At 71.3% G+C, this 57,184-nt stretch carries 50 protein-coding genes and 1 riboswitch (1 of these 51 running past the window's edge); of the genes, 17 read left to right on the top strand and 33 right to left on the bottom strand.

The features are described 5' to 3' along the window. From ABD841_RS07180 to ABD841_RS07170, 3 genes are all read left to right on the top strand, one after another. A protein-coding gene (locus ABD841_RS07180) for an N-acetylneuraminate synthase family protein (RefSeq protein ID WP_344969083.1) crosses the window boundary here: on the top strand, positions 1-298 show its 3' portion. Its footprint begins 1,760 nt before the window's first position; 298 of the gene's 2,058 nt are visible here — the last part of the coding sequence; its start codon lies beyond the left edge, outside the window; the stop codon is at positions 296-298. Positions 299-642: 344 nt separating this feature from the next. Beyond that, positions 643-1,572 (top strand): glycosyltransferase family 2 protein, encoded by a 930-nt coding sequence (locus ABD841_RS07175; protein WP_344969081.1) that lies wholly within the window; start codon positions 643-645, stop codon positions 1,570-1,572. Beyond that, positions 1,569-2,858 (top strand): alpha-2,8-polysialyltransferase family protein, encoded by a 1,290-nt coding sequence (locus tag ABD841_RS07170; RefSeq protein WP_344969079.1) that lies wholly within the window; start codon positions 1,569-1,571, stop codon positions 2,856-2,858. Before ABD841_RS07175 ends, ABD841_RS07170 begins: the two co-directional genes overlap by 4 nt. Before the next feature lie 230 nt (positions 2,859-3,088). Here ABD841_RS07170 and ABD841_RS07165 read toward each other — a convergent pair whose 3' ends face one another. Both ABD841_RS07165 and ABD841_RS07160 read right to left on the bottom strand, forming a co-directional pair. Next, positions 3,089-4,276 carry a DUF6716 putative glycosyltransferase gene (locus ABD841_RS07165; protein WP_344969077.1) on the bottom strand — a complete coding sequence of 396 codons (1,188 nt, stop codon included), beginning with the start codon at positions 4,274-4,276 and terminating at the stop codon, positions 3,089-3,091. A gap of 11 nt (positions 4,277-4,287) precedes the next feature. Then, the gene (locus ABD841_RS07160; RefSeq protein WP_344969118.1) at positions 4,288-5,235 is read right to left on the bottom strand and encodes a hypothetical protein; all 948 of its coding nucleotides are present in this window, start codon (positions 5,233-5,235) and stop codon (positions 4,288-4,290) included. Positions 5,236-5,462: 227 nt separating this feature from the next. Here ABD841_RS07160 and ABD841_RS07155 point away from each other — a divergent pair, with 227 nt between their 5' ends. The 3 genes from ABD841_RS07155 (at position 5,463) to ABD841_RS07145 (ending at position 8,310) form a co-directional block, all read left to right on the top strand. Further along, positions 5,463-6,329 carry an oxidoreductase gene (locus ABD841_RS07155; protein WP_344969075.1) on the top strand — a complete coding sequence of 289 codons (867 nt, stop codon included), beginning with the start codon at positions 5,463-5,465 and terminating at the stop codon, positions 6,327-6,329. An 18-nt stretch (positions 6,330-6,347) separates the two neighbouring features. Then, positions 6,348-6,926 carry a TetR/AcrR family transcriptional regulator gene (locus ABD841_RS07150; protein ID WP_344969073.1) on the top strand — a complete coding sequence of 193 codons (579 nt, stop codon included), beginning with the start codon at positions 6,348-6,350 and terminating at the stop codon, positions 6,924-6,926. Positions 6,927-7,446: 520 nt separating this feature from the next. Continuing rightward, positions 7,447-7,587: riboswitch (cyclic di-AMP (ydaO/yuaA leader) on the top strand. Positions 7,588-7,605: 18 nt separating this feature from the next. After that, on the top strand, positions 7,606-8,310 hold the full coding sequence (locus tag ABD841_RS07145) for a CHAP domain-containing protein (protein ID WP_344969071.1): 705 nt from the start codon (positions 7,606-7,608) through the stop codon (positions 8,308-8,310). A 184-nt stretch (positions 8,311-8,494) separates the two neighbouring features. On the opposite strand, the gene ABD841_RS07140 is transcribed toward ABD841_RS07145, so the two are convergent. Further along, positions 8,495-9,391 (bottom strand): helix-turn-helix transcriptional regulator, encoded by an 897-nt coding sequence (locus ABD841_RS07140; protein WP_344969069.1) that lies wholly within the window; start codon positions 9,389-9,391, stop codon positions 8,495-8,497. Between the two features lie 154 nt (positions 9,392-9,545). Here ABD841_RS07140 and ABD841_RS07135 point away from each other — a divergent pair, with 154 nt between their 5' ends. Continuing rightward, positions 9,546-10,418, top strand: coding sequence for an oxidoreductase (locus ABD841_RS07135; protein ID WP_344969067.1), 873 nt, complete (start codon positions 9,546-9,548; stop codon positions 10,416-10,418). Between the two features lie 85 nt (positions 10,419-10,503). Here the strand turns inward: ABD841_RS07135 and ABD841_RS07130 are convergent, their stop codons facing one another. The 9 genes from ABD841_RS07130 to wecB all read right to left on the bottom strand — a co-directional run bounded on the left by ABD841_RS07130 (position 10,504) and on the right by wecB (position 22,014). Beyond that, positions 10,504-12,651: a response regulator gene (locus tag ABD841_RS07130; RefSeq protein ID WP_344969065.1), complete on the bottom strand. Its 2,148-nt coding sequence runs from the start codon at positions 12,649-12,651 to the stop codon at positions 10,504-10,506. Beyond that, positions 12,648-14,069 (bottom strand): sensor histidine kinase, encoded by a 1,422-nt coding sequence (locus ABD841_RS07125; protein WP_344969063.1) that lies wholly within the window; start codon positions 14,067-14,069, stop codon positions 12,648-12,650. The genes ABD841_RS07130 and ABD841_RS07125 overlap by 4 nt, the downstream gene beginning before the upstream one ends. 78 nt (positions 14,070-14,147) lie before the next feature. Further along, positions 14,148-15,425, bottom strand: coding sequence for a hypothetical protein (locus ABD841_RS07120; protein WP_344969061.1), 1,278 nt, complete (start codon positions 15,423-15,425; stop codon positions 14,148-14,150). Positions 15,426-15,747: 322 nt separating this feature from the next. Beyond that, the gene (locus ABD841_RS07115; RefSeq protein ID WP_344969059.1) at positions 15,748-16,458 is read right to left on the bottom strand and encodes a response regulator transcription factor; all 711 of its coding nucleotides are present in this window, start codon (positions 16,456-16,458) and stop codon (positions 15,748-15,750) included. Positions 16,459-16,869: 411 nt separating this feature from the next. Further along, the gene (locus tag ABD841_RS07110) at positions 16,870-17,631 is read right to left on the bottom strand and encodes a 3-keto-alpha-glucoside-1,2-lyase-like domain-containing protein (protein WP_344969057.1); all 762 of its coding nucleotides are present in this window, start codon (positions 17,629-17,631) and stop codon (positions 16,870-16,872) included. Next, positions 17,628-18,914 (bottom strand): glycosyltransferase family 2 protein, encoded by a 1,287-nt coding sequence (locus tag ABD841_RS07105; RefSeq protein WP_344969054.1) that lies wholly within the window; start codon positions 18,912-18,914, stop codon positions 17,628-17,630. The genes ABD841_RS07110 and ABD841_RS07105 overlap by 4 nt, the downstream gene beginning before the upstream one ends. After that, positions 18,911-19,078: a hypothetical protein gene (locus tag ABD841_RS07100; protein WP_344969052.1), complete on the bottom strand. Its 168-nt coding sequence runs from the start codon at positions 19,076-19,078 to the stop codon at positions 18,911-18,913. The genes ABD841_RS07105 and ABD841_RS07100 overlap by 4 nt, the downstream gene beginning before the upstream one ends. 36 nt (positions 19,079-19,114) lie before the next feature. Next, positions 19,115-20,770 (bottom strand): DUF2334 domain-containing protein, encoded by a 1,656-nt coding sequence (locus ABD841_RS07095; RefSeq protein WP_344969050.1) that lies wholly within the window; start codon positions 20,768-20,770, stop codon positions 19,115-19,117. Beyond that, complete coding sequence (gene wecB / locus ABD841_RS07090; RefSeq protein ID WP_344969048.1) at positions 20,767-22,014, bottom strand: non-hydrolyzing UDP-N-acetylglucosamine 2-epimerase; 1,248 nt, start codon at positions 22,012-22,014, stop codon at positions 20,767-20,769. The genes ABD841_RS07095 and wecB overlap by 4 nt, the downstream gene beginning before the upstream one ends. A 579-nt stretch (positions 22,015-22,593) precedes the next feature. Here wecB and ABD841_RS07085 point away from each other — a divergent pair. From ABD841_RS07085 to ABD841_RS07055, 7 genes are all read left to right on the top strand, one after another. Further along, positions 22,594-23,940, top strand: coding sequence for an ABC transporter substrate-binding protein (locus ABD841_RS07085; protein ID WP_344969046.1), 1,347 nt, complete (start codon positions 22,594-22,596; stop codon positions 23,938-23,940). A gap of 78 nt (positions 23,941-24,018) precedes the next feature. Then, positions 24,019-24,999 (top strand): carbohydrate ABC transporter permease, encoded by a 981-nt coding sequence (locus tag ABD841_RS07080; protein ID WP_344969044.1) that lies wholly within the window; start codon positions 24,019-24,021, stop codon positions 24,997-24,999. Next, a complete protein-coding gene (locus ABD841_RS07075; protein WP_344969042.1) occupies positions 24,996-25,877 on the top strand; it encodes a carbohydrate ABC transporter permease in 882 nt (293 codons plus the stop codon). Before ABD841_RS07080 ends, ABD841_RS07075 begins: the two co-directional genes overlap by 4 nt. Beyond that, on the top strand, positions 25,874-27,298 hold the full coding sequence (locus ABD841_RS07070) for a GH1 family beta-glucosidase (protein ID WP_344969040.1): 1,425 nt from the start codon (positions 25,874-25,876) through the stop codon (positions 27,296-27,298). Before ABD841_RS07075 ends, ABD841_RS07070 begins: the two co-directional genes overlap by 4 nt. A 32-nt stretch (positions 27,299-27,330) precedes the next feature. Next, positions 27,331-28,338 carry a LacI family DNA-binding transcriptional regulator gene (locus ABD841_RS07065; RefSeq protein ID WP_344969038.1) on the top strand — a complete coding sequence of 336 codons (1,008 nt, stop codon included), beginning with the start codon at positions 27,331-27,333 and terminating at the stop codon, positions 28,336-28,338. Positions 28,339-28,429: 91 nt separating this feature from the next. After that, the gene (locus ABD841_RS07060; protein ID WP_344969036.1) at positions 28,430-29,329 is read left to right on the top strand and encodes an aldose 1-epimerase family protein; all 900 of its coding nucleotides are present in this window, start codon (positions 28,430-28,432) and stop codon (positions 29,327-29,329) included. Between the two features lie 42 nt (positions 29,330-29,371). Then, positions 29,372-30,361: a phosphotransferase family protein gene (locus tag ABD841_RS07055; RefSeq protein WP_344969034.1), complete on the top strand. Its 990-nt coding sequence runs from the start codon at positions 29,372-29,374 to the stop codon at positions 30,359-30,361. A gap of 101 nt (positions 30,362-30,462) precedes the next feature. On the opposite strand, the gene ABD841_RS07050 is transcribed toward ABD841_RS07055, so the two are convergent. From ABD841_RS07050 to ABD841_RS07020, 7 genes are read right to left on the bottom strand one after another with little or no spacing between them, the layout of a single operon-like run. Then, on the bottom strand, positions 30,463-31,989 hold the full coding sequence (locus ABD841_RS07050) for an FGGY-family carbohydrate kinase (protein WP_344969032.1): 1,527 nt from the start codon (positions 31,987-31,989) through the stop codon (positions 30,463-30,465). Next, a complete protein-coding gene (locus ABD841_RS07045) occupies positions 31,986-33,641 on the bottom strand; it encodes a glycerol-3-phosphate dehydrogenase/oxidase (RefSeq protein WP_344969030.1) in 1,656 nt (551 codons plus the stop codon). The genes ABD841_RS07050 and ABD841_RS07045 overlap by 4 nt, the downstream gene beginning before the upstream one ends. A 59-nt stretch (positions 33,642-33,700) precedes the next feature. Next, a complete protein-coding gene (gene lsrF / locus ABD841_RS07040; RefSeq protein WP_344969029.1) occupies positions 33,701-34,588 on the bottom strand; it encodes a 3-hydroxy-5-phosphonooxypentane-2,4-dione thiolase in 888 nt (295 codons plus the stop codon). After that, positions 34,581-35,597, bottom strand: coding sequence for an ABC transporter permease (locus ABD841_RS07035; RefSeq protein ID WP_344969027.1), 1,017 nt, complete (start codon positions 35,595-35,597; stop codon positions 34,581-34,583). Before ABD841_RS07035 ends, lsrF begins: the two co-directional genes overlap by 8 nt. Continuing rightward, a complete protein-coding gene (locus tag ABD841_RS07030) occupies positions 35,594-36,553 on the bottom strand; it encodes an ABC transporter permease (protein ID WP_344969025.1) in 960 nt (319 codons plus the stop codon). The genes ABD841_RS07035 and ABD841_RS07030 overlap by 4 nt, the downstream gene beginning before the upstream one ends. Further along, positions 36,546-38,144, bottom strand: coding sequence for a sugar ABC transporter ATP-binding protein (locus ABD841_RS07025; RefSeq protein ID WP_344969023.1), 1,599 nt, complete (start codon positions 38,142-38,144; stop codon positions 36,546-36,548). Before ABD841_RS07025 ends, ABD841_RS07030 begins: the two co-directional genes overlap by 8 nt. 49 nt (positions 38,145-38,193) lie before the next feature. Then, positions 38,194-39,375 (bottom strand): ABC transporter substrate-binding protein, encoded by a 1,182-nt coding sequence (locus ABD841_RS07020; RefSeq protein WP_344969021.1) that lies wholly within the window; start codon positions 39,373-39,375, stop codon positions 38,194-38,196. 229 nt (positions 39,376-39,604) lie between these two features. Between ABD841_RS07020 and ABD841_RS07015 the strand changes: the two genes are divergently transcribed. After that, positions 39,605-40,342 (top strand): GntR family transcriptional regulator, encoded by a 738-nt coding sequence (locus ABD841_RS07015; RefSeq protein ID WP_344969117.1) that lies wholly within the window; start codon positions 39,605-39,607, stop codon positions 40,340-40,342. 284 nt (positions 40,343-40,626) lie between these two features. Here the strand turns inward: ABD841_RS07015 and ABD841_RS07010 are convergent, their stop codons facing one another. The 14 genes from ABD841_RS07010 to ABD841_RS06945 form a co-directional block, all read right to left on the bottom strand. Beyond that, the gene (locus ABD841_RS07010; RefSeq protein ID WP_344969020.1) at positions 40,627-41,124 is read right to left on the bottom strand and encodes a RidA family protein; all 498 of its coding nucleotides are present in this window, start codon (positions 41,122-41,124) and stop codon (positions 40,627-40,629) included. Then, positions 41,121-41,627, bottom strand: coding sequence for a (2Fe-2S)-binding protein (locus ABD841_RS07005; protein WP_344969018.1), 507 nt, complete (start codon positions 41,625-41,627; stop codon positions 41,121-41,123). Before ABD841_RS07005 ends, ABD841_RS07010 begins: the two co-directional genes overlap by 4 nt. After that, the gene (locus ABD841_RS07000) at positions 41,624-43,870 is read right to left on the bottom strand and encodes a xanthine dehydrogenase family protein molybdopterin-binding subunit (protein WP_344969016.1); all 2,247 of its coding nucleotides are present in this window, start codon (positions 43,868-43,870) and stop codon (positions 41,624-41,626) included. The genes ABD841_RS07005 and ABD841_RS07000 overlap by 4 nt, the downstream gene beginning before the upstream one ends. Next, positions 43,867-44,733 (bottom strand): FAD binding domain-containing protein, encoded by an 867-nt coding sequence (locus ABD841_RS06995; RefSeq protein ID WP_344969015.1) that lies wholly within the window; start codon positions 44,731-44,733, stop codon positions 43,867-43,869. Before ABD841_RS06995 ends, ABD841_RS07000 begins: the two co-directional genes overlap by 4 nt. Further along, positions 44,730-45,362: an SRPBCC family protein gene (locus ABD841_RS06990; RefSeq protein ID WP_344969013.1), complete on the bottom strand. Its 633-nt coding sequence runs from the start codon at positions 45,360-45,362 to the stop codon at positions 44,730-44,732. Before ABD841_RS06990 ends, ABD841_RS06995 begins: the two co-directional genes overlap by 4 nt. Before the next feature lie 20 nt (positions 45,363-45,382). After that, complete coding sequence (locus tag ABD841_RS06985) at positions 45,383-46,180, bottom strand: fumarylacetoacetate hydrolase family protein (protein ID WP_344969011.1); 798 nt, start codon at positions 46,178-46,180, stop codon at positions 45,383-45,385. 35 nt (positions 46,181-46,215) lie between these two features. Continuing rightward, positions 46,216-46,497, bottom strand: coding sequence for a Dabb family protein (locus tag ABD841_RS06980; protein WP_344969010.1), 282 nt, complete (start codon positions 46,495-46,497; stop codon positions 46,216-46,218). A gap of 63 nt (positions 46,498-46,560) precedes the next feature. After that, positions 46,561-47,226: a helix-turn-helix transcriptional regulator gene (locus ABD841_RS06975; RefSeq protein ID WP_344969008.1), complete on the bottom strand. Its 666-nt coding sequence runs from the start codon at positions 47,224-47,226 to the stop codon at positions 46,561-46,563. Then, on the bottom strand, positions 47,223-48,245 hold the full coding sequence (locus ABD841_RS06970) for an ABC transporter substrate-binding protein (RefSeq protein ID WP_344969007.1): 1,023 nt from the start codon (positions 48,243-48,245) through the stop codon (positions 47,223-47,225). The genes ABD841_RS06975 and ABD841_RS06970 overlap by 4 nt, the downstream gene beginning before the upstream one ends. 70 nt (positions 48,246-48,315) lie before the next feature. Then, the gene (locus ABD841_RS06965; protein WP_344969005.1) at positions 48,316-49,167 is read right to left on the bottom strand and encodes an ABC transporter permease; all 852 of its coding nucleotides are present in this window, start codon (positions 49,165-49,167) and stop codon (positions 48,316-48,318) included. 4 nt (positions 49,168-49,171) lie between these two features. Next, positions 49,172-49,975 carry an ABC transporter ATP-binding protein gene (locus tag ABD841_RS06960; protein ID WP_344969003.1) on the bottom strand — a complete coding sequence of 268 codons (804 nt, stop codon included), beginning with the start codon at positions 49,973-49,975 and terminating at the stop codon, positions 49,172-49,174. Between the two features lie 144 nt (positions 49,976-50,119). Continuing rightward, positions 50,120-50,983 (bottom strand): PhzF family phenazine biosynthesis protein, encoded by an 864-nt coding sequence (locus ABD841_RS06955; RefSeq protein ID WP_344969001.1) that lies wholly within the window; start codon positions 50,981-50,983, stop codon positions 50,120-50,122. A 20-nt stretch (positions 50,984-51,003) separates the two neighbouring features. Continuing rightward, the gene (locus ABD841_RS06950) at positions 51,004-53,328 is read right to left on the bottom strand and encodes a transketolase-like TK C-terminal-containing protein (protein WP_344969000.1); all 2,325 of its coding nucleotides are present in this window, start codon (positions 53,326-53,328) and stop codon (positions 51,004-51,006) included. A gap of 476 nt (positions 53,329-53,804) precedes the next feature. After that, entirely contained in the window at positions 53,805-54,311 is a 507-nt protein-coding gene (locus ABD841_RS06945; protein ID WP_344968999.1) for a GNAT family N-acetyltransferase, read from the bottom strand. Between the two features lie 206 nt (positions 54,312-54,517). On the opposite strand from ABD841_RS06945, the gene ABD841_RS06940 reads away from it, so the two are divergent. Further along, on the top strand, positions 54,518-55,735 hold the full coding sequence (locus ABD841_RS06940) for an FAD-dependent oxidoreductase (RefSeq protein WP_344968997.1): 1,218 nt from the start codon (positions 54,518-54,520) through the stop codon (positions 55,733-55,735). A gap of 65 nt (positions 55,736-55,800) precedes the next feature. Then, positions 55,801-57,132, top strand: a complete 1,332-nt coding sequence (locus ABD841_RS06935; RefSeq protein ID WP_344968996.1) for a class II 3-deoxy-7-phosphoheptulonate synthase — start codon at positions 55,801-55,803, stop codon at positions 57,130-57,132. Positions 57,133-57,184 lie beyond the last annotated feature (52 nt).

The raw sequence follows: 57,184 nt of genomic DNA, 5'->3' as shown, positions 1-57,184 counted from the left end.
CCGCACGATCGTCACCCTCCAGGAGCGGTACGGCGTGCCGGTCGGCTACTCGGGCCACGAGCGCGGCCTGCAGATCTCGCTGGCCGCGGTGACCCTGGGCGCGGTGACCGTGGAGCGGCACATCACGCTCGACCGCACCATGTGGGGCTCCGACCACGCCGCCTCCCTGGAGCCGTCCGGCCTGGAACACCTGGTCCGCGACATCCGCATCATCGAGACGGCCCTCGGTGACGGCGTCAAGCGTGTCTTCCCAGGTGAGGAGGCCCCCAAGGCACGCCTGCGCCGCGTCACTGTATAGATGGCTGTGTTTATGGCGACGCTGCGCGTCGCGGCTCGGGTGCTCTGGTCCGGCTCCTTCCCTCGTCGCTCATCCGCGTGTTGGCCGGCGACGCTGCGCGTCGCGGCTCGGGTGCTCTGGTCCGGCTCCTTCCCTCGTCGCTCATCCGCTTCGCTCCTTCGCTCCTCAGTCCAGTCACCGGCGCACCCTCGCGGGCTCCTTCGCTCCTCAGTCCAGTCACCGGCGCGTCCGAACGGAAGTCCCTCGGAGCAGGACATCGGACGCGTCCGAGCGGCACCACCCACCCCAGTCCCCGGAGCTTGCCGGGCCGGGGCTGACCGACCTACACACCTTCGAGGAAAAACTTGATAAAACTGTCCGTCATCGTCCCGGTGCGGGACGGCGAGCTCTACATCTCCGACGCGCTGACCTCGCTGGTCAAGAACGCGCGCAGGGACTTCGAGTTCATCGTGGTGGACGACGGATCGGTGGACGAGACCGGGCAGATCATCGAGGACTTCCGCGATGATCTGCCCGGTCTCGTCGTGCTGCGCAACGAGACCCCGGTCGGGCTGGCCGACGCCCGTAACCTCGGGCTCTCGCTGGCCTCCGGCCGCTATCTGACGTTCATGGACGGTGACGACTGGCTCGCGCCCGGCTATCTCGGTGACCTGGTCGAGGCGATCGAACGGCTCGGCTGCGACTTCGTCCGGGTGGACCACGTACAGGTGGAGGGCCGGCGGAGAGTCATCCACCGGGCGCCGCTCGCCACCCGCGAGGTGGTGGTGAAACCGCGCGACCACATCCTTCCGGCCCGCTCGAAGACCATGGTCGACTACCCGTACGCCTGGGCCGGGATCTACCGCCGCGACCTCGGTGACCTGCTGACCTTCCCCGGGCACCTGCACACCGCCGAGGACCGGCCGTGGATCTGGCGGCTGCACCGCCAGGCGACGTCGTTCGCGGTGGTCTCGCTCGCCGGGCTGTTCTACCGGCGGATGGTCTCGGGCTCGCTGACCCAGATCGGGGACGCCCGGCAACTGCACTTCTTCGACGCCTTCGACCTGGTCTTCGCCGACCTGGAGGAGGAGTTCACGCCCAAGGCGGTGCGCATGTTCTGCGCGCTGCTCGCCCACCACCTGGAGTTGCGCGATCGGTTCTCGCCCGAGCTGCGCGCCAGGTTCGAGGAACGCGGCGCCGCCGCCCTGCGACGGCTCCCCGCGGACGTACTCGCCGAGACCCGGCTTGATCCGGAGCGCGACGAGATCCTGCGGAGCCTTCTGGAGGTCCGATGACGCAGCTGTTCTACGCTTCGACCCTGTTCGGCGCGATGACGCTGGCGGCGGCGATCGACGAGGGCCGTTTCGGGCCGCGCGACGGCCGCCGGATCCTGATGGTCTCCAACAACGCGGCCATCCCGGAGATCACCCCGCCCCTGGACGAGACCCCCGGCTTCGCCGCGCTGCGCCCGCGCTTCGATGAGATCCACTCGTGGAACGAGATCGTGGCCCCGCTGCATCCGTCGGACTGGAAGGCGCGCGTCATCGAGGTGCCGATGCTCGGCCGCCTGTTGCGCTCGTACCTGTCCCTCGACGACGGGCCGGACGAGCTGGTCGTCGAGTCCGTCGCGGTTCCCCCGGCCAGGACCCTGGCCGGACTGGTCAAGGACTGTCCGATCTCGGTCTACTCCGACGGTCTGATGAGTTACGGTCCCACCCGCGACCCGCTCCCGGCGGAGATCTCCGGCCGGATCACCCGCCTGCTCCACCTCGACCTGGTGCCCGGCCTGACACCGCTGCTGCTGGCGGAGTACGGCGTGCCCGCCGAGACCGTTCCGGAGCGGGCGTTCCTGGACGTGCTCGACGGGGTCAGGCCGGACGCCGGGGGGCTGCCCGCCGGGCAGCCGATGATCCTCGGCCAGTACCTGTCGGCGCTCGACATCGTCACCCCCGATGAGGAGGCCGGGCTCCACGCCGACATGCTGCGGGGGCTGGCCGCCCGGGGGTTCGGCGGCGCGCTGTTCAAGCCGCACCCGGCCGCGGGACGGCGCCACGCCCAGCGGCTCCGCGAGACCGCGCGTGAGCTGGGCGTCGAGTTGACCGTCGTGGCCGAGAGCGTGCCCGCCGAGTCGTGTTTCGCGGCGCTCCGGCCCGAGCTGGTGGTCGGCTGCTTCTCCACCGCCCTGATCACCGCCCGGCGGTATTTCGGGCTCCCGGTGGCGACGGTGGGCGGCGAGCTGATCCTGGACCGGCTGGCGCCGTACGAGAACAGCAACCGGATCCCGGCCACGATCACCGACGCCCTGCTGCCGCGCCTGTCGGCGGACGGGTCGCTGGAGGAGCCTGCGCCGGTGGACCTCCCGGCCCTGGTGGGGGCGGTCGGCTACTGCATGCAGAGCCAGGTCCATCCGGAGCTGCGGGAGGCCGCCGCCGCCTACGTGGCCGAGCACGGCCCGGCCCGCTACTTCAAACGCCAGCGCCTGGCCGCCCTGGATCTGATCGCACCGGCCCCGGGCGGTCCCTCCCGGGAGGTGAGCCCGCTGGGCAGGCTCCGCCGCCGCCTGTCACGGGCGCTGTCCTGATCGTCGCGAAGTGGCGGCCGTACCCGGCCGCCTTGTACTCCGGCATGCCGACGGACGCCGACCGGCCCGCGTCGTGCACGGACGTGGCCGGCCGGGTGCGCGCCAGGCCCCGCGTTCCGCCGCGGGCGGCAACGGCCCGATCCGCCGCCGGGCCTCGACGGTCGGCTCGCCGCGTCGGGCCATGGGCGATCGTCCAACCGCACCAGGCGTGATCGTTTATCAGGCGGGCCCTAGCCGAGGGCCTTCAGGTAGCGGCGCATGCGGCGCTTGGCGCGGTAGCCGACGCGCAGCACGTTGGGCGGCACCTCCACACGCAGGCGGGCGCGGCGGCGGGCGGCGGCGTACTCGGGCCCGTCGAGCAGGGAACGGGCCGGGACGAGCCGCCCCGAACGGGCCTGCCCGATCAGGGAGACCATCCGCGAGGCCCAGTCGCTCTCGTCGCCGGAGTGGAAGTAGTTGGCTTTGCACCAGGCGTCTTCCGGCGTGCGGAAGCGGCCCAGGGCGAGGTCGTCGAGCGTGCCGAGCAGCCCGCTGCCCTCGAAGACCAGGTTGATCATCTCGGCGCCGACCCCGAAGTCCGAGAGGACCAGCAGCGGCACCCGCTGGGCGATGGCCTCCAGCGCGGCGGTCGAGCTGACGGTGACGAACCCCGCCGCGTGGGCCAGATGCTCGTGCATGGGCCCCACCGCGAAACGCACGGCGTCGGGGCGCACCCGGCCGTCCGCCGCCAGCGTCTGCCACAGGCGCTGGTAGTGGTAGCGCTCGTTGTGGGTCTGGCGCTCGGTGTCGAGCGCGCGGAGCTTGACCACCACGTCCAGGTCGGGCCGGCGGCCGGCCAGCTCGGCCAGGGTGAGCAGGATCCGCTCGCGTTCCTCCCTGCGCCGGGGCACCTTGGCCTGGGTGGCGAAGATCACCCGGTTGCGCGGGCCGGTCACGGGGACCTCCTCGCGGGTGTGCAGGAACGGCAGCCGGGCCAGCCCGATCTCCCCGCCCCCGCCCAGTCGGCGGCCGACCGCCGAGAACTCCTCGACCTCCCGCCCGCTGTGCAGTACGAACAGCTCGCACCCGCTCCGGAACAGCCAGGCCTTCTCGGTGGCGGGGATGGAGATGCCGGGCAGCCCGGAGACGAACACGGGCCTGGGCCGCAACCCGGCGAGGACCTCGCCGACCAGCACGTCCACCACGGGCCCGGTGCAGGCGGCCAGCACCGCGTCGGGCCGGAACCGCTCAGCCGTACGGCGCAGCGCGCGGGCCGAGAGCACCGGCGGGTCGGCCGCCGAGCCGGCGACCGCGGCGTGGATCTGGGCCTCCGAGGGGGTGATGGGTGTGCGGATCACCGCCAGTTCCGTGTCGCAGCCCGAGGGCAGGTCCCGGAGCAGGCAGGCCGCCCACTTCAGGTAGGAATCAGAGTCGGCCACGGCCAGGACCTTCAACCGGTAACTCCAGTGTCGTGGTGAGCGAACATCGAAAGGTGGGAACGGAGTGAGGGCGCCGCCTCGGCGGTCCACCACTCGTCCGGCACGTCCACCGTCTCCACGGTGACGCCCCGGGCCGAGAGCAGCACCCGCAGGGAGGTGACCGCGGTGGACGGCAGGCTCAGCACCCGCTGTTCCGCGGCCAGCCCGCGCAGGGTCATCTCGGCCGGTATCCCGCCGTCGTAGACGGTGATTCCGGGCTGTTCCCCTACCCGGACGAGGTCGTCGGGATCCTCCCGGCGGTGCGGGAAGTAGGCCACCGGCCCGTCGGAGCCGAGCCCGGCGAGCCAGGTGAAGTAGTGGTCGCGGTGGATCAGGCCGTTGCGGACCAGCGAGGTGCCGAGGACGACGGTGCGCTCCGCGGGGCGGGGCCCGCGCAGGGGCTGCGCGCGCAGCCACCCGAAGTCGTGGGTGACCAGCTCGGCACCCCTGTCCCGTACGGCCTGGGCGAGTTCGGCGGGGACGGGCAGCGCCGTGAAGATCGAGAGCCGTCCCGCGCGGGCGGCGGCGCGCAGCCTGAGCCCGGCGGCCACGCCGAGGACGGTCCGGAGCCGGCCGGCCTTCCCCCGGGCCCGCAGCAGGGGCGTGCCCAGCGGCGCGGCGAGCAGCTCCAGGAGCCTGATGGTGGCCAGGCCGTCGTCGACGATCACGATCCGGCCGGGGAAGGCCGTGAGCCAGCGGGCCTGGACCTTGCCGGAGAAGGCGTCGCCCACCGCCCAGGTCGCGCCCCGGCGGGGCCGGGGCACGTCTGGCTCGGGGGCGGTGAGCTCCAGGCCGGGCGGCAGGTCGAGGTGGTCGAGTTCGCGGCCCGTCACGGCCAGCGGGCGCAGCCTGGCCCGGGGCACGAGACGGCTGCGCGGGCCGAGCAATCCCGCGTGGTGGGCCTCCACGGCGCAGAGCATCTGCAACGGGGACTCCACCCACGCAACGGCCGAACCCTGCTCCCGCGCGTGGTCTCGACCGTCCTCCACGCCGGGCGATGACCCGTTCACGACCGCCTCAACGTAACTTGGCGATCTTACACCCCCGGGAACTGGGGGTGAACAGCCGACTACGCGCGCTTGCGCCCACTTGTGACACCCCCTACCGTGGTGTACGGAACCGTTTCGTACACCACGAGGAGCGAGCGATGTGGACTCCCGACGACATCCCCGACCTGACCGGCCGCACCGCGGTGGTCACCGGGGCCACCGGCGGCATCGGCCTGCCGACGGCGCTGGAGCTGGCCCGGCACGGCGCGAGGGTCGTCCTGACCGCGCGTGACCCCGGGCGGGGCCGGGCCGCGCTGGAGACGATCAGGTCGGCGGTCCCGGGAGCGGCCGTCGAGATCGGCGCGCTGGACCTGGCCGACCTGGGCTCGGTGCGCGCGTTCGCGGCGACCGTCGAGGAGCCGCTGGACCTGCTGGTCAACAACGCCGGGATCGGCATGATCCCCCGGCGGACCACCGCCGACGGGTTCGAGGCCCAGTTCGGCACCAACCATCTCGGCCACTTCGCGCTGACCGGGCTGCTCCTGCCCCGCCTGCTCGCCCGCCCGGGGGCCCGGGTGGTCACGGTCTCCAGCGACGCGCACGCCATGGGCAGGATCGACTTCGACGACCTGGGCCTGGAGCGCCGGTACGGCAGGTTCTCCGCCTACGGGCGTTCCAAGCTCGCCAACCTGCTGTTCGCCACGGAACTGCAGCGCCGCGCCGACGCCGCGGGCGTGGGCCTGCTGAGCCTGGCGAGCCACCCGGGCGCGACGGCCACCGGGATCGTGAAGCTGGGGCCGGTCAACGCCCTGCTGCGCCTGGTGATGCAGTCACCCGCCAAGGGCGCCGTACCTTCCCTTTACGCGGCCACCTCCCCCGACGCGAAGGGCGGGGAGTTCGTCGGCCCGGGCCTGAAGGCGGTGCGCCGCTCACCGCAGGCGACGGATACGGCGCTGGCCCGGCGACTGTGGGAGGTCTCCGAGGAGCTGACCGGCGTACGATTCGAGGTGGCCCGGCAGCACTGACGATCCAGCGGAGGCACCTTGCGTCTTGACCCCCTGCGGGAGCGGGCGATTCTGGACGCGACCCTGGAGTTGCTGTCCGAGGTCGGGTACGACCGGATGTCCATCGACCAGATCGCCAAGCGGGCCAGCGCCAGCAAGGCGACGATCTACCGTCGCTGGCCGGGCAAGGAGGCCCTGGTCGTCGACCTGGTCTGCAACCACCTGGAGAGCGACGTCCCGGCCCCACCCGACACCGGGTCGATGCGCGGCGACCTGGTCGAGGTCGTGGCCGGTTTCTGCCGGGTCGTGGAGCAGAAGCACGCCATGATCTTCGGCCTGTTCACGGCGCTGCTCGTCTCCCCCGAGCTGGCCGCCGCCCTGCGCGACCACGTGCCCAGGCCCGATATCACGGGCACCACGCCGCTGCTCGACCGCGCCAGGGAGCGCGGCGAGCTGCCGGGCCACGTCGATCCGGCGGAGATCAGGAAGGTCACCGAGGCGATGGTGTGGCATCGCCTGTTCTTCACCGGCAGACCGCTCGACCGGGCGTTCGCCGAGGAGACGGTCGACCGGTTCCTGCTCCCCCTGATCCGCGCCTGGTCGGCTCCCGGGGAGTGAGACCGCTCAGCGGCGGTCGTGCCCCCGGAGCACTCTCCGGAGGGCCGGAGATCACTGTGACCTTTCCATGGCTTTCATGATGCTGTGCGTACCTTCACCACACTTTTTACTATCGAAATCGTGTTCGATTAAATCGTGACCATGGAACGGCCCGGCGGGGCACCCCCGCCCGGCTTCCGTCGCGCCCGCCGACGAAGATCGGCCGACTCGCGAAGCGGGCCGGAATCCCCGCGCACAGCGGGGTTCCGGCCCCGGATCACCCCTTCACTCCGGCGGCCGGATCCGGCGCGTCCGGCGCCGGAACGGACCTCCGCCACCCCTTTCCTCCGGCCGGGTGGCGCCCTGTTGTACCCCCCGTTTTCGGACGTAGTACCAAGCGATGGCAATGTGTCGCATTTGTAATCTTCTGTCCGAATCCCGTAGCTTCATCTCGTTCGTGGCGAACGCCTAGGTCTATCGAGACCTGAGCGTTGCCGTCACATTGCCCGACCGCGCTTCACCTGGGCGGACCTCGTCCCGGTGAGCACGGCCGCCGAATCCGCGACACCCGTCGCAGAACCGGGGAACCACGTTCCTGGGGTGAATCAGCGCATACCGCGCCGTAGGGCACTTCCCAGCCCGAACCCGTCAGCTAACCCGGTAGGCGGAATGGAAGCGAAGCAAGGAGTCGAACCCCCGCATGGCCAAGTACCGCCCCACCCCCAACGCCCCCCACCTCACGCGGATCGTTCTGGGCGCGTCCATCGCCCTCACCGCCGGCATCGCCGCCCCCGCCGCGTTCGCCGACAGCCACCCCCCGCTGAGCGCCCCGCCCGCCGAGTCCGTCAACACCCCCAAGAGCGCCTCGCCGGCGAAGACCCCCCTGGAGATCCAGGCGGAGAAGCTGCCCAAGGTGTCGGCCGCCCAGGTCCTGGAGCTGGCCGCCAAGCAGATCGGCATCCGCGAGAACGCCCAGGGTGGCGGGACCAAGTTCCACGACTGGTACATGTCCTCCTCCCGCGCCAAGGAGACCGTCGCCCGTGACGGCGGCTCCGTCCGCGCCTACGCCAACGCCCCCTGGTGCGCGATGTTCGTCTCCTGGATCGGCGAGCAGGCGGGCATCCGGCCCACCATGGGCTGGGACGCCTACACCGTCACCCACGCCAAGTGGTTCAAGGCCAACAAGCACTGGGGCCAGACCCCCAAGCCCGGCGCCGTGGTCTACTTCGACTGGAACGGCAGCAAGAACCTCGACGCGATCGACCACGTCGGCTTCGTGAAGAAGGACAACGGCGACGGCACGATCACCACGATCGAGGGCAACACCGGCGTCGGCCGCGTCGAGCAGCGCGTCCGTCCCAAGTCCCAGGTCGTCGGCTACGGCTACCCGGTCTACGCCGGGTAGGCCGCGCGCAGCGTCCACCCGCCACGGCGACGCGTGACCCGCGCCGTCCGTGGCACCCGCCGGACCCCCACCCGGCCCGCAACGCCCAGGGGCGCCGCTCGACCGAGCGGCGCCCCTGGGCGTTGGACGCCGGGCCCCGTGTCCTCCGTGCGGGCCGCCGGAGTCGGCGGCGGCCGCGGGCCGCTCACTGCCCGTCGAGGGTCTCCCGGTGGGTGGCGCGGCGGGTCCGCTCGTCACCTGAGGCGGTGAGGCTGCCCAGGATGGCGAGGAGTTCGGCGTTGCGGGTGCCGGGTTCGGCGTGGAAGACGACGAGGATCAGGCCGTCGGTGCCGTTGATGGTGAGTTTGTCGGAGTGCAGGTCGAGTTCGCCGACCTGAGGATGGTTCAGACGGACGATGTGTCCGCGTTTGGGTTGTACGTCGTGGCGGGCCCACAAACGGCGGAACTGCTCGCTGCGTACGGACAACTCCCCGACGAGTTCCTGCAGCCGCGGATTGTCGACGTCCGGCCCGACGTGGGCGCGCAGGCTGGCGACCCCCTCCTCGACGGTCCTCTCCCAGTCCCGCCGCAGGTCCCGTTCGGCCTCGTCCAGGAGAACCGCCTGGAGCAGGTTGACGCCGGGCGCATAGTTGGGGGAGAGCGCGGCGGCGAGGGAGTTGACGGCGAGCAGGTCGGTGAACTTGTTCTGGACGTAGGCGGGGTTGCCGGTCCAGCCGTCGATGAGCCGGAGGATGCTCGACGGCACCTGCTCGGGTGTGCGCGGCCGCTTGGCGCGGGTGCGGGCGGACGGGCGCCGGCCGCCCCGGTGCGCGCCCGCCAACCCGATGAGATGGGCGGTGGCGTCGGCATCCAGGCGCAGGACCAGGGCGAGGGATCGGAGGACCTGTTCGGAGGGGTTGCGGTCGCGGCCCTGTTCGAGGCGCAGATAGTAGTCGGAGCTGATGCCGGCGAGCATGGCGACTTCCTCGCGGCGTAGTCCCGGTACCCGGCGCAGGCCGCCGCCGGGAAGCCCGGCGTCCTCGGGCCGGACCTGGGCCCGGCGGGCGCGCAGGAACTCACCCAGCGCGTTCGTTCCGTCCATGCCTCAACGGTAGGCCCACCGCCCCGGGAGTGACTGTCCCTGCCGGTCCCAGGAACAGCGGGGCACTGCCACCTGCGGGCGTCCTGCCGGACGATGGTCATCGCCAGGTCGCCCGGGAGCGGCGACCGGTTTCCCGGTGAGAAGAACGAGAGGGATGACCATGCCTGCAAGCGTTGGCGGTGGGAGCGTTACTCCGGCAGAGGGCCTGACGCTGTCCCGTATGGGCTACGGAGCCATGCAACTGGCCGGGCCGCGCGTCTTCGGCCCGCCCAGGGACCGTGACCAGGCCCTGGCGGTGCTGCGCGAGGTGGTGGAGTCCGGGATCACCCACATCGACACCGCGGACTTCTACGGGCCCGCGGTGGTCAACGAGCTGATCAAGGAGGCCCTGCACCCCTACCCGGCCGACCTGCGCATCGTGACCAAGGTCGGTGCGCGGCGCGGCGGTGACGGCAGCTGGATCCCGTCGCTGGACCCGGAGGACCTCAAGGACCAGGTCCGCGAGAACCTGGAGAACCTCGGCCTGGACGCCCTGGACGTGGTGAATCTGCGGGTCGGCTCCGCCGAAGGCACCGATGACGCTCCGCTGGCCGACCAGTTCGGCGCGCTGGCCGAGCTGCGGCAGGAGGGCCTGATCCGCCACCTGGGCCTCAGCGGCGTGTCCGCGGCGCAGCTGACCGAGGCGCAGGCGATCGCCCCGGTGGTGACGGTGCAGAACCTGTACAACCTCGCCAACCGGCAGGACGACGCTCTGGTCGAGCGATGCGCGGCGGAGAACATCGCCTTCGCGCCGTTCTTCCCCCTCGGCGGGTTCACCCCGCTGCAGTCGGAGACGCTGAGCAAGGTCGCCGCCCGCCTCGGCGCCTCCCCGCCGCAGGTCGCCCTCGCGTGGCTGCTTCAGCGCTCGGCGAGCACCGTGCTGATCCCCGGCACGTCCTCGGTGGCGCACCTGCGGGAGAACATCGCCGCCGCCGATCTGGTCCTGCCCGCCGATGCCGTCGCCGAACTCGACACCATCGGCGAGTAGCGGACCGAGGAGATCCACCGGGTCGACGCCGGTGCCGGGCCGGTGGCGGCAGGCCGGGAGACGGGCTCCCGGCGGGCCCGCGGGCTCACTCGCGGTGGGAGGCGTCCGGAAACGGCGGTCCCGGCCGGTGAGGCCCCGGGACGGGCGGCGAGGCCGTGTCCGTTCGTGTCACGTTCTCGATGACGTCGCGGAGGCAGTCGAGCAGCACCGCTCTGGTGAAGGGCTTGCGGATGAAGGACGTCCGAGGCGGCAGGTCGACTCCCCTCGGCAGGGAGCCGGACATGAACAGGACGGGTATCGTCGGCCGCTTCCGCCTGATCAGCGCGGCGAGTTCCGTTCCTGATATCCCCGGCATCACAACGTCCGTGAGCAGCGCGTCGATTCGGGTGTCGACGGCGTCGGTGATCCAGAACGCCTCGGCGGGAGCGGTCGCTTCGATCACCCGGTACCCGGATTGGACCAGCATCCGCCGGACGAGGCCCCGTACGCCGTTGTTGTCCTCGACCAGGAGGACGGTCGCGTTTCCGCCCCGGGACAGGGACGCGGCGGGGTGCGGCGGGGCGGGCGCGGCCTGCCCGGCGGTCGGCAGGTCGATGCGGACGGTGGTCCCCGACCCCGGCTCGGAGGTGAGACTGATCCTGCCACCGGTGTCCTTGACCGTGCCGTACGCGGTGGACAGGCCGAGCCCGGTGCCCTGTCCCTGTTCCTTCGTGGTGAAGAAGGGCTCGAAGGCGCGCTCGGCCACCTCGGGCGGCATGCCGCATCCGGTGTCGGAGATGCTGAGGCGCACCCGGGGACCGGCGTCGGCGTCGGCGTCGGCGTCCGGAACCTCCACGCTGGCCGTCGCGATGGTCAGCCGGCCGCCATGCGGCATGGCGGCCCGCGAGTTGACCAGCACGTTGAGGAGTATCTGCTCCAGCTTGCTGCGGTCGATCCTGACGGAGGGCAGGCCCGTGTCGAGCAGGGTGACGAACTCGATGTCCTCGCCGAGCGTGGGACGCAGCAACTGTCCCGTCTCCTCGATCACGGCGTTGAGGTCGAGCACCTCCGGCTGGGACGGCTCCAGCCGGCTGAAGATGAGCAGCTGCCGGACCAGCGCCCCGCCGCGCTCCGCGGCCTGCTGGATGCATTCCAGGTCGGTACGGCCCGGCGTGCCCTCCGGCAGGGTGTCCAGGGCCAGTTCCGTGTGACCGAGGATCACGGCGAGCAGGTTGTTGAAGTCGTGCGCGACCCCGCCGGCGAGCTGGCCCAGGGATTCCAGCCGTTCCGCCTGGCGCAGTTGCTGTTCGAGGCGCTCACGCTCGCGCCGGGCACCCACCTGGGCCGTGACGTCGCGCAGGATGCCCTGGACCGCCAGCAGCCGCCCCTGCCCGTCGCGGATGCCGACCGCCCGCTGCTCGGTCCAGACGACCGCTCCGTCGGGCCGGTGCCATCGGACGACCAGCGGCTCGCTGCTGGGAGATCGCCACGACTCTTCCAGGCCGCGGCGGTCGTCGGGGTCGACCATGGACAGGACGCGGCCGGGGTCGCCGGTCAGCTCGTCAGGACGGCACCCGAGAATGACGGCCGCGGCGGGGCTGAAGTACTCCACCTCGGCCCGGGGGAACAGCCGGTAACGGAAGATGATGTCGGGGGCGTTCTCCGCGAACAGCCGGAAACGTTGCTCGCTCTCGCTCAGCGCGGCCTGCGCCTGCCTCCGCTGGTGGCGGACCTCCGCCTCCCGGAGCTCTCGCTGCACCACGGGGGTGAGCCGGGTGAGGTGGTCCTTGCGCACGAAGTCGTGGGCGCCGACCCGCATGAGCGCCGCGGCGCGTTCGTCGCCGATCTGCCCGGAGACCAGGATGAACGGTATGTCGAGCGCGGTGTCGTGAAGCAGCCGCAGCGCCTCTTCCGCCGTGAAGGCGGGCATGCTGTAGTCGGAGATCACGACGTCCGGCGGGCGCAGCCGCAGCGCCTCCGCCGCCGCCTCGGCGGTCTCCACCCGCTCGTAGGCCACGTTGAGGCCGTCACGCCGGAGGCGGGCGACGATCAGCACCGCGTCGTCGTCATCGTCCTCGCAGAGGAGAAAGCGGATCGGCGCGGTCACGGCCCGGTCCCGCCCGCCGGTGACGGCCCCGGGTCCGGTGGTCTCACCGCCGGGGCCGTTCTCCGCGAACGTCCCTGCGGTGCGGGCGACCTCGCCGGGGCCGTCGGCGGCGCGCGGGGCGGAGAACGGGATCGGGGCCTCTGTCATCGTGGATCCCCCGGTTCGGTGGGCAGGGTCACGAAGAAGGCGGCGCCGCGGCCCGGCTCGCCTTCGGCCCAGGCCCGGCCCCCGTGGCGGCCGACGACACGGGCCACGGTGGCGAGGCCGACGCCGCTGCCTTCGAAGTCGGATGCGGCGTGGAGACGCTGGAAGGGGACGAACAACCGGTCCGCGCGGGCCATGTCGAAGCCGACCCCGTTGTCCCGGACGAAGAAGACCCGGGCCCCGTCCTTGTCGGTCGAGCCGACGTCGATGCGCCCGACCGCGCGCTTCCTGGTGAACTTCCAGGCGTTGGAGATCAGGTTCTCCAACATGAGCCGGAGCAGGGCGGGATCGCCCAGGCAGGTGAGCTCTCCTTCGATCTCGACGTCGACGCGGCGTCCCGGGTCGGTGTTCCTGAGCTCGGCGACGATCTGACGGGCCAGCGCGCCGAGATCGACCGGGCGGCGGTTCAGCTCGGCCCGGGTCGTACGGGACAGGTTGAGCAGGTCGTCGATGAGCCTTTCCATGCGCTGCGCCGCCGCCTGGATCCGGTGGAGGAGATCCCGGCCGCCCGCGTCGATCCGATCCGCGTGATCCTCCAGCAGGATCCGGCTGAACCCGTTCAGGGCGCGCAGCGGGGCCCGGAGATCATGCGAGACCGAGTAGGTGAACGCGTCGAGTTCGCGGGTGGAGGCTTCGAGTTCGGCGGTCCGCTCCCGGACCCGGAGCTCCAGTTCGGCGTTGAGCCGTCGTATCTGCTCCTCGGCGCGCTTGAGGTCCGTGATGTCGGTGGAGATGCCGCAGATCGCGTACGGGTGGCCGTTCCTGTCGTTGAGCGGATACTTCACGGTGATGTACACGTGCGGCCCGTCCGGCTGCGGAGCGGTCTCCTCCACCACCACCGGGGCGCCCCGCGCCAGTGCCCTGAGGTCGTTGGCCTGGAAGTCGTCGGCGATCTCCTTCGGGAACAGGTCATGATCGGTCAGGCCCACGAGGTCCTCCCGTCTGACGTCGAAGAGCCGCTCGTATTCGCGGTTGACCAGCAGGTAACGCCCCGCGCAGTCCCTCATGTAGATCACCGCCGAGGTGTTGTCGATCACCGAGAGCAGCCGCTCGGCGTCCTCACGGGCCCGGCGTTCCGCCTGTTCGGCCCGGTCGCGGGCGGTGTCCCGGCGCACCGCCTCGCGCGCGGCCAGCAGGGCGGTCCCGCCGAGCGCGGCGACGCTCGCGAGCAGGATCACCGGGCGGGCTCGGCCGTCCCGCGGGAGGAACCAGGCGGCCAGATCCGCGACGCCGACTCCCAGGACCGTGGCGCCGACCGCGACGATCGGACGCGGGAGGCGGTGGATCGCCGTCCGTGAGTTCCCCGGCGCCGGGACGTCTCCCCCGGCGGCGCCCCGGTCCGCCGGGTCACGCCAGATCACGGCCCGGCCCGTACGTCGTCGTGGTCGGTCTTCCCCACCGTCATCCTCCCGTCGGCCGGCCGGAGAGCGCCGTGGCGCTCATGCCGGGCCCGTCAGGAACCTGACCGTCGGGAGGGGGGCCGGAACGCCGGTGGGTTCGGATGCGGCAGGAGGCGGGCGCGTGGCGTCCGCGGCGTGCAGACGCCCGAGGCGGCGCAGGGCGTGCTGCTGCCTGGCCCTGGCCAGGCGCGTGAGCACCGGTTCGTCCATGCCCGTCGTGCCGGTGCGGTTCGACACCAGAGGCCGGTCTCCGAGGCCGGCGTCGTCCCTGCGGCGCTGCGGCTTGAAGAGGTACTTCTCGGCGAGCATGAGGTGTACGGCGCCGATCCGCGCGTTGGCGGTGAGCAGCAGGTACCACACGCCGAGTATCGGATGGCGGCGCAGGGTCGCACGCAGCCGGGCGCTCGGCATCGCCTCCAGGGCGGCGCCGTCGAGCCCCAGCTCCGCCAGCAGGACCGCCGTCAGCGGTGGGCGGCCCATGTGCTCGGTCAGGGCCTTGCGTTCGTCCTCCAGCAGTGCCGGGAAGACCCGCTTCACGTGCAGGTGGTAGTCGGGGAACGCGATGCCGAGGAGGAGGTCCCGGCGGAGGAACTCGGCGTCCTGGGCGCCGCTGGGGGGCACGTCACCGGATTCCCAGTGCACGGCGAACTGGCGGAAGACGTCCATGAAGTGGTCGGCGTCCAGGCCGCCCCGCCCGGGCGACCGGTGGGCGAAGTCCCGGTTCAGCCGGTACAGCCCGGTCAGCAGCAGCGCCGCGGACCGGGCCCGCCGCTCGGCCTCGGGGGACAGGATGTCCACCGTCCCGTCGGAGATCGGTTCGAGGATGTCGTTGGCGGCCCGTTCGAAGGCCTCCGACTTCTTCAGCAGCTCGAAGAACGAGACCTCGCCTGGTTCGTCCGTGTAGGTCCTGACCCGCGTGTCGTCGAAGGATCCCGGAACGACGGCGACGACGTGGTCGTCGAGGCTGACTTCGGCCGTCGGCGTGTTCCAGCGCACCAGCGAGGCGTAGGAATCCCGGTGGCAGTGCCCGGTCCCGGTCGCGTCCGCGAGCCTGGCGAAGTAACCGAGGAACGGGATCTCGCGGGGTCCGACGCGCAGTGTCGCGAACGCCTCGCGCGGTCTCGCCATGCGCGTCAGGTCCTCCTCCTGGTAGTGCCGCGCGACGGAGGCGCCGGCCAGGCCGAGAAGAGTCACGAGCCGCCGCGCCTCACCGGGCGTGAAGGTCTCGGGATCCGGAAGGCCCGCCAGCACGGAGCGGGCGAGTTCCGAGGCGAGGGCGCCCGGTCGCTCCCGGCCCGAAAGAATGGAGCGATTCAATCGCGGTAATTCGGTTAGCGTCCACCGGTCCAGTTGTTGCGGCAACACCTGGAGACCCCCTCGGCCGACGTGAGGCGGGGTTCGGCGGGCGACCCGTCCGGTGCGTGATCGCGGCCGCGAGGCGCCCGGGGAATGACCCGTCGTCTCTGATTTCTCTTGCACCGTGCGGCGCGTCGTACGGGCACCAAGGTATCCTCTGTCACCTTGTTGAGTAATGCCCACTGTGAACGCATATGGGCTTCTTGAGAAAACCGTTGCCGGTTCGTCGCCCGTCCTGGAGATTCGCCGGGAAGACTTCGTCTGGCGCGGGCGGCGCGGCCCGTCAGCCCCCGAACCGGTAGCCCACGCCGTGCACCGTACGGACCCAACGGCCGGATCGCGCGTCGTCACCCAGCTTGCGGCGCAGGTTGGCGATGTGGACGTCGATCACGTGGTCGTCGCCCGGCCAGTCCGTGTGCCAGACCCGCCGCGTCAGCGCCTCCCGACCCCATACCCGCCGCGGGTTGGAGGCCAGTGCCACGAGCAGGTCGAACTCGGTACGGGTCAACGCCACCGGCCGGTCGGCCAGGCGCACCTCGCGGCTCTCCTCGTCGATGAGGAGGTCGCCGAACTCGATGACCTTCGGTTCGCCGCCGGTTTCCTGCCGCTCGGCCATGCGCGGTCGCCGGAACATCGCCGCCACCCGCGCCCGCAGTTCGCGGGGCGAGAAGGGCTTGGTCATGTAGTCGTCCGCGCCGACCTCCAGGCCGACCAGCAGATCGGTCTCCTCCACCCGCCCGGTCAGCATGATCACATATGCGGTGGTCATGCCGCGCAGCCGCCGGCACACCTCGATCCCGTCCATGTCCGGCAGCATCAGGTCGAGTGTGACGAGGTCGGGCTTGACCCGGCCGACCAGATCGAGCCCCTGCGCCCCGGTCGCCGCCTCGGACACGTCGAAGCCGGCCATCCGCAGGATGCGGCACAACAGCCGGCGCATGTCCGCGGCGTCCTCGATGACCAATGCCCCCGGCCGTTCCGCCAACGTTCTCACCTCTACATGGAAGCGGTCGCCGGGCAACGGTCGCCGCAGCGGCGCGTGCGCGACCGCGACCCTGAAGTCCCCTCCTCATTTCACCGTGATGTACCACATCTCGGTATGGCGAAACCGCGCGCCGTCACTGACGGCATCGATCGGTTTCCGGCAGCCGGCCCATGCGCCCCGTGCTTCCGGATGTGTGGCCCATCTCATGCGTCCGGGTTCCCCGCCACGTCACGGTAAAAGCCGCCCCTTTCACCGGCAATCAATCGGTATCGGCGCACCGGATCCGGCCGGCCCGGACCCGCACAAGCCACTCCATTCCCCGGCCAGGAATTCCCATTTCCCTAGAAAATGGAAATAAAAGGAAATGAGGGCGTATGGAAGGCTCCGGTTGCGGGGACGCGCGCCGGGCGCGGCAGCGGCTCACCCGGGGCCGCGCCCGCCCGTCCGCCCGGGGGAGGGCGGGACGACGGGCCGGACACGCAGATCCGTGAAGTCCGTCGTCGCGTCCTCGGTGTAGATGCCGACCCGGCCCTTCCGGTAGGGGTGTTCACGGTCGCGTACCTGGATCAGCCGGCTGCCGTTCACGCTGGCGGTGATCGTGTCGGCCACGTGCCGGATCTCGATCGTGTGCCAGCGCTCCACATCGTGCGGCGGCCGGTCACCGGTGGCGATGAAGCGCTGGCCGTGCGGGTAGGCGGGGGTCACCTTACCGAGTTCCCAGCCGTTGGGTTTGGGGGTCAGGTAGTAGAAATGGTGGTTGTCGGTGTAGTGCCAGACCACCCAGGCGACCTCCCACGGGTTCGGAACAGGCCGGCGGAGCTGACGCAGCGTCCTGGCTCTGACCCGGAGCTCCAGGTCGGAGTGGGTCGTGGTGGTGACGGCGAGCGCGGCGTGTGTGGCCGCCGGGGTCCGTGCCCCTCGTGGCGACAGCCGCCATGTCCAGCCGTCACCGCGTCGGCACGCTCTCGCCGGCCCGTACCCGTCGTACTCCAGCAGCAGCCCGCCCCTGACCGTGCCCTCCCGCCAGGAGACGCAGGAATCCGGCGTGCGTGCCGTCGCCGGGGCGGTGGACGCGGGGGCCGCGACGGCCAGGCCCGTCAGGACGGCGACGATGCCCCTGCCCCGGCCGGGCGGCGGAACCGTGACGTGAGCCGGCGTCCCACGGCGTCGGCGGGGTGTCATGTCGATCCCGGCACTGTGCCGGCCGGTGCCGTACCGGCCTCCCGGTCCGCGAGCCGTTCGGTCTTCAGCCAGCTGCGCCGTCCGATCACCATGCGCCCGACGCCCCACCAGCCCGCCACGAGCCACACCAGGTTGTACAGGATGAACAGGTGGCCGTAGACGAGCCCGCCCGCCCACCTCAGGTCACCGCTCACCCGCGCGTAGAGCGGGCCCAGCAGGAAGGCCGGCGCGAACGTCAGCACGTACCAGGACACGATCGGCAACGGCCGGAACAACTGCTCGCGCGCCAGTTCCGAGAGCGTCGCCCCGACCAGGGACGCCAGCAGCGACATCGTCATGAACGAGCCGATGAAGATCAGCAAAGGGCTCAGGAGCACGTTCAGCAGGTCCGCCGCCACCCTGCCGGACGCCCGGCCCACCACCGACGGCACGAGCCGCCAGGCCTGCACGTGTCCCTGGAACCAGCGTGAGCGCTGCCGCACCAGGGCGCGCAGGCTGACCAGCCCCTGCTGGCGCACCGTCGTGTGCCACACGCACTCGGTGCGCCAGCCGGCCAGGACGAGCCGGACGCCGAGGTCGAGATCCTCGGTCAGGCTCCGCGACCAGGGATCGTCACCGAGGTCGAGCAGCGCGCTGAGCCGCATGAACTGCCCGTTGCCTCCCAGCCCCGCGTAGCCGACCCGGCCCCGGGTGCGCTGGAAGAGGTGGGTGTAGACGACGAACTCCATGTCCTGCAGCCGCGCGAGGGTGCTCTGCGCCCTGTTCGCGATGCGCACGCCGACCTGCGCGGCGCCGACCCGCGGGTCGGCGAAGTAGGGCAGCACCGTGGCCAGGCATTCCGGGTCGAGACGGCCGTCCGCGTCCATCAGGCAGACGAGCACCCGGTCCGGGGCGCGGCACCCGACCGCGCCGCCGTCCAGCAGGAAACGGACGGCGTGGTTGAGGGCCTCGCCCTTGCCGCGGCGGGCGTCGGGCGGGACGCGCCTGAGCAGGCGGACGCGCGGGTCGGCGAACCCTCCGACGAGGTCCGCGGTGCCGTCGTCGGAACCGTCGTCGATCACGACGATCAGGCCGTCCGGGGGCGAGGCGGCGATCAGGCGCCGCAGCGTCGCGCCGATGACCCGTTCCTCGTTCAGGCAGGGCACCACGAAGACGACGGTGAAGCCTTCGCCCCCGCCGGTGGGCCGGTCGAGCCGGCCCGCGGACTCCAGGTACATCCCGAGCGTGTAGGTGAAGGCGATCAGCACGCCCGACACCGCGCACAGGATCAGCACAGTGATCATCGGTGCACCCGGCGCGCGCACAGCGTGAGGACGACGAGGAGCAGCACGTACAGCACGAACAGCAGCCCGGCGGCGGCGAGGGCGAGCCGCGCCACGCCGAACGCGGCGCCGCCCGCGTCCGCGGCCGATCCGATCGCGGCGAGCGGAGTGGTGATCGTGATCACTTGTGTCCCTCCTCCGTGAATGGTGCGGACGGTGTGCTAGAGGTCGCAGGGGGCCACGAAGCGGTAGCCCAGCCTCCGCATCCGGTCCACGATGCTCTCCAGCGGCTTCGTGCCGAGGAACGGGTGATAGAAGAAGCTCGCGACGTTGTCGCGCACCACCAGCTGGGAACGCGCGTGGGCCACGATCGACTCGACCGAACCCCGGTCCGGGCCGGACGGCCGCAACTGCACCATGCCGAGGTTCTCCGGGATCACGACGCTGCCGTAGACGTCGCGGATCAGGTACGGCGCGAACTGCTCGTACATGTAGGGCGAGGCCGGTGAGGCCCCCTTCCACGCGGGGGAGAAGTACGAGCCGCGGTCGTACCGCGCGACGAACCTGCGGGCGATCACCCGGTAGTCCACCGGCGAGGCGGCGTAGTGCGGCGGCTCGAAGATCCGGGGCACCGGCAGGTGGGCCGCCCGCAGTTCGGCCGCCGCCGCGTCGAGGCGGCGGTCCATCCAGGCGGCGGAGTCGCCCCGGATCGGCCCGTCGTACATGAGCTCGCGGTGCGGGCCGAAGTGGGTGCGGAAGAACTCGAAGTCGTGCCCGCTCTCCCCGTTCTCGGGATTGGCCGGGCCGTCGGACTGGTGCGTGTAGCCGTGCAGGACCATCGTGCCGCCGTGTTCGAGCAGATACGTGATCGCCCGTACCACCTCGGGCCGGTCCTTCAGGCGGATCTCCAGGCGGCCGGGGCCGTCGGGCAGCGGTCCCCGGTAGACGGGAACGATCCCGAAGCTGAACGGCACGCCCTTGCGGAACAGCAGTTCGCCGACCGCGCGCAGGTCGCGGGGGTCGGCCTGCGGCCCGATGTCCTCCAACCGGACCAGCGCCCTGCGCCGTACCGGTGTCGCGGGGGCGAGCAGATCGAACAGCAGGTCGGCGGCGGCCAGAGAGCGGTCGTCGTCCGCGGCGGAGTTGAGCGGGACCTCGCCGACGTAGGTCAGGTTCCCGGACCTGACCGCCCACGGCCACGTCCGCCCGTCGCCGGCGACCACGGTCCCGAGTACCTTGACCCGCCGCCGGTCCACCGCGGTGAACGCGCGCACCGGCTCCTCCACCGGGTTGCGGCTCAGCAGCGCGCCCTTGTAACGGACGCCCCGGATCCCGGCGCCGCTCAGGCCTCCCCACCGCCAGCCGTACCGGGCCGCGAAGCGGTCCCGCGTGGTGAGCCGGTCGATGTTGCCGCCCATCCACAGGACCCGGCCGGTGCCCGCGAGGACGTCGTGGCGGAGGGCCGCGGGGAGCCTCTGCTTGGCAGAGGTGCCCAGGTACACCAGTGCCCGGTGGCGGCGCAGCATGCCGGCCCGGTAGGCGCTCGTCTCCATCGTCCGGACCGGCCCGAAGCGCGACGCGAGATTGGCGGCGAGGACCGAGTGCACCCGGGACATCGGCAGGTCTCCCGCGTCGTCGGCGAGGATCAGCGTGGTGGCGTGCGCGAGACCCACGGTGGCCGCGGGCGCCGCGGGCGCACCCGCGCCGCACCCCGGCCAGGAGCGTGGCGCCGGCAGGGACACCGCCGCCTCGTGGGTGACCGTCCCCAGGTTCGCCCCGAACACCACCAGGCCGCTGAGCGTCAGGGCCACCAGCCAGCGCAGCCCCACACGCGGCCGGTCGCCGGTGGCCTTCGGACGGTGGACCGGGGGGCTCATCGCGGAAGGAGCGCCCTGTCCGTGCCCGGCGCGTCCCAGGCCGGGATCCCGAGCGGGTGGTGCTCCCCGTTCACCCGCCGGGCCATCTCACGCGGGAGACGGAACGGTTCCGGCCGCGGCCCGAGGCCGAACAGGTGGGCCAGCGCCGCCAGCGCCCGATCGGCCGCCCGGCCGTCGCCGTAGGGGTTGACGGCGTTCGCCATCCGCCGGTAGGCCTCCGGCGAGTGCAGCAGGGTGGTGACGGCGGCCACGATGCGGCTCTCGTCGGTGCCGACCAGCAGCGCCACCCCGGCCCGCACCGCCTCGGGCCGCTCGGTGGTGTCGCGCATCACCAGCACGGGCTTGCCGAGGCTGGGTGCCTCCTCCTGGATCCCGCCGCTGTCGGTGAGGACGAGGGTGGAACGGCGCAGGAGCCGGGTGAAGTCCCCGTAGTGCAGCGGCTCGGTGACCACGATGTTCGGGTGGCCGGTCAGGTGCGGCAGCAGCGTCCGCCGGAGGACCGGGTTCGGATGGAGCGGGAACACGATGAGCACGTCCCGCTCGCGGGCCGCCAGCCGGGAGAGCGCGCGGCCGATGCCGTCCATTCCGCCGCCCCAGGACTCCCGGCGGTGCGCGGTGACGACGATCACCGGCCGGCCGTCTTCCGGGGCCGGCAGCCGCGGGTCGTGGTAGCCGCCACCGGCCCGACTGCTCCACAGCAGCGCGTCGATCACGGTGTTGCCGGTGACGACGATCGAGTCGGCCGGTACGGCCTCGTTGAGCAGGTTGGCCTCGCTGGTGGGCGTGGGTGCCAGGTGGAGGCTCGTGACCCGGGCGGTCAGGCTGCGGTTGGCCTCCTCGGGGAACGGAGAGAACAGATCCCCGCTGCGCAGGCCGGCCTCGAGGTGCACGACCGGGACCCGGTGGTAGAAGGCCGTGAGCGCGCCCGCCAGCGTGGTCGTGGTGTCGCCCTGCACGACGACCGCGTCGGGACGGTGCTCGGACATCAGCGTGTCGAGTCCCGAGATCGCCCGGGTCGTCACCTCGGAGAGCGTCTGCCCGGGGCGCAGGATGTCGAGATCGGCGTCGGGTTCGATGCCGAAGACCTCGTTCACCTGGTCGAGCAGCCGACGGTGCTGGGCTGTGACGACGACGACCGGCTCGAAGAGCGGCGAGCCCGTCAACGCCATGATCAGCGGCGCGACCTTGATTGCCTCGGGCCGGGTGCCGTAGACGACCATGATGCGGCGCACAGCTACTCCCATCCGTTGTTCCGGGCCATCCGGCCTGGTCCGGCGTCCCTCTGCCGGACGAACGCGGCTTGCCCGGGAAACGAGCAGGACGGTGAACGTCCATGGTGACGCTCGCACGAACGCGCACGGCGATCCCGGTCCGGCCGGTCCGCGCCGTGCGACGTCGAAACGTCTATAGGACGACACTCGGCGACGGAGGTTCAGCAATCCTCAACGCCACCTCAACGCCGTCTCAGCATTCCGGGGGCACCGCGCCCCGGGCGCCGGTTCCCGGGCCGCACCCTGCCCCCCGCATCCCACCATCGGACCGCAAACCCCGAAACGCCCCGACTGTATAGGCATGTGATGGGAGCGCTCCCAAATACCTGATTGAGGCTTATATAACTGTTTATCACTGTTAATCCCCCCCGAACAGGCCAGATGTAACGGTTGAGTTTCGGCATATTGACGCGCTGGTTGCCCATCGTCCACTCTTCGTGGGAGCGCTCCCAAAGCACATGAGGAACCACCGCGCCGCGGACACGTCAATCGGGGACCGGTCCGCGGTGTCACCTCCCACTGATTCGGGCGACCACCTGAGAGGGGTCCGGAATGTTGAACAACAAGCGGCAGGGCAAGCTCGCCGCCGTAGCGGTCATGGCGGCGACTGCCCTGGCCATCACCTCGTGCGGTTCCAGTGAGCCCGCCAAGCCCGCCGCGGGCGGCGGTTCCGCCGCGGCCGAGCCGGTGACCATCACCGTGCACACCTTCGGCGGCGGCGAGAACTTCGGCTACGACAAGGCCGTGGAGAAGTGGAACGCCGAGCACCCCAACATCCAGGTCAAGTACCAGAACCTGACCGACCGTTTCGAGGACGTCTACCTGCCCCAGCTCCTGCAGAAGCTGCAGGCCGGCAGCGGCGCGGCGGACATCGTCGGCATCGACGAGGGCGCGATGGGCCTCATGAAGTCCCGCCCCCAGTTCTTCACCGACCTGTCCGAGCACGGGCTGGACAGCCGCAAGGCCGACTTCCCCGCGGCGAAGTGGGAGAACGGCATCAACAAGGACGGCAAGCTCTTCGCGCTCGGCACCGACATCGGCGGCATGACCATGTGCTACCGCAAGGACCTGTTCGAGAAGGCCGGGCTGCCGACCGACCGTGAGGAGGTCGGCAAGCTCTGGCCCGACTGGAACGCCTTCATGGAGGCCGGCAAGAAGTTCCAGGCCGCCTTCCCGGCCAAGGGCGACCCCAAGTTCCTCGACGGGCCGAACACCCTCTACAACGTGGTCCTGTCGCAGGAGGCGCCGAAGAACGGCAACATCGCCTACTTCGACACCGGCAACCAGCTCGTCATCGACAAGAACCCGGCCGTCAAGACCGCGTTCGACACGGTGAAGTCCTTCAGCGAGGCGGGCCTGACCGCCAAACTCGCCTCCTTCACCCCCGAGTGGAACGCCGCGATCAAGAAGGGCGGCTTCGCCACCATGGGCTGCCCGGCGTGGATGCTGGGCGTGGTCTCCGGCGCGGCCGGTGACGAGAACAAGGGCAAGTGGGACGTGGCCGCCGTTCCCGGCGGTGCCGGCAACTGGGGCGGCTCCTACCTGGCGGTTCCCAAGCAGAGCAAGCACCCCAAGGAGGCCGCCGAGGTCCTGAACTACCTCACCGGCAAGGAGGGCCACGTCCTGGCCTTCCAGGAGGCAGCGGCCTTCCCGAGCTCCCTCCCCGCCCAGCAGGACCCGGCGGTGGCCGACCTGAAGAACGAGTTCTTCAACGACGCGCCGACCGGCCAGATCTTCGGCGCCTCGGTCAAGGACCTGCTCCCCGTCTTCCTGGGTGAGAAGCACGCCCAGGTGAAGACCGCCGCGGAGAAGGTCCTGGAAGGCATGGACAAGGGCTCGATCCCCTACGGCGAGGCCTGGACGAAGTTCGTCGAGGCCGGCACCAAGGCAGCGGGCTGATCCCCGTCCTGACCCGCACGGGCCCGGCGGCCGTCCCGCCGCCGGGCCCGTCGCCTGTCCTTGATCTGAAAGGCTGACATGACCCTCAAAGTCGATACCGCCGCTCCCCCGCGGCCACCTGGCTCCCGCGGGGTGTCGGGCCACCGGGCCTCCGGGCGCGGCGGCAACGGACTCGCCAGGTTCGACCTCCGGGCGACGCCCTACTTCCTCGTCTCGCCGTACTTCGTCCTGTTCACGCTCTTCGGCGTCTTCCCGCTCGGCTACACCCTCTGGGTGTCCCTGCACGACTGGGAACTCGCCGGAGACAAGACCTTCCTCGGGCTCGACAACTACATCGAGCTGATCGCCGACGGGGCCTTCTGGAACGCGGTGGTCAACACGGTCGGGATCTTCGTCATCTCGACGATCCCGCAGCTCGTCCTGGCGCTGATGCTCGCCAACGCCCTCAACAAGCGCATCCGGGGCCGGCTCTTCTTCCGCCTCGGCGTCCTGCTCCCGCTGGTGACCTCGGTCGTCGCGGTCGCCGTGGTCTTCACCCAGCTCTACAGCCGCGACTACGGCATGGTCAACTGGTTCCTCGGCATCTTCGGCGTCGAGCCCATCGAATGGCAGAACCAGAGCTGGACCGCGTGGATCGCCATCTCCACGATGATCGACTGGCGGTGGACCGGCTACAACGCGATCATCCTGCTGGCCGCCATGCAGACGATCCCCAAGGACCTCTACGAGGCCGCCTCCCTCGACGGCGCCTCGCCCCGGCGGCAGTTCTGGCAGATCACCGTCCCGATGCTGCGCCCGACGCTCATCTTCGTCGTGTTCGTCTCCACCATCGGCGGCCTGACCCTGTTCGCCGAGCCGGTCATGTTCGAGGGCAACCCGACGATGGCCGGCGGCGCCACCGGCCAGTACCAGACGGTGGCCATGTTCATCGTCAAGGAGGCGTTCCGCGACTTCGACATGGGTTACGCCTCGGCCGCCGCCTGGCTGCTGTTCGCGCTGATCCTCATCGGCACCCTGATCAACTACTCCTTCACCCGCCGTATCGGGGGTAACAAGTGACGGCGATCCAGACCCGGCCGCGCCCGGCGCCCCGCTCGGCCGCGCCGAACCGCATCTGGGACGCGGGCCCGCTGACGAAGGTGGTCCTCGCCTTCGCGCTCGTGCTGTCGGCCTTCCCGATCTACTACATGTTCATCATGGCCACGCGGACCAACGACGAGGCCCTCGACACCCCGCCGCCGCTGCTCCCCGGCGGTACCCTCGGCGAGAACGTCGAGCGGCTCCTGGCCGCCGATGACGCGTACTTCGCCACCGGCCTGATCAACTCGGCCATCGTGGCGACCACGGTGACCGTCTCCGTCGTGCTCATCTCCACCCTGGCCGGCTTCGCCTTCGCCAAGCTGAAGTTCCGGGGAAGCAAGATCATGCTGGGCCTGATCCTGGTGACCATGATGGTCCCGCTCCAGCAGATGGGCATCGTCCCGCTCTACGAGATGATGGTGACCCTCGGCTGGACCGGCCAGATCCAGGCGGTGATCCTGCCCTTCCTGGTCAACGGGTTCGGGGTCTTCATGATGACCCAGTACACCACCCAGGCCGTGCCGGACGAGCTCGTCGAGGCGGCCCGCGTCGACGGCGCCTCCACCATGCGTATCTACGTGAGCGTCGTCCTGCCCGCGGTCCGTCCGGGCATGGCGGTTCTCGCCCTGCTCACCTTCATGCAGAACTGGAACGAGTTCATGTGGCCGTCGATCGTGCTGAACCCCGAGAACCCGGTGGTGCAGACCTCGATCGCGGCGCTCAACCAGGCCCACGGCACCGACTACGTCATGCTCTTCACCGGCACGGCCGCCTCGGTCCTCCCCCTGTTCATTGTCTTCATCGCGTTCGGTCGTCAGATCGTCGGCGGACTCATGGAAGGTGCGGTCAAGGCGTGACCACGCAAGATACGCAGATTCAAACCCCGGAACTGGTATTCCCGACGGGCTTCGTCTGGGGTGCGGCCACCTCCGCCTACCAGATCGAGGGCGCCGTCGCAGAGGACGGCCGCGGCGTGTCCATCTGGGACACCTTCGTCCGGCAGCCCGGCCGGGTGGTCAACGGCGAGAACGCCGACGTGGCCATCGACCACTACCACCGCTACCGCGACGACGTGCGGTTGATGAGCGAGCTGGGCCTCGGCGCCTACCGCTTCTCCGTCTCCTGGCCCCGGGTCCAGCCCGACGGCAGCGGCGCGATCAACGCCAAGGGGCTGGACTTCTACGACCGCCTGGTCGACGAACTGCTCGCGCACGGTATCGACCCGTGGGTGACCCTCTACCACTGGGACCTGCCCCAGGCGTTGCAGGACGCGGGCGGCTGGCCGTCACGCGAGACGTCGAAGCGCTTCGCCGACTACGCGGCGGTCGTGCACGCGGCGCTGGGCGACCGGGTCCGCAACTTCAGCACGGTCAACGAGCCCTGGTGCGCGGCCTTCCTCGGCTACGCGTCGGGCGAGCACGCCCCCGGGCTGCGCGACCCCGCCAAGGCCGTGTCCGCGGCGCACCACCTCCTGCTCGCGCACGGCCTGGCCGCGCAGGCGATCCGGGCCCAGCGCGCCGAGACCAGGATCGGCGGGTGCGTCAACCTCTACGCGATCTCGCCGCAGACCGGCTCCGAGGCCGACCTGGACGCCGCCCGCCGCATCGACGGCCTGCAGAACCGCTTCTTCCTGGACGCCCTGCTGAAGGGCGCCTACCCGGCCGACGTCCTCGCGGACCTCGGGCAGTTCACCGGATTCGTGCAGGACGGCGACCTGGAGATCATCTCGGCACCGCTGGACATGCTGCTGATCAACTACTACAGCCGTTTCACCGTCTCGGGCACCCCCGGCGGGGCGGCCTCGGCCGCCGCGGCGCCGACCGACAGCGGATCGCCCTGGGTCGGCAGCGAGCACGTGTCGTTCGTCGGGGGCGGGCGGCCCGTGACGGCGATGGGATGGGAGATCGACGACGCGGGGCTGCTGGAGATCCTGCACCGGCTGGCCGCCGAGTACCCGCGGATCCCGCTGGTCATCTCCGAGAACGGCGCGGCCTTCGACGACGTCGTGGGCCCGGACGGTGTCGTGCACGACCGCGACCGCCTGGACTACATCGAGGCCCACCTGCGCACCTGCCACGCGGCGATCGAGGCGGGCGTGCCGCTGGAAGGGTATTTCGCCTGGTCGCTGATGGACAACTTCGAGTGGGCGTGGGGGTACGGGAAGCGGTTCGGCCTGGTCCACGTCGACTACGAGACCCAGGCCAGAGTTCCCAAGGAGAGCGCTCTCTGGTATGCCGGGACCATCAGGCGTGGAGGTTTGGGCGGTCCGGCAGAATAGGGGCCGGCGCAATTCATCGAGGGGGCGGACACATGAACGGCGACCGTCGTCCGACACTTGAGGCGGTCGCGGCTCTGGCCGGTGTCGGCCGCGGCACGGTGTCGCGGGTCATCAACGGCTCGCCGAAAGTGAGCGAGAAGGCTCGCGACGCCGTGCTGAGCGCGATCCAGGAACTGGGGTACGTCCCCAACCGCGCCGCCCGTGCGCTGGTCACGCGGCGCACCGACACCGTCGCCCTGGTCGTCTCCGAGTCGGAGCTGCGCGTCTTCGACGAACCTTACTTCGCCGGGACCATCCGCGGCATCGGCTCGGCCCTGTCCGAGACCGGGCTGCAACTGATCCTCGCGATGACCCAGTCGCCGCAGGAGCACGAGCGGCTGGAGCACTACCTGACGGGGCAGCACGTCGACGGCGTGCTGCTCATGTCCCTGCACGGCGCCGACCCGCTGCCGGGGCGGCTGGAGGCCATGGGCGTGCCGACCGTCATCGGCGGGCGCCCCATCGGCCTGACCCCCTACAGCTACGTCGACGTGGACAACCGGGCCGGGGCCCGCCAGGCCGTCAAATACCTGCTGGGCAAGGGGCGCCGGCGGATCGCCACCATCGCCGGGCCGCAGGACATGGGCGTGGGCGTCGACCGGCTCGCGGGCTACCGCGACGCGCTGCTCGCGACCGGCCTGGGCGAGATCGTGGCCTACGGCGACTTCAGCGAGGGAAGCGGCATGGTCGCCATGCGCAAGCTCCTGGCCGCCAACCCCGACCTGGACGCCGTCTTCACCGCCTCCGACCCCATGGCGCTGGGCGCGATGCGGGTGCTGCGTGAGGAGGGCAAGGCCATACCGGACGACGTCGCGGTGATCGGCTTCGACGACTCGCCGGCCGGGGCGCACTCCTCCCCCGCTCTCACCACGGTGCACCAGCCCACCGAGGCGATGGGCCGCCAGATGGCCCACCTCCTCGTCGCCCGCATCAACGGCGAACACCTGGAGCAGCCCGTGGTGATACTGGACACCCACCTGGTCGAGCGGGCTTCCGCCTGACCGGCCCGCCCCCGGCCGGTGCGCCCCCGCTCCGGCCGCGGGCGGACCGCGCCGTCCCCACTCCCCCGCCTCCCCCACCGAAAGGACGCCCGTGTCCCGCCAGTTCACCCTCCGCAACGGCGCCATGTACGCCGAGATCACCGAGCGGGCCGCGGCCCTGCGCGTGCTCCGTCACGGTGAGCGCGACCTGGTGACCAGCTGGCCGGCGGACGAGCCGATCCCGTACTACAGCGGGACCCTGCTCGCTCCCTGGCCCAACCGGATCGCCGGCGCCGCCTACACCTTCGAGGGCGAGACCCACCGGCTGCCGGTGAACGAGCCCGAGCGGGGCAACGCCCTGCACGGGCTGGTCGCCGAGGTCGAGTGGCGGGCGACGGAGCGGCCGGAGGCCGCGGGCGACGGCGAGCCCGGCTCCGTGCGGCTGGCGCACACCATCGCGCCCTCCCCCGGCTACCCGTTCACCCTGGACCTTCAGGTCCTGTACTCCCTGACCCCCGACGGGCTGACCACCACACTGACCGCGGAGAACGTCGGCGACCGGCCCGCCCCCTACGGCTGCGGGCCGCACCCGTGGCTGCTCCCCGGCGACGTCGGGGACTACGAGCTGCACCTGCCGGCGACGAAGGTCCTGCTCGTCGACGACCGGCTGCTGCCGAGTTCGCTGGAGGACGTCTCCGGCACCCCGTACGACTTCACGAGCCCGCGCGCGATCGGCGCCACCGCGGTGGACCACGCCTTCACCGGGCTGCTGCCCGGCGCGGACGGGCTCGCCCGGGTGCGGGTGACCGGCCCGGACGGCGGGGTCGAGGTGCGCTGGGACCCGGCCTCGCTGCCCTGGGTCCAGGTGTGCACCGGCTCGGCCCTGGCCCACTCCGGGCTGGCCGTGGAGCCGATGACCTGCCCGCCGGACGCCTTCAACTCCGGTACCGGCCTGATCGTGCTCCAGCCGGGCGAGAAGGTCGAGTCGTCCTGGACGATCTCCGCCGTCTAGTACGGCCGGCGCGGCCCCGCGACGACACCCCGAGGTGAGGCGATGGAGAGCAGGACGAAACGCGCGCTCGCGCCCGGCGAGCTCGACGCGCTGGCGCGGCGGGCCGTGGGCGCCGGGGTCGCGACCGCCACGGAGCTGACGGACGGCTTCGCCAACGCGGTCTGGCGGCTGCGGCTGCTCGACGGGCGCGAGGTGGTGCTGAAGCTGTCACCGCCGCCGGAGCTGGAGCAGCTGCGCTACGAGCGCGACCTGCTGCGCACCGAGGCCATGGTCTACGGGCTGGTGGGTCCCGCCGGGGTGCCGGTGCCCGAGCTGCTGCGGGCCGGGTTCGACGACCCGGTGCTGGGCGGCGACTACCTGGTGCTGTCGGCCCTCGACGGGGTGCCGTGGAACCAGGTCCGGCCCGCCGAGGCCGACGGGCGCGCGCTCCGCCGCGAGCTCGGCGGGCACCTGGCCCGGCTCAACGCGGTCACCGGCGACGTGTACGGCTACCCGCACGCGGGCCTGACCGGTGCCACCTGGCGGGCCGCCTTCCTGGCGATGCTCGGGGCGCTCCTGGCCGACGCGGGCCGCTACGTCATCGCGCTGCCCCGGCCGGCGGCGGAGATCGCCGCGGTCGTCGAGGCGAGCGCGGGCGTCCTGGACGAGGTGACGACGCCCCGCCTGGTCCACTTCGACGTGTGGCCCGGCAACGTCTTCCTGACCCGCGACGCGCGCCCGCGCATCCAGGCGATCATCGACCACGAGCGGGCGTTCTGGGGCGACCCGCTGGCCGACTTCGTCACCCCGACCATCTTCGGCGAGCTGACGGAGGACGACGAGATCGTGGCCGGGTACCGCGAGGCGGGCGGCACCGTGGAGTTCACCGCCTCCGCCCGCGCCCGGATGGCCCTGTACCGCCTGTACCTCTCCCTGATCCTCCTGGTGGAGAACGGCCCCCGCCAGTACCCGGAGGAGGACTACGCCCCCCTCCGCGACCACGCGGCCGCCGACGTGCTGCGGGCCCTCGACCTGCTCTCGGCGGCACCGTAGCCGGACGACGCCCCGGGCGCGTCCGGCGCCGGGCGGGACGACCGGCGCGGTCGCGCCCGGCGCCCCCGAGATCACCCGGGGTCGCGCGACGTCACCCCGGGTCACCCGGGGTCGGCGGTGCGGTACCGCTCGACCTCCGACCAGGCGGCCGACATGCCGGCCAGGCACCGGTCGAAGACCTCGGAGTGCCGCAGGTAGGCGTCCCGGTCGGGACCGGGGCGCACGCACAGGTCGTCCCCGTCGCTCACCGACCAGGGCCGGGCGTCGTGGCCGAGCGCGGCGGGCAGCAGCGAGGCGACCCCGCGCGCGCCCAGCTCGGTGGTGAGCTGACGGCGGACCGGACGTCCCAGCACGTCGGCGAAGATCTGCGCCCACACCTCCGACCGGGCGCCCCCGCCGGCCAGGCGCCACGGACGGTCCCCGATGCCGGCCCCGCTGGCCAGGACCCGGTCGAGCTGGACCCGGTGGTACTGGGCGACCCCCTCGATGACCGCGCGGGTGAGGTGCCCGCGCCGGTGCATGCCGGAGATGCCGAGGAAGGTGCCCGACGCCGCGGGGTGTTCGGGGGCGCCGTTGACGAAGGGCAGGAACAGCAGGCCGCCCGCGCCCGGAGGCACCGTGGCCGCCTCCTTCAGCAGGTCCGCGGCGGGGACGCCGCCGGTCTGGCCGTGCGGCACCCCCGCGGACGCCAGCCACTCGAGGTTGGCGGCCGAGGTCGGCGCGACCTCCATGGCCAGCATCGTGGCGGGGTCGGGCAGCAGCGCGCTCAGCGTGACCCCCGGCGCCGGGGTGCTCGCGGGCACCACGACACCGTTGATGGCCCAGGTCCCGACGATGATCGTCACATCCCCGAGGTCGCGGCCCCCGGCGCCCAGGGTCGCCGCCACACAGTCCATGCACCCCGCGATCACCGGCAGCCCTTCGGGGAGACCGGTGGCCGCCGCGATCCGGGCGCTCAACCCGGCGACCACGTCGCCGGACTGCCGCAGCGGGGGGAAGCGGTCGAGGTCGGTGGCCGGCAGCCCCACCAGTTCCAGCGCCGTCGCGCTGTACGCGCGGGTGTCGAGCGCCACCATGCCGAAGGCGCTGGCGTCGCTGAAGTCGGCGCTCGCGACGCCGGTGAGCTGCGAGGTGACCCAGTCCTTGCAGGACAGGGCCCACCGGGTGGCCTCGTAGGTCCTCGGCTGGGTGTCGTGCAGCCAGCGCAGGAGCACGGCGGGCTGGGCCGCCCACGGGATGGATCCGGTCTCCCGGGCCAGCCGCCGGGCCTGTTCCGCCGGGATCGCGTCCACGATCCGCTGGGCCCGGCTGTCCGACGACGCGATGGCGGGCCCGACCGGCCGCAGGGAGGCGTCGACCGGGTACAGGCCGTTGCCGTGGGCCGCCACACCGATACCGGCCGGCGCGTACCCGTCGGCGGCCAGCTTTCCCGCGAGCTCGCCGAGCAGCGAGACGACCGTGTCGGCCAGCCCGGTCATGTCGACGTCGTGGTGGTGCGCGGTCACGCTGGTCCGGGGCGTGCGGGCGTGGACGACGCCGAGCTCCCGCCCCTCGGTGTCGAAGGCCGCGACTTTCGAGGCCGTGAGGCCGACGTCGACGCCGATGTAGCACGTGCGCGGGGCTGTCACGAGGCCCTCCTGTCGCTGCTCCGTCGTGATGCTGAAGTGGTCAGGGCCCGCGGCCGGAAGCGCCGCAGCTCGACCTCGTAGCCGGCGAGCTCGGCGCGGGCCCGCTCCTCGTCCCAGCCGGCGTGGCGCACCGCGACGTCGGCGCAGGCGGCCGCCGCGCTCAGGCCCATGTCGGCGCCGAGTCCGACAAGCATACGCCGGAGCAGGATGTCACCCAGCGTCACGGCCCCCTCCTCGCGTATCGCCATGACCACCTCGGCGGCGAGCGCTCCGGACTCCTCGTGGACGACCTCGGCGAGCGCGGGATCCGCGGCGGCGAGGTCGAGGACCCTGCGCGCCCGCACGCCGTAGAGGTCGAGCAGCCGGCGCGACTGCGCCGCGGGGAGCGGCGACGAGCGTGTGAAGTCCCCGGCGAAGGCCCGCCAGTCGGCGGTGTCGGCGCCCGGGAACGCCCGGGAACGGGTGAGGCAGCGCCGGGGCCCGCGCCCGAGCACCCGCAGCACCTCGTCGGTGACGTCCTCGGCGAGGGCGCGGTGGGTCGTCAGCTTCCCGCCGACGACCGTGAGCAGCCCTCGGTGGGCGGGGGCGTGGCTGTGGACCGTGTGGCCGCGGCTGATCTTGGCGTTGTCCGAGACCCCGGTGGTGTACGGCAGGGGCCGGACGCCGGCCACGCTGTACAGCACGTCGCCGGGGGTGAGCCCGGCGCCCGGGAAGATCCGGTTGGTCTCGGCGAGCAGGTAGTCGATCTCGGCGTCGCTGGCGACGACCTCGTCCAGATCCCCGTCGTAGGTCAGGTCGGTGCTGCCCAGCACGTAGCGGCCCGCCCAGGGGAAGACGAAGATGGGCCGCCGGTCGGCAGCGGCCTCGAAGAAGATGCAGGTGTCGGGCGCGCCCGGGAACGGGTCGACGACGACGTGGCTGCCCTTCGTGCCGCCGTTGAGACGCCGGCTGGGCACCTGCCCGTCGAGGATCCGGTCGATCCACGGGCCTGCCGCGTTCACGGTGACGGCGGCCCGGATCTCCGCCCGCTCCCCGGACCGGTTGTCCTCGATCCTTATCCCGGTGACGCGGTCGCCCTCCAGGCGCAGCCCGGTGACCGTGGTGTGGGTGAGCACCCGCGCGCCGAGCCGCCGGGCGTCGAGGAACAGCTCGACGCAGAGCCGCTCGGCCCACGGCACCTGCGCGTCGTGGAACAGCACCGCCCCGCGCAGCCCGCGGGTCGACAGGGCCGGCCACCGCCGGGCCACCGCGCGGGTGGGGACGCCGCGGCTGCGCCCCTGCTGCCGGCCCACCGCCATGACGTCGAACGCCGCCAGGCCGAGGCGGATCAGCGGGCCGGGCCTGCTGTTGCCCGCGTAGAAGGGGATGAGCATCGGGTAGTCGTGGACGAGGTGCGGGGCGTTGCGGAACAGGAGGTGCCGCTCGCGGATGGACTCCTTCACGAGTTTGAAGTCGTAGCGCTCGAGGTACTTCAGCCCGCCGTGGATCAGCCGGCTCGACGTGCTCGTCGTGCCCGACCCCAGGTCGGCGCGGTCGACGACGACGACGCGCAGCCCGCGGGCGGCGGCGTCACGGGCTATGGCGAGCCCGTTGATGCCGGCTCCGATGACCGCGAGGTCGACGTCCTCGGGGCCGGCGTGGTGGTGCGACATGGGAGCTCCCGGAGATGGCGGGCGCCGACCCCGGCCGGGCCGCGCGCCCTCGGCAGGGGTCAGGATGCTGCGTTACCGGCCGACCGCTCCCGGAAGAGCTCGTAGGCCTCCTCGGGCTTCGCGTCGCCGTGCACGACCGCACGGACCGCCGCGAGCATGGCGGCGGGGTGCTCGCTCTGGAAGATGTTCCGGCCCATGTCGACGCCGGCGGCGCCCTCCTGGATCGAGCGGTAGGCCATCGTCAGGGCGTCGAGCTCGGGCAGCTTCTTCCCGCCCGCGACGATGATCGGCACCGGGCAGCTCGCGGTGACGGTCTCGAAGCCCTCCTCCACGTAGTACGTCTTGACGATGTGCGCGCCCATCTCCGCGCTGATGCGCGTGGCCAGCCGGAAGTACCGGGCGTCGCGGACCATGTCCTTGCCGACGGCGGTGACGCCGAGCACGGCGACGCCGTGCCGCTGGCCGGCGTCCACGAGCGCGGCCAGGTTGGCGACCGACCGCGACTCGTGCTCGCCGCCGATGAACACCTGGATGGCCAGGGCGGCGGCGTTGAGCCGGAGCGCGTCCTCGATGTCCAGGGCGATGTGCTCGTCCGACAGCTCGCGCAGGATGCTCGGGCCGCCGCTGGCGCGCAGGACGATCCCGGCCTGGCTGTGCGGGGGGATGCTCGTGCGCAGCGCGCCCCGGGTCATCATGATCGCGTCGGCGTCGGGCACGAGCGGGGCGATGTTGGCGTCGAGGCGCTCCAGCCCGGCCATGGGCCCGACGAAGTATCCGTGGTCGAACGCCAGCATGACCGTCCGGCCGGTGTCCGCGCGGAAGATGCGCGAGAGCCGGTTCTGCAGGCCCCAGTCCTGCGCGTGGGCGCCCTTGACGTGGAAGCCGCCCGCCGCGGGCCCGGCCGCCCCGAAGTCGCGGGCGTCGAGCAGACCGTCGGTGTCAGCCATGGGTGTTTTCTCCTGTGGTTGTGAGGGTCGCGGCCGCCGGACGCGGCCGCCGTCTGAAGAGGGATGGGGTGCCGGTGGCGCGGTCGCCCCCGCCGGCGAGGAAGAGGACCAGGAGCACGAGGCCGCCCTTGAGGAGGTTCTGCGCCGCGGTGCTCCAGCCCACGAGGTTGACCAGGCCGTCGAGCAGGATGAAGAAGAGCGCGGCTCCCCAGACGCCGACGGGCACGGCCCGCCCGCCGGAGATGAGCGTCCCGCCGATGACGACGACGGCCACCGAGTCGAGCAGGTAGCGGGTCCCGAGGTCCGCGGAGGGCGCGATGTAGGCGGCCAGCAGCGAACCGGTCAGGCCGGCCAGCGCGCCGCTCGCCAGGTACGTCGTCGCGATGATCCGCGCGACGGGGACGCCGGCGCGCTCCGCGGCCCGGCGGTTCTGCCCGACCGCGATCAGCGACCGCCCGTAGACCGTACGGCGCAGCAGCGCGACGACCAGCGCCGTCACGGCCGCGACGGCCACGGCGAGGAGCGGCACGCCCGCCGGCCGCAGGTTGAGCAGGTGCCGGAGCCCGGGATCCGGCACCGCGGCGAAGCCGTCGGCCAGCGACAGCGTGACCGACGAGGCGACGAGCCCCGCGGCCAGCGTGGCGATGATCGGCGGGACGGACAGGCCCAGGATCGCCACGGTGCTGACCACCGCGACGGCGAGGCCCACGCCGATGCCCGCGACGATCCCCGCGGTCGCCGAGCCGGTGGCCGCGGCCGTCGCGACGGAGACGAACCCGGCCAGGGAGATGATCGGCGCCACGGAGACGTCGATGTTGCCGGGGCCGGCGGTGATGACGAGCATCTGCCCGAGCCCCACGATCACCAGGTAGGGCGCCAGGGACAGCGCGAGGGAGACCGTCTGGCCGCCGCCCTGGCCGGAGATGGCCAGGATGGCCAGCCAGACGAGCGCCGCGGCGGCGAAGCCCCAGATCCACGGGCGCGTACCGAGCGCACGGAGGTTGTTCATCGCAGCACCTTCCCGACCACGACGCGGCCGGCGAGCACGGCCAGGACGATCAGGCCTTGGACGGCCGACTGCATGGTGGTCGGCACGTCGAGCAGGCTGAGGACCACGCTGACCAGGCCGAGGGTCACGCCGCCGATCGCCACGCCCCAGGGCACGGCGCCGCCGCCCTGGAAGGAGCCGCCGCCGAGGATCACCGCGGCCACCGTCATAAGGGTGTAGCTGGAGGCCGAGGACACGTCCCCGCCCCCGGTCTGGGAGGCCAGGACGAGGCCGGACAGCACGCCGAGCGCGCCCGCGGCGGCGTAGGCGATGGCGCGGGCCGCCAGCGGGCGCAGGCCGGCCCGTTCCAGCGCCACCGGGTTGCTGCCCAGGGCGCGCATCCGGACGCCGAGGGCGCTGCGCGCGGTGAGGAGGTAGACCAGCGCGGCGACGAGGAGGATCGGCAGCAGCGGCGCCGGGAACCCGGCGGGCTGCCACGTGCCGAAGGCCGCCAGCCACTCCGGGGTCGTCCCGCCGGGTGTCGGCAGGATGAACAGGCCCAGGCCCAGCCAGACGAACGACGCGCCGAGCGTGGCGATGAGCGACGGCACCCGGCGCAGGTGGACGAGGGTGCCCAGCACGGCGTAGGCCGCGACGAGCCCGAGCAGGATCAGGACGCCGGTGACCGGGGACGACACCAGGCTGGTCGCCGCGACCACGGTGACCAGGCCGACGAAGGTGCCGATCCCGAGGTCGATGTCGCCGACCGACATCAGCGTCATCTGGGCCTGGGCCGCGATGACCAGGGGCACGGTCGCCGAGAGGACCAGGGAGAGGCCGGCCACGGTCAGCACGTCCGACTGCAGCGACGCGCAGACGGCGATCATGGCGACCAGGGCGACGGCGCTGACCGCGGCCGGGGCCGTCCGGCGCATCCGCGCCCGGGTCGGCAGGGCCGGAGCGAGGAGTTCAGCCATGGCTCGGCACCCCGCCGTCACGGCTCCGGGCCGCACCGGCCCCGCCGGTCTCGGTCACCCCGCCGACCTCGGCGAACGAGACGGCGATGATCCGTTCCTCGGAGATCTCCTCACCGGTGAGCTCGGCGACGACCTGCCCGGCGCGCAGCACGTACACCCGGTCGCAGTGGACCATCTCCGCGTTCTCGCTCGAGTACCAGACGACGCTCCGGCCCCGCGCCGCCTCCTGGCGGATGAGGCGGTAGAGGTCGGTCTTGGTGTGCACGTCGACCCCCCGGAAGGGGTCGTCGAGCAGGACGATCTCGGCCGCCGAGGCGAACGCGCGGGCGACGATGACCTTCTGCTGGTTGCCGCCGCTGAGCTCGGTCATCGCGGCGTCCGGGCCGCCCCTGACCGCCAGGCGCTCGACCCAGTCCCGCACGACCGCGCCCTCCTCCGCGGGGCGGCGCAGACCCCGGCGGGCGATGCCCCGCATCGCGGTCACGATGAGGTTCTCCGCCACGGTCCACAGCGGCAGGACCCCGGAGCGCTGCCGGTCGCCCGGCACGTACGCCCGGGTGCCGTGCACCCTGGTGTCGCGCCGGACGGGGTGCCACAGGCGTTCGAGCACCTCCTGCTGGCCCTGGCCCGCCAGCCCGGCCAGGCCGACGACCTCGCCCGCGCCGACCCGCACGGAGACGTCGCGCAGCCCGGGGCCGGTGGCCCCGCGCAGCTCGGCCGTCACCGGGCGGTCCCCGGAACCGGCCGTGGCGGCCCTGACCCGCTCGTCCTCGGTCCGGGCGGCCACCTGGGCGCCCATCAGGGTCAGCACGTCGTGCTCGCCCAGCCCGGCCGCGGGACGCTCGGCGATGACGGCCCCGTCGCGCAGCACGGCGACGCGGTCGGCCACCGAGAGGACCTCGCGGATGCGGTGCGAGATGAGCAGGACGGCGACGCCGCGGGCGGTGAGGGCGCGGACGTAGTCGTACAGCGAACGCGCCGCGTCCGGTCCGAGGGACTCGGTGGGCTCGTCGAGGATCAGCAGGTCGAGCCGGTCCACCAGGCTGGCCCGGGCGATCTCCACCATCTGGCGCTGGGCGAGCGACAGGTCCTCGATCCGGTCGCGCGGCGTCACCTTGTGACCGGGGAACATCTCGTCGAGCCGGCGCCGCGCCGCCTCGCCGGCCGCCCGCCGCCACCTCAGCCGCGGGAGGCAGTGGCGCGAGGACACCCAGATGTTCTCCGCGACCGTCAGGTCCGGGCAGAGCGAGGTCTCCTGGTAGGCCATCCGCACCCCGCGGAAGGCCGCGGCCCGCGGCCCGGCCTCGCCCGAGGCGTCCCGCCCGCGGACCGCGACCGTGCCCTCGTCGCAGGCTTCGAGCCCGGCGAGGACGCGCATCAGGGTGCTCTTGCCGGCACCGTTGTGACCGACGAGGCCGAGCACCTCGCCGGCGCGGACCTCCAGGTCCACACCGGCCAGGGCCCGGGTGCGCCCGTACGTCTTGGTCACGCCCCTGGCGAGGACGACGGGCTGCCGGTCCGGTGCTCCCTGTTCCGCTTCCGCTCCCCGCGGAGCCGCGAGCGGCTCCGCGGGGGATCTGTCGACGTGCATGACGAGGTCTCCCACGTGTGTTCTCCCGATCAGCCGTGCTTTCTCCGGATCAGCCGGCGGCCGTCGGAATCGGCGGCTTCACCGGCTCGCCGCCGGTCTGCACGGCCTTCACCTGCTGGCGGAACAGCTCGCGCGTCCAGGGCCAGGCGGCGTACTCGTCGGGCTTGAGCGCGCCGGCCCACGCGTCGCGGTCCTTCTGCTCGATGAGGACGATCGGGAAGGTCATGTGCTTGGGGATGTCGCGCTTCTCCAGCAGGTCGAGCGCCTCCCACAGCGCGGCGACCGACTGCCCGGGGTCGGACATGACGGCCACGGAGCCGTTGTCGATCTTGTTGTCCTTCCAGTAGTTCAGCGCGCGGCCGTTGGTCTCGAACGTCACCGCGGGGACGGGCTTGCCCGCCGTGGCGAAGGCCTGGGCGACGCCGTAGCCGTCACCGCAGCCGATCACGCCGTCGATCTTCGACACGCTGGAGAGCACGCCCAGCACGGCCTTCTGCGCGGTGGCGCCGTCGCACATCCCCGTCACCGTGGCGGCGGTCTTCACGCCGGGGTACTCGCCGAGGATCTTCTTGGTGGTCTCGAACATCTCGGCCTCGGGCTGCGAGCCGACGACGCCGCGGCTGACGATGACGTCGCCCTTGCCGCCGATGCCGTCCAGCAGCGGCTTGGCGGCGTACGTCGCCCAGTCGACGAAGCTGTTCTGCAGCACGTACGCGCACTCGGAGTCGATCGCGGAGTCGAAGACCACGACGGTGACGCCGGCGGAGCACGCCTGCTGGATGACCGGCTTGAGCGCGGTGGGCGAGGCCGGGTCGATGAGCAGGGCGTCCGGCTTCTGGAGCAGGAGGCTCTTGATCTGGGCGACCTGCTCCGTCGCCGAGTTGTCGCCGGGCGCGTTGACGACCTTGTACTTGCTGATCAGGCCGTCGGCCTGGGCCTGCTTGGCGGCCGCCTCGAACTTGGCGATCATCGTCTGCCGCCAGCCGTTGCCGATGAAGCCGTTGCTCAGGGCGATGAACGGCTTCTCGCCGCTCGCCTCCTTCGCGCCGGCCTGGGCGGTGTCGGGGGAACCGCCGGAGCCGCAGCCCGCGGCCAGGACCGCGAGGGCGGCCAGCGAGGCCGCGGAGGCCGCACGCCAGGGCCGGGGTGTGGGACGGGTACGCATCATGGTCTCCAGAAAGAACAGGTCCGCCGGAGCGGTGGGAGTCGGGGCCGCGAACTCATCGCTCACAGAGGGCGGGGCGGCGCAGTAATTACAGGCCTGTAGTGACAGGTACGCTAAATCGGCGTTACGGGCGTGTCAAGGGTCACTTCTTTCCTTGACAAACTACGGAGGGATCAGACAGTCTCCACGGCAAGTTAGGCAACCTGTTACTACAGGCCAGCTACCCTGTCATGACAGGGTCTGCCGCCGTGGCATGCTCTTCTGGACGATGCCGCAAGGAGGGTTTTCCGTGACCATGACGTATCCGCGCCTCGACCGCGACGGATCCGAACCGCTGTGGATGCAGCTGATGCGGGCGTTACGGGCGCGGATCGAGAACGGCGAGCTCGGCCCGGACCAGCCGCTGCCGTCCGAGGCCGAACTCAGCGACATGTTCAGCGTCTCCCGCACCGTCGTCAGGGAGGCACTGCGCGAGCTCGTCCAGCAGCGCCTCATCTACAAGGTCAAGGGACGCGGCGCCTTCGTCTCCCCGCGCAAGACCGAGGTGCGGTTCATCGGCTCGATGTCCGGCTCCGCCGACGACCTGCGGGAATCGGGCCGCCGCGTGACGACCCAGACCATCGGGCAGACGCTCGGCGAGGCGGACGAGCGGGAGGCGGCCCTGCTGCGGATCCCCCTGGGAGAGCAGGTCGTCCGGCTGCGCAGGCTCCGGCGCGTCGACGGGCAGCCGTGGCTGCTCGTCGACACCGCCCTCCCCGCGCGCCTGGTACCCGGTCTGGAACGCACCGTGCTGGAGAACCAGTCGCTGTACGACGTGCTGCGCCGGCGCTACGGGATCGAGCCCGCCGCCGCCGACCGGTGGATCGAGGCCGTCTTCCCCGACCGCGAGGACGCGGCGCTGCTGGAGGTCACCACCTCGACGCCGCTGCTCGGCATCGAATCGGTCGCGTGGCTGGACGACAACACCCGCTTCGAGGCCTACTACGCCCTCCACCGCAGCGACCAGACCCGCTTCTACGTCGGCATCCGCTGACCGGGAGGACACCGGCGCGGGCCACCGCCTTTCCACGATCGTAAATCCGCGCGAGAATCGCCCGGAGCACGCGGCAGGAGCGAGCCTCTGGCCTCGCCCCGGACGAACGCCGATCAACGAGCCCGAGGGCCCTCGCAGCGAGTGGTCAGCCCGCGGTCACCGATCCCGAACCGCGGCGGCCGTCTCCGCATGGTCGAAGGCGTGCCGCCTTCGACGGCACGCCCCGTGTCGAACGGTCACCGTGCGTCGAGCGGTCACCGGTCGCGTTGCGACTCTCCGGCCGGTCACAGCCGGTGACGCCCGTGCTGTGCGCTCTGTCCTGCGCCTTCCGTCCTCGCGGCTAGGACCTCGACCTCGACGGGGCTGTGACGCGGCAGGCTGGAAACGCCGATGGCGGTTCTGCTGTGGTGGCCGTGCCCGCCGAGAACGTCCACCAGGAGCTCGGACGCCGCGTTGGCGACCTCGCTGTGCTCGGCGAAACCCCGGGCTGCCGCCACGTAAACGGTCAGGCGGACCATCCGCAGACCGTCCAGGGTTCCCAGGTGGGCGTGCAGATGCGCGAGCGCGTTGGCGGCCGCCTGACGAGCGCATCCGCGCGCCAGGCCGAGGTCGACGTCTTCACCGACGATCCCGGTGGCCATCAGCCTCCCGTCGCGCACCGGGATCTGACCGGCCACGTAGAGCAGGCCGTCATGGGCGCTGACGGGAAGGGTCGGCCCGGAGGGGCGCGGTGGTTCGCCGACCGAGTAGCCGAGATCGAGCAGGCGGTCGGCGGGGCTCATGCGCACCCTCCTTCGCCCGAGGCGCAGGCCCCCGCCCTTCCGCACAGCGAACCGACCGCGTCGAGAATCTGCGGGTAGGTGCCGCAGCGGCAGAGATTGCCGCTCAGGTACTCCCGGATGGTGTCGTCGTCCGCCTCCGGGTGTTCCTCCAGCAGGGCATGGGCCGCGAGCGTCATCGCGGGGATGCAGAAGGAGCACTGGAAGGCGTGGTGATCGATGAAGGCTTCCTGGACGGCGGCGCCCGCCTCGGTGCCGTCCAGCCCCTCCGCGGTGACGATCGTGCCGCCGTCGGCCATGGCCGTGAGCATGAGGCAGCCGCTCACCGGTTTTCCGTCGAAGATGACGGTGCACGAACCGCACACGCCGATCCCGCATGTGGTCCGGACACTGTGGAGGCCGAGGCGCTCGCGAAGCGTCCGCACCAGGGGTTCGGACGGCTCGACGTCGAACGTTTCGGCTGAACCGTTGACGCGCAGGGTCACCGTCTTCGCCGGGTCGGTCATGGCTGGCTCCCCGCCTCCTGGTCAAGGGTTCGAAGGACGCGTTCGGGGGTCATGGGGAGCTCCCGGATGCGGATGCCGCATGCCGCCCTGATCGCGTTGCCGATGGCCGGCGCCATCGGGGGTACGGTCGTCTCACCCACACCGTGCGGCTCCCGCGGACCTCCCGGAGGGCTTTCGATCGCGGAATCGCCCAGGAGGATCGGCATGTCGAGGACCGAAGGGATCATGTAGTCGGACAGGTTCGGATTGACGATCTGGCCGTCCTCGTAGACGAGTTCCTCGAACAGCGCCGGACCGAGGCCGAAGATCATGCCGCCGTTGTTCTGCTGGCTGACCCTGACCGGGCTGACGGTACGGCCGGAGAAGGACGCCCCATAGGCACGGAGGACGCGGACCTTGCCCGTTTCCCGTTCGACGTCGACCTCCACCGCGACCCCGCCCTGGTGCCAGTGCGTGCTGGCGCTGCCCTGACCGTCGGCGTCCAGGGAGTTCAGGCCGCCCGTCGAGGCCCACCGCCCGTGGCCCTCGCAGTGGTCGAGGCCGCTGCGACGGAGGATCTCCTCGTAGGTGACCCGGCTCGCGTCGGGACCGGAGAAGCCACCGGGGGCGTCCTGGAGACGGGAGGGGTCGGTACCCAACGCGGTGGCCGCGAGCCCTCGCAACTTCTCCCGCAGCCGCGCGGCCGCGTCCTCGACCGCCGCCCCCATCGCGAACGTGGTCCGGCTGGAGGCCGTGAGCGAGTCGTACGGCGCGACGGCGGTGTCCGGCGGGCGTACGGAGACACGGCACTCGGGCAGCCCCAGGGCCTGCGCGGCCAGCGTGCGCATCGTCGCGTGGGCTCCCTGCCCGATCTCGACGCTGCCGGTCAGCAGCTCGGCGCCGCCGTCGGCGTCGAGACGGAGGACGCACTCGCTGCGCGAGGGCGTCTGCGTACTCTTGATCACGAGTGCGACGCCGGTCGCCCGGGCGTGGCCCGGTCTCCTGGGCGGTGCGGGAGGCAGGTCCGCCAGGCCGGAGGTCACCGCGTCGAGAATCTCGTCGTAATGGAGGTCCTTCATGACCTCCCCCGTCGGGTAACGGTCCCCGTCCCTCAGCAGGTTGACGCGGCGGATCTCGACGGGATCGATCCCCAGGTCGGCGGCGATGTCGTCGAGCTGGGACTCGTACGCCCAGCACAGCTGGGAGGTCATGGCGCCGCGGAAGGGCCCCGACGGAACGGTGTTGGTGTACGCGGTCGTCGAGGTGACCGACACGTTGGGCACGTTGTACGGCCCCGGTGCCCGGACCATGCCGTAACCGGCGGCGTCGGCGCTGTTGGTGGCGTAGGCTCCCGCGTTCCAGAGCACGTCCACGACACGGGCGACGATGCGCCCGTCGGCGCGGACGCCGGTCCGGATGCGCACCCGCGCCGCGTGCTTGCAGACGGTGTGGAACTCCTCGGCCCGCGACAGTTCGAGTCGCACGGGGCGGCCGACCGCCCTCGCCGCCGCCGCCACGACGGGCTCGATCGTGGTGACCACCTTGGCACCGTATGCCCCGCCGACGTTCCGGCAGCGGACCCGCACCCGTTCTCCGGGCAGTCGCAGGGCACGGGCCACGGTTTCCTTCACCACGTGGGGGGCCTGCGTGGAGGTCACGACCTCGACGTCGCCACCGGTCCACCGGGCGAGCGCCACATGCGGTTCCATCGGCACGTGGCTGGCGGACGGGCTCACGTAGGTGTCCTCGTAACAACGGTCGGCGCCCGCCATGGCGGTCTCGGCGTCGCCGTGGCGCAGCGTCCACGTGGCCAGGACGTTCGTGCCGTGCGCCGCATGGAGGAGCGGCGCGCGGTCCGAAACGGATTCCTGAGGATCGACGACGTGCGGCAGGTCGGCGTAGTCGACGTCGACGAGGGAACACGCCTCGATCGCGGCCCGCCGCGTCTCGGCCAGGACGACGGCGACGGGGTCGCCCACGTAGCGGACCCGGTCGTGGGCGAGGACCGGCTGGTCCTGGCGCGCGTCGCCGAACACCAGGGGCTCACCGCCGGCGGCCAGGTCCTCGGCGGTCAGCACGGCGACGACGCCGGGCGAGGCGGTGGCGGCCTCGGTGTCGACGGACCTGATCTCCGCGTGCGGGACGGGGCTGCGGACCAGGGCCGCGTGCAGCATGCCCGGTATCCGTTCGTTCAGCACGAACGGCAGCCGGCCGGTGACCCGCGCGCGGGCGTCGGACATTCGCGCGGTGTTGGACTGATTCATCGGCTGCTCTTCTCTGCTGCTTCGGCGAGCGCCCGCCGGATCATGACGTCGATCAGGCGGGTGCGATACCAGGCGGAACCGCGGGCATCGTCCAGCGGCTCGACGAGCTCCGCGTACCCGGCGGCCACGGCCTTCCACGTCGACGGGGTGGCCGCCTGCGCGGTCGCCGCCGCCAGGACGTCCGGGAAGATCTGCGGGGTGCCGGCGACGGCGCCGACCACCACCCGGATGTCGGCCACCGTGCCGCCCGTCGTCCGCAGGCTGGCCGCGACACCCACGCAGGGGCGGTCCTCCGAAGATCGGCTGATGTACTTGACGTACGTGGATCGGGTCCCCGCCTCGGGGACGGGCACGAGGATCTCCGCGATGATCTCACCCTCGTGCAGGGCGTTCTCGTAGAACCCCGTGATGAGCCGCTCGACGGGAACGCTCCGCTCTCCGTCGAGTGAGACGACCCGGCACGTCGCCCGGTGGGCCACGAGCGCCGCGGGCGGGTCCGAGGCGTAGTCGGACTCGGCCAGGTTTCCCGCCAGCGTCGCACGGTTGCGGATGCGTACGTTGCCGACCCGCCGGCACGCCTCGGCCAGGCCCGGCAACGCCTGCCGGACCAGGGGGTGAGCCGCCACCGCGGCGAGCGTCTCGCCGCCGCCGATCCGGATCGTGCGGCCCACGAGCTCGACGCCGGAGAACATCGGATCCCGCACGCGATCGAGGCTGATCAGCACGGACGGGGCGACGAGCCCCTGCTCGATCATCAGCACCAGCGCGGTTCCCCCCGCGATGATCTTTCCTTCGTCCCCCGCGTCCGCGAGTGCCTCAAGCGCTCCGGCGAGATCGCCCGGCCGGTGGAACTCCCCGATCATCGAGCGCCCCGGGCGTGATCGGCCGATGCCGGTCTCCGGAGGCGCCGGGTGAGCGCGCGCCACAGGGACCGGAGCGCGACACCGAGGAGCAGGCGCGCGGTGAGTTTCCGCGGCGTTCCTTCCTCGGGGGTGGGGCCGCCGTCCCGCGCGCCGGTGGGATCGCCCGCGCGCGGGTCACGCCCTTCGTCCGCCCCGGCCGACGGGACCGACGCGCTGATCCTCGCGTTCACCTCCCTGGTGAAGTCGCGCACGACCTCCTCGGCCGTCGCCTTGATCACCCCGCTGCCGAGCTGCGCCATCCGCCCGCGGAGAACGACGTCGGCCACCGTGGTGACGGTGGTCGAGCCCTCCGCGGTCTCCACCAGGTCGGCAGTGAACGACACCTGGACCGAGGTGCCCGAGGCCCTGTCCCGGCCCCGGCCCGAGGCGCTGAGCCGGCCGGGCGCCATGCCGCGGGCCAGCGTGACCTCTCCCTGGAAACTGGTCTTGATGGGCCCGACGTGCAGCTTCAGCGTGCCCCGGTACCGGTCCGGTTCGATCTCCTCGATGTTCTCGAGGCCGGGGACGCATGGACCCAGCTTCGCCATGTCCGTCAGGAATTCCGCCACCGCGTCGCGCGGTGCGGTCACCGTGAAATCCTTCTCAATGATCACAAGACGGTCCTCCGTGCCTCGTGCGGTGCGGTCACGGTGTTCACCAGGGTTCCGATTCCCTCGATCGTGACCTCTACGGTGTCGCCCGGGGACGCCGCGGCGAGTCCAGCGGGGGAGCCCATGAGGATGACGTCCCCGGGTTCGAAGGTGACGTACGAGCTGGCGTACGAGATGATCTGCGGGATCTTCCATGTCAGTTCGGCCATCGAACCGCTCTGACGCTTCTCTCCGTTGACGGCGAGCGTGATGGACGCCGCGTCCGGATCGCCCAGTCCAGTGGTGATCCAGGGGCCGAGCGGGCAGAACGTGTCCGAACTCTTGGCGCGGAACCACTGGCTGTCGGAGGTGAGCCAGTCACGGACCCCCACATCGTTCGCGCAGGTGAAGCCGAGAACGTGGCTCATCGCCTCGTGTTCCGCGACACGGCGCGCTCTCCGCCCCATCACCACGGCGAGCTCACCCGCGACGTCGAGCACGTCGGCGCCGGGCGGGCATTCGATGGAGGAGTTCGGCCCGGTGACGGAACCGGGGGACTTGAGGAAGATCATGGGCTGGCGGGAGGCGGGCCTGTCGAGCGCGGCCCGGGTCAAGCCGTGGTTGAGCCCGACACACGCGATCGTGCTCGGCCGGACCGGGGCCATGATCTCGATCGACGCGGTCGGTTCGGACGCCTCGCCCGGTGTCCCCATCGGATGGGGGCCACCGGCGAGTTCGTGGACCCGTTCGCCGTCGGCCGACAGCACACCCCAGCGAGGCCGGCCGTCGCTCCGGCGGTAACGCACAACGCGGGACATCTGTTGTTCCTTGCTCCGGATGGCGTCCGCGGGACCTAGTAATCCACCGACACCGTGGATTGGCAGTACCGATCGACTTCCCGGGCGACCGACCGGTGCTCGGGGTGCGCCCGGTAGTCCGCCAGGTCCTCAAGGCTGTCGAAGGTCGCGATGAGGCACAGGTCGTAAGCCCGTGCCGAGGGGAGGATGTTGCTCCCCACGGACAGGCTGCGTATCTGCGGAACCCGCCCGTGCAGCGAGCTCAGCATTTTCTGCGACGTATCGATTTTCCCGGCGCACTCGTCCCGGAATTTGAAAAGCACGACGTGTGTGATCACGAGAGGTGGTCTCCAGGTTCGTTGAATCTTCGGCGGACGTCACCGGCGGGCCCGTGCGTCCGGTCAGCGGGCGCCCCGGACCTGGTCGACGTACCGGTACACCGTCGCCTCCGAGATCCCGAAGCACTCCGCGACCATGGGGACGGCTCCCTTGATGAGGAACGCTCCTTTGCTCTCCAGGAAGTCGATGGCCCGAAGGCGTTCCTCGCGGCTGAGCTTCTTGGGGTTCCGGCCGAACTCCTTGACGGTGTTCTGCACGAGCACCTGAAGCATGTTGAGAACCTCGGCCTCCCCGAGGGGCGGCGTCATACCGCCGCCGGCCTCTTTTTCGAGATCGACGATGCCGAGGAAGGAGTCCAGCGCGCCGGCCAGCATCTTCACTTTGCTGACGTCGTAGTTGATGCAGACGGCGGCGAGCGGGTCGCCGTTCTCGTCACGGATGAGGCAGGAGGTGGATTTCAGTACTCTCCCGTCCTCGAGATGGGTCGCGTAGTTCGCGAGGACGTCCTTGTCGCCGATGTTCGGAAGCACCTTGTAGATCAGGTCCCTGATCGGGTGCCCGAGCTGGCGTCCGCTGACGTTCCCGTTGACGAGATGTATGAGTGAGTGGGTGGGATTGCGTAGATCGTGGACGGCGATCTCGCAGTCCCTGCCGAACATGGCGCCGATACCCTCGGCGATGACCTTCGCGGTCTCGAAAACGATCTCTACACGCTGCTGGCCGGTCATAGGTATCGGTCCTCGAATAGTTGTTCGTCTGCGGAAACGGAGGCGGGAAGCAGACCGTTGGTGGACAGGAGTTTCCTCGTCGCCTCCACGGCCTGCGCGTCCCAGCGGTCGCCCTCGGAGACGGCGGCCTGGAGTTTCCTGGCGGCGCTCGTCAGCACGTCCGGCGGGAACTTCGGGAAATCCTTCCGGAGGACATCGGCGACCTGCTCCGGGCTGCTGCTCCTGATGAAGTCCGACGCCTGGGTGAGAGCGGCCACCATGGCCCGGACGGTGTCGCCGTCCCCGTCCAGGGCGCTCGGCATGACCCAGAGTCCTTCCATCATGAACTTCTGCAGGTTCGGATCCTGGCCGGCGCTGTGGTCGATCAACGTCACGCCGCTGCCTCTGGCCACCGCGGTCTCCCCGAAGGGGACCGAGATGTAGATGACGTCGACCTGGTCGTTCTCCAGAGCCGCGAGGACCGAGGCACCGGCGCCGAGACCGACGAGCTCCGCGCCCTTGTCGGGGTCGATTCCGGCGTTCTTCAGGTTGTAACGGGCCACCTGCCAGGTGAGAGCCCCGGGCGCGGTGACGCCGATCTTCAGTCCCTCGAGAGCCGCGACTCTCTGGTCGAAGCTGCTCTTCTCGGTTATGCCGAGGCGCTTGGCGGTCTTCGCGGACATCGTCGCGTTGACCAGGCACCTGTCGAACAGCGCCGCCACGGCGACCAGACGACGGTTCTGCGTGAACGAGGTGAGCACCTGAGCGCCGTCGTTGATGGTGAACCCCGCGCTGCCGGCGAGCACCGCCTGGACATCGGGCCCGCCGCCGTCGGTGACGATGGTCTCGACCGAAAGCCCCTGCCGGTCGTAGTAGCCCTTCGACCTCGCGACGTAGTTCTGCGCGTAGGCCAGCGAGTCGACCGCCTGCGTCAGCTTGACGCTCCGGGCCGCCCCGCTCCCCCCGGCCGGGCCTCCGCAGGCCACGAGCACCGGGCCGGCGAACGCCATGCCGCCGAGTGCGGTCAGCCCCTTGAGCATGTCACGCCGGCCGATCGATCCCGATCGCCGAAACCCGAGACCGGACATTGTTTCCTCCCACCGGGTGGAGTCAGATTCCCTTGGCCTGGCGATTGTCTTTTACGTCGTTGGGCTGCCAGAAAAGGACCCGCCGCGCGATTCGTTCGAGTACCACGTTGAGCAGCACGGCGACCAGCATCAGAATCAGGATGCCGGCCATGGTGCCCGCCGTGTCATACGTGTTGGACGAGAGTTTGATCTGGTAGCCGAGCCCCGAGCTCGAGGCTATGAACTCACCGATCACCGCCCCGATGAGGGCGTACGGAAGTGCGAGCTTGATTCCGAGTATGATCAGCGGCATCGCGCCCGGGAGTGTGACCTTGCGGAATATCTGAGCCTCGCTCGAGCCCATTACACGGGCCACCCGAATATAGTCGCGATTCACGCTCCTCAGTCCCTGGAGCGTGTTGTAGAAGACGATGAAGAAGACGAGCGTGATGACCAGGATGACCTTGGACAGCAACCCGATGCCGAACCAGACGACGAAGAGCGGGGCGAGCGCGACCCGGGGAGTCGCGTTGAGCGCCACGAGAAACGGGTCGAGGACGTCGGCGACACGCGGCGCACGGGTGAGGGACAGGCCCGCCACCAGGGCGCCGACGGCTCCGATGGCGAAGCCCAGGAACGTCTCCACCATGGTGACCGACAGGTTGTGCCAGAGTTCCCCACCCTGGACGGAGCCGGCCACGGACTGCCAGATGGCCGCCGGCGTGGGCAGGTACAGCGGATCGACGAAACGGCCCAGGAACAGCTGCCAGACGGCGAGGACCGCCACCAGGAGAATCAGCCGGAGGACGGCGACCGGCAGGTGACGCGGCCTTCTCCGGGGAGGTTCGGCGACGCGCCGCGGACTGCGCCGGCTGGATTCGTTGACCACCGTCATGACGTCACCTTCCCGCCGGGCCGTGGCCGGCGAGGGTGACTTCCTCGCGCAGCGCCTCCAGCAGCTCGCTGAGGAGTTCCTGGAACCGCGGCACCTCGTGGATGCGGTTCAGGTCCCGGGGCCGCTCCAGCCCCACCGTCCGGACCACCTTGATCCGCCCCGGCCGTGCCGTCATCACCACGACCCGGTCACCGAGCGCGATGGCCTCCTGCAGGTCATGGGTGATGAAGACGACGGTCTTGCGTTCCTCGGCGCACAGGCGCTGCAGCTGGTCCTGGAGAACGAGCCGCGTCTGGGCGTCCAGGGCGCCGAACGGCTCGTCCATGAGCACGATGTCGGGATCGTAGACCAGCGCGCGTACGATGTTCCCGCGCTGCCGCATACCGCCCGAGAGTTCGGAGGGCAGGTGGTTCTCGAAGCCCTTGAGACCGACCCTTTCCAGCAGGCTCACAGCGCGTTCACGGCGGACGTCCTTGCTCACTCCGCGGATTTCGAGAGGATACTCGACGTTGCCGAGAAGGGTCCGCCAGGGGAACAGCGTGTCCGACTGGGTGACGTATCCGATCTCGACGTCCGAGTTGTCGGCGTTTACGCCCCGGAAGCTGAGCGTGCCCCGGGAGGGTCTCTCCAACCGGGCGAGAATATTGAGGAGTGTGGACTTACCGCAGCCGCTGGGGCCGACAATGGTGAGGACTTCGCCGTCCCGTAAATCCAGGGTGAACCCCCGGAGGGCTTCCACATTCGTACCGCGGCCCGCGTATATCTGGTCGACGTCGGCGAGTTCGATGATCGGCGTATCGTTTATCATGCTGCTCGCTCCTGGTTGGGCTTCGAGCTTGCCGTGTCGGCATGAGCGGTTCTCTGGATCTCCGGTGACGGAGACGATCGCGGATTGTCCGGTTGAGAATGTGCTGCGGTGGTGAAGGCGCGGATTCCTCGCGGGAATACCACGTCATCGCATCGGCACCGCGGTTCCGGTGACGGAGATTCCGCTCGCGCGGTCTGCCGGGATGAGAAGCCGAAGGGCGCTCGGCCGGCCCATGTCCTCGCCCTGCAGGATGTCGACCTCCGTGGGAACGGCCACCAGACCCAGTTCCCGCAGGTAACCGCCGAAGGCCGCAGCGGCGGCACCGGTCGCCGGATCCTCTACGACACCGCCGGGCGGGAACGGGTTACGCGAGTGGTAACTGCGCTCGTCCTCCTTCCAGACGAGCTGGAGCGTGGTCCAGCCGCGGGCCGCCATCAGCGCGCCCAGCCGATCGAAGTCGTAGTGAAGTTCGCCGAGACGCTCACGGGTGCGGGCGGCGAGCACGAGATGGTCGTTCCCCGCGTTCGCGATCCTGGGGGGCAGCGCGGCGTCCAGGTCGTCCGGGGTCCACCTCAGCGCGGCCAGCGCCTCATGAAGATCCTCTTCGGTGACGTCCCGGACGCTCGGGGGCACGCTGACGAGGGTCGCGGTGAAGCCGTCCCCGGTCTGCCGCGTTTCGACCGGAACCGTGCCGACCCTGGTCTGCAGGACCAGACGGCCGGCACCGTGCCGGTCCGCGTACGCCACGGCAAGGGCGACGGTGGCGTGCCCGCAGAAGCCGACCTCCGCGAGCGGGGAGAAGTAGCGCACGGCATGCGGCCCTCCCGGGGTCGCCGGCGCGAACAGGAACGCGGTCTCGGAGAAGCCCACGTCGGCTGCGATCTTCTGCATCACCTCGTCACCGAGACCGTCGGCGGACAGTACGACCCCCGCCGGGTTGCCGCCCTCCGGGTCACGGGTGAACGCGGCATAGCGCAGGATCTCCGTCTGCGTGTTCAGGTCGGGCATCGTTGCTCCAAGGGTGCGAGTCAGCACTGAACAAGGTTCAGCGCGGCGGAAACAATGCTGTTGCTGTCGATTCCGAAATGCCGGTACAGATCTCGGACATCACCGGACTGTCCGAAGTCATCGACTCCAAGGGTGGAGATCGGCGCTCCCCGGACGGCTCCGAGCCAGTCGAGCGTGTGGGGGTGTCCGTCGATGACCGCGACGATGGGCCGGACGGCACCGCGGGGAAACAACTCGTCGAGCACCCGCGGATCGCCGTCGTCCGACAGTCCTCTGGCGGCCCGCCACGCGCGGTAAACGAGGTCGGGACTGGTGAGGCACACGACGTCGGCGGCGATCCCCCGGCCGCTCAGGTCCTCGGCGGCCGCGATGACCTCGGGCATGACCGCGCCCACTCCGACCAGCGTCACCGCCCGGCCCTCCGCGCCGGGCAGCGCGCGCAGGAGGTACCCGCCGGAGAGCACCGCCTTACGCCGCGCCTCCCTGGCCTCCGGCGTCCCGGGCACCAGGGCCGAGGACTGGTCCACCGGCCGTGTGCTCAGCCGGAGGTAGGCGCTCTCGCCTCCCCTCCGGCCGATGCGGTTCAGCGCGTGCAGCAGAATCCACTCGAGATCCTGGGAGAAAGCCGGCTCCCACGTGACGCACCCCGGCTGTTCCAGGCCGATCGACGGGGTGGTGATCGACTGATGGGCGCCGCCCTCGGGAGCGAGGGTGACCCCCGACGGGGTGCCCACCAGGATGAACTGGCCTCCGCCGTAGATGGCGAACGACCAGGGTTCGAGCGCGCGGGCGACGAAGGGGTCGTAGATCGTTCCGATCGGGAGCAGCGTTTCCCCGTACCGCGACCACGTCGCGCCGAGTTCCCCGAGGAGGCCCACGAGGTTGACCTCGGCGATGCCCAGCGGGATGTGCCGGCCGGACGGCTTCTCGTCCCACCGCAGCACCGCGTCGGGATCGTCGGAGAACCAGTTCCTGCGATCTCCGGTGGACCACACTCCGACCTTGTTGATCCAGCCGCCCAGGTTCGTCGACGACGCCACGTCCGGTGAGACGGTCACCACGCGGCGCGCGACGTCGGGGGCGCTCCGGCCGAGGTCGAGAAGGAGGCGGCCGAGGGTCTGCTGCGTCGTCCGCAGGCCCCGGTGCCCGTTGCTCACCTCCGCGGGAGCTTGGGGCGGGAGGGTCTCGGGTGTCTCCGCCCTCGTCAGCCTCCGGCCCGTCGCCTCGCACAGGGCGGCTTCCGGCGAGTTCTCCGGGAAGCGCCGCCAGGGGTCGCCCGGATCCGCTCCGAGCTCCCGTGCGAGCTGCTCGTACTGGGCCGTGGTGATGAGCGCCGAGTGGTTCTGCGGATGCCCCTGGCCGGGCAGGCGCCGGCCCTTCACCGTGTAGGCGAAGACGACCGAGGGACGATCCGGCACGAGGTCGGCGCCGCGGTAGGCGCTGGTCAGCGCCCGCATGTCATGACCGCCCAGGTTCCGGACCGCCGCGTGAAGCGTCTCGTCGTCGAGCCCCCTCACCAGGCCGGCGATCGCCGGTGCACCCGGACCTCCGCCGGGGAGCCGTTCGCGAAGCTGCTCCGGGGGCAGCCGCAGGAGCCGCTGGTATTCCTCGTTGGCCATGGCGTCAAGGCGGCGTCGCAGGTCCTGACCTCCCGGCAGGCGGAAGATCTCCTGGAGCAGGGTGCCGTACTTCAGGACCTGGACATGCCAGCCGGCGCCCCGGAACATCGCGATCCGCCGGTCCGCCTCGATATCGGGGATGACCCGGTCCAGCGACTGCCGGTTCAGGTCGACGACCCAGAGCACGTTGCCCAGGCGCCCCACGAGGGGGTCCGCCACCGCTTCCCAGCACGCGCCCTCGTCGAGCTCGGCGTCGCCGAGCAGGGCGATGTGCCGGCGGCCGGTGGACACCGGGAAGTGATCGCCGATGTACCGGTTGCTGAGCGACGACCACACCGCGGCCGTGGCGCCGATCCCGACGGAACCGGTGGAGAAGTCCACCCGGTCCGGGTCCTTGCGGCGGCTGGGATAGCTCTGCAACCCGCCGTAGGCGCGAAGTTCGGTGAGGTATCCCGCGTCCAGGTACCCCAGCAGGTAGTTGATGGCGTGCAGTACGGGCGCGGCGTGCGGCTTGACGGAGACGAGATCCTCAGCCTCCAGGTGCGTGAACCACAGGGACGTCATGATCGACGTCATCGAGGCACTCGATGTCTGGTGACCTCCGACCTTTACCCCGGAGTGATTGGGGCGCACCCGGTTGGCGTGGTGAACGATGGCCGTGGCGAGCCACAGGACTCTGTCCTCTACCCGGAGCAGCGCGGCGTTGTCGAGGGGGGAAGTGATCATTGCGGTCATGGCAGCCCCGCGGGAGTGGTGGTGCTCGAGCGATGTGCTCGTTGCGAGAAAAATATCAGCAGCAATGAAAGTTTATCAATACACAATCAGTTACTACTATAAGTATTTATTTAACTGCAATTCGTGACGAGGCTAAGGCGAGGGCGCCCGGAAGGACGCCGGTCACGCGTGGCCGCGTCACGGAATCCCCCAGCCCTCTCGCGGAGCCGAGCGGAGCCGAAGAGGCGCGAAGCGACTCACCCGCCGCACGGAAACATCGGATCACTGATCAGCGGGCCTGCGACAAACACACCACGCGGCACACCACCTGCGGCCGTGACCCTCGCGTCGGCGTGACGACTCGAAGGGGCCGACCACGGACACGCCCTTCCTCTCGAGGTCCTTGCCGTTCCCGGTGAAAGGCACCGGCCGGTCCGCGGTGGCCGACGGGGCGCGCCCGGTCCCGCGGACGGCGGCCGGGCGGGGTGTCAGCGGGGCGCGGCGAGGCGGAGCATCTCCGCCTCCAGGCCGAAGAAGCGGTCGGTCCGGCCGAGCGGGGTCATGCCCAGCCTGCGGCAGACGGCCAGTGACGCCTCGTTGTCCGGCTTGACCAGCGCGAACACCTCCGGGATCCCGGCGGCGAAGCCGCGTTCCACGGCGCCCCGGGCCGCCTCGGTGGCGTAGCCGTTACCCCAGGAGTCGGGGTGCAGGTGCCAGCCGACCTCGATCTCGCCGTCTCCCCCGGGAATCGGGCGGAACAGCACGGTCCCGGCGGCGACGCCGGTCTCCCGCACCTCCACGGCCCAGGACCCGAAGCGCGCGTCGCCCTCGTGCAGGGCCCGCCACCGCTCCACCGCCGAGGCCGCCTCGAAGGCGAAGGGAGGCAGCCGGCGGGTGACCTCTTCGCGGGTGTAGATGTCGGTCAGCCGGTCGAGGTCGGTCCGGTCGCCGGTCCACCGGCGGACGACCAGCCGCTCTGTCTCGTAGACGGTCATGGTCCCACTGTCCCGCAAGCGGGCCGCGGGGCGCGTCCACCCGGCGGGGGACGACCGGTCCCGGGTGCCGGTCAGGGGCCTGGCACGCCCGCGGGTTCGCGTTCCGTCCGCGCACCCGCCATCCGGCACCGCTTGGCGGGCGGATCACCGCGGAACCGGTTTTCTTCCGGCGAGTCCCGTGCCATAATTTCATCAGGTGATGAATTATGACTCAGAACACATGCGTGATCGCCGGGGGCGGCCCGGCGGGGGCCATGCTGGCGCTACTGCTGGCCAGGGCCGGCGTCCAGGTGACGCTGCTGGAGAAACACGCCGACTTCCTCCGTGACTTCAGGGGCGACACCATCCACCCCTCGACCCTCCAGGTCCTCGACGAGCTGGGCCTGGCAGAGGAGTTCCATCGGCTGCCACACCGCAAGGCGTACGGGCTGACGGTCGAGACCGACGACGCCAGGACGCCGGTCGCCGACCTGTCGCGGATCCCGGGCAAGTACCGGTACATAGCCTTCGTCCCGCAGTGGGACTTCCTCACCCTGCTGACGACCGCCGCCGGACGCTACCCGAACTTCCGCCTCGTCATGGAGGCCGAGGTGCACGACGTGATCCGCGAGGGCGGCGCGGTGCGCGGGGTCCGCTACCGCGACGCCTCGGGCGAGCACGAACTGCGCGCCGCGCTCACCGTGGCCGCCGACGGCCGCCGCTCCGACGTGCGCCGGGCCGCCGGGCTCGTCCCGGTCGAGCACGGGGCCCCAATGGACGTGGTCTGGTTCCGGCTGCCGCGCGGGTCCGCCGACCCGGACGGGACGTTCCTCCGGATCTCCGCGGGCCACATCATGCTGTCGATCAACCGCGAGAGCTACTGGCAGCTCGCGTACGTGATCCCCAAGGGCGGGTTCGACGCCCTCCGCGCCCAGGGCATCGAGGCGCTGCGCGAGCCGGTCGCCCGGCTGCTCCCGCACCTCGCGGACCGGGCGGGGCTGATAGGCGGTTTCGAGGACGTCAGCGTGCTCTCGGTCGCGCTCAACCGGCTGCGCCGCTGGCACCGCCCGGGGCTGCTGGTCATCGGCGACGCCGCGCACGCCATGTCCCCGATCTTCGGCGTCGGCATCAACCTGGCCGTGCAGGACGCGGTCGCCGCCGCCAACCTGCTGGCCGGCCCGCTGGCGGCCGGGGCGGAGATCCCCGAGTCGCTGCTCGCACGGGTCCAGCGCCGGCGCACCCCGCCCACGGTGGTCACCCAGTTCGCCCAGCGCGCGGTGCAGAACCTGCTGGTCCGCCCGGCCCTGTCCGCGGGCTCCCGCCCGGCGCGGGTGCCGCCCGACCTCACCCGGATCCCCGTGCTCCGCGGCCTGACCGGGCGTTTCATCGGCCTGGGCGTCCTGCCCGAGCACGTCAGGAGCCCGATCGGGGCCCACCCGGGATAAAGACGTTCTCACTCCGTGGACATCGGGGTCGGTTAGCGGGGCCGGTTGCAATAGCCTGGTATGTCGTGAGCATCAACCTCGATTCCTGGCGGGAGCTGCCCGCGGCGCAGCAGCCCGAGTGGCCCGACCGCGGCGAGCTGGACAAGGTCGTCACCGAGCTGAAGGGGCTGCCGCCCCTGGTGTTCGCCGGAGAGTGCGACAACCTCAAGGCGGACCTGGCGGCGGTGGCCCGCGGCGAGGCGTTCGTCCTGCAGGGCGGCGACTGCGCGGAGACCTTCGCCGGCGCCACCGCGGCCGACGTCCGCAACAAGCTCAAGACACTGCTCCAGATGGCGATCGTGCTCACCTACGCGGCCAAGGTCCCCGTGGTGAAGATCGGCCGGATGGCCGGGCAGTTCGCCAAGCCGCGCTCGAAGAACACCGAGATCCGCGAGGGCGTCGAGCTCCCGGCCTACCGGGGCGACATGGTCAACGGCTTCGACTTCACCTCCGGCGCCCGCGTTCCCGACCCGGGCCGGTTGCTGCGCGCGTACCACTCCTCCGCGGTGACGCTCAACCTGATCCGTGCCTTCACCAAGGGCGGCTACGCCGACCTGCGCCAGGTGCACGCCTGGAACCAGGACTTCGTGATGGAGTCGCCGGCCGGCAAGCGCTACGAGCAGCTGGCCCGCGAGATCGACCAGGCGCTGGCCTTCATGCGGGCCTGCGGGGCCGACCCCGAGGAGTTCCACACCGTGGAGTTCTACTCCTCGCACGAGGCGCTGATCCTCGACTACGACCACGCGCTCACCCGCATCGACTCGCGAACCGGCCGCCCGTACGACGTGTCGGCGCACATGGTCTGGATCGGCGAGCGCACCCGCCAGCTCGACGGCGCGCACGTGGAGTTCTTCTCCCGCATCCAGAACCCGATCGGCGTCAAGCTCGGCCCGACGACCACCGCCGAGGACGCCCTCGCGCTGGTCCACAAGCTCAACCCGGAGAACGAGGCCGGGCGTCTGACGTTCATCACCCGGATGGGCGCCGGCAAGATCCGCGAGCACCTGCCCGAGCTGGTGGAGAAGGTGACCGCGAGCGGCGCCCAGGTGGCCTGGATCTGCGACCCGATGCACGGCAACACCTTCGAGGCGCCCAGCGGCCACAAGACCCGCCGCCTGGACGACATCCTGAACGAGGTGGCGGGCTTCTTCGAGGTGCACCGCGCGCTCGGCACCCACCCGGGCGGCGTGCACATCGAGTTCACCGGCGACGACGTCACCGAGTGCGTGGGCGGCGGGGCCGAGATCGTCGAGGACGACCTCGCCCTGCGTTACGAGACCGCGTGCGACCCGCGCCTGAACCGCAGCCAGTCGCTGGACCTGGCCTTCCGGGTCGCCGAGCTCTACCGCTCCGTCTGACCGGCCGTCTCCCGGCCCCGGCCCGCCGCCTCGGGCGGGCCGGGGCCGGGCG

Origin of the sequence: Streptosporangium fragile (genome assembly GCF_039534445.1) — a bacterium.
Lineage (GTDB): Bacteria > Actinomycetota > Actinomycetes > Streptosporangiales > Streptosporangiaceae > Streptosporangium > Streptosporangium fragile.
This window is presented reverse-complemented; position numbering and strand designations above follow the sequence as displayed.

Bases quoted from the DNA above. Each gene is read 5' to 3' on its own strand.
- ABD841_RS07170 (WP_344969079.1), top strand. From the start codon at position 1,569: ATGACGCAGCTGTTCTACGCTTCGACCCTGTTCGGCGCGATGACGCTG.
- ABD841_RS07160 (WP_344969118.1), bottom strand. From the start codon at position 5,235: ATGCTCTGCGCCGTGGAGGCCCACCACGCGGGATTGCTCGGCCCGCGC.
- ABD841_RS07155 (WP_344969075.1), top strand. From the start codon at position 5,463: ATGTGGACTCCCGACGACATCCCCGACCTGACCGGCCGCACCGCGGTG.
- ABD841_RS07145 (WP_344969071.1), top strand. From the start codon at position 7,606: ATGGCCAAGTACCGCCCCACCCCCAACGCCCCCCACCTCACGCGGATC.
- ABD841_RS07140 (WP_344969069.1), bottom strand. From the start codon at position 9,391: ATGGACGGAACGAACGCGCTGGGTGAGTTCCTGCGCGCCCGCCGGGCC.
- ABD841_RS07135 (WP_344969067.1), top strand. From the start codon at position 9,546: ATGACCATGCCTGCAAGCGTTGGCGGTGGGAGCGTTACTCCGGCAGAG.
- ABD841_RS07130 (WP_344969065.1), bottom strand. From the start codon at position 12,651: ATGACAGAGGCCCCGATCCCGTTCTCCGCCCCGCGCGCCGCCGACGGC.
- ABD841_RS07110 (WP_344969057.1), bottom strand. From the start codon at position 17,631: ATGACACCCCGCCGACGCCGTGGGACGCCGGCTCACGTCACGGTTCCG.
- ABD841_RS07105 (WP_344969054.1), bottom strand. From the start codon at position 18,914: ATGATCACTGTGCTGATCCTGTGCGCGGTGTCGGGCGTGCTGATCGCC.
- ABD841_RS07095 (WP_344969050.1), bottom strand. From the start codon at position 20,770: ATGAGCCCCCCGGTCCACCGTCCGAAGGCCACCGGCGACCGGCCGCGT.
- wecB (WP_344969048.1), bottom strand. From the start codon at position 22,014: ATGGGAGTAGCTGTGCGCCGCATCATGGTCGTCTACGGCACCCGGCCC.
- ABD841_RS07085 (WP_344969046.1), top strand. From the start codon at position 22,594: ATGTTGAACAACAAGCGGCAGGGCAAGCTCGCCGCCGTAGCGGTCATG.
- ABD841_RS07080 (WP_344969044.1), top strand. From the start codon at position 24,019: ATGACCCTCAAAGTCGATACCGCCGCTCCCCCGCGGCCACCTGGCTCC.
- ABD841_RS07065 (WP_344969038.1), top strand. From the start codon at position 27,331: ATGAACGGCGACCGTCGTCCGACACTTGAGGCGGTCGCGGCTCTGGCC.
- ABD841_RS07055 (WP_344969034.1), top strand. From the start codon at position 29,372: ATGGAGAGCAGGACGAAACGCGCGCTCGCGCCCGGCGAGCTCGACGCG.
- ABD841_RS07045 (WP_344969030.1), bottom strand. From the start codon at position 33,641: ATGTCGCACCACCACGCCGGCCCCGAGGACGTCGACCTCGCGGTCATC.
- lsrF (WP_344969029.1), bottom strand. From the start codon at position 34,588: ATGGCTGACACCGACGGTCTGCTCGACGCCCGCGACTTCGGGGCGGCC.
- ABD841_RS07035 (WP_344969027.1), bottom strand. From the start codon at position 35,597: ATGAACAACCTCCGTGCGCTCGGTACGCGCCCGTGGATCTGGGGCTTC.
- ABD841_RS07030 (WP_344969025.1), bottom strand. From the start codon at position 36,553: ATGGCTGAACTCCTCGCTCCGGCCCTGCCGACCCGGGCGCGGATGCGC.
- ABD841_RS07025 (WP_344969023.1), bottom strand. From the start codon at position 38,144: ATGCACGTCGACAGATCCCCCGCGGAGCCGCTCGCGGCTCCGCGGGGA.
- ABD841_RS07015 (WP_344969117.1), top strand. From the start codon at position 39,605: ATGACGTATCCGCGCCTCGACCGCGACGGATCCGAACCGCTGTGGATG.
- ABD841_RS07010 (WP_344969020.1), bottom strand. From the start codon at position 41,124: ATGAGCCCCGCCGACCGCCTGCTCGATCTCGGCTACTCGGTCGGCGAA.
- ABD841_RS07005 (WP_344969018.1), bottom strand. From the start codon at position 41,627: ATGACCGACCCGGCGAAGACGGTGACCCTGCGCGTCAACGGTTCAGCC.
- ABD841_RS07000 (WP_344969016.1), bottom strand. From the start codon at position 43,870: ATGAATCAGTCCAACACCGCGCGAATGTCCGACGCCCGCGCGCGGGTC.
- ABD841_RS06995 (WP_344969015.1), bottom strand. From the start codon at position 44,733: ATGATCGGGGAGTTCCACCGGCCGGGCGATCTCGCCGGAGCGCTTGAG.
- ABD841_RS06985 (WP_344969011.1), bottom strand. From the start codon at position 46,180: ATGTCCCGCGTTGTGCGTTACCGCCGGAGCGACGGCCGGCCTCGCTGG.
- ABD841_RS06975 (WP_344969008.1), bottom strand. From the start codon at position 47,226: ATGACCGGCCAGCAGCGTGTAGAGATCGTTTTCGAGACCGCGAAGGTC.
- ABD841_RS06970 (WP_344969007.1), bottom strand. From the start codon at position 48,245: ATGCTCAAGGGGCTGACCGCACTCGGCGGCATGGCGTTCGCCGGCCCG.
- ABD841_RS06965 (WP_344969005.1), bottom strand. From the start codon at position 49,167: ATGACGGTGGTCAACGAATCCAGCCGGCGCAGTCCGCGGCGCGTCGCC.
- ABD841_RS06960 (WP_344969003.1), bottom strand. From the start codon at position 49,975: ATGATAAACGATACGCCGATCATCGAACTCGCCGACGTCGACCAGATA.
- ABD841_RS06955 (WP_344969001.1), bottom strand. From the start codon at position 50,983: ATGCCCGACCTGAACACGCAGACGGAGATCCTGCGCTATGCCGCGTTC.
- ABD841_RS06950 (WP_344969000.1), bottom strand. From the start codon at position 53,328: ATGATCACTTCCCCCCTCGACAACGCCGCGCTGCTCCGGGTAGAGGAC.
- ABD841_RS06945 (WP_344968999.1), bottom strand. From the start codon at position 54,311: ATGACCGTCTACGAGACAGAGCGGCTGGTCGTCCGCCGGTGGACCGGC.
- ABD841_RS06940 (WP_344968997.1), top strand. From the start codon at position 54,518: ATGACTCAGAACACATGCGTGATCGCCGGGGGCGGCCCGGCGGGGGCC.